This window comes from Caballeronia sp. HLA56, assembly GCF_054655155.1.
On record NZ_BAAHOB010000003.1, the window covers coordinates 1 to 55735 of the forward strand.

A 55735-nucleotide genomic window follows, 5' to 3' on the forward strand; every position below is an offset into this window, starting at 1 on the left:
GTTGCGGTCGTCGTCATGGTGCTGTTCGGGCGCAGCGCCGACAAGCGCGGCGAACGGCGCTTGCATGTCGCGGCCTTGCTGTTGATGGGCGCGGCAGGATTGTCGCTCTCGGTGCTCTGGCATGACAACCTGTGGCTCGGCATGCTTGCGCTGTGCATGGCCAATGCGGGATTGCTGTCGTTGCCGCCGCTTTTCTGGAGCATGCCGACGGCGGTGCTGGGCACGAGCGCGGCTATCGGCATTGCATGGATCAGCGCCTTCGGCAATCTCGGCGGCTTCTTCGGTCCTTATGTGGTGGGGTATCTGAAACAGCTTTCCGGCGGCCTCACGCTGCCGATTTTCTCGATGGTCGGTTGCCTTCTGCTCGGCTTCGTACTGGCGGTGATGTTGCCCAAGAGGCTCGTCAACCGTTGATGCGGATGCAACCGGCTTTCCAAACGACAACTCGAAGAGATAGAGCATGAAGCAACGCATCGGCATGATCGGTATCGGTCTCATGGGACACGGTATTGCGCGCAACGTGATGAAGCACGGCTACCCGTTGAGCGTGGTCGAGCATCCCGGCAACCAGCCGCTCGACGAACTGCTGGCGGGGGGAGTCAAGACCTTCACCACGGGCGAGGCGCTCGCGCGCGAGTCCGAGATCGTCATTCTGTGCGTGACCGGATCGCCCGAAGTGGAAGCGGTTCTGAGTGCGCCCGATGGCGTGCTCGCGGGTTTGCAGCCAGGCACCATCGTGATCGATTGCTCGACGGCCGTGCCCGCATCCACGACGCGCGTGGCCGAGCGCGTGACGCAGGCGGGCGGCCTCTTCATCGATGCGCCCATGACGCGCACCGCCAAGGAAGCGCACGAAGGACGTTTGAACTTGCTGGTGGGCGCGGACCCGGAATTGTTCGCGCGAGTGGAGCCGCTGCTGCACACGTTCGCGGAGAACATCACGCTGGTCGGCGGCACTGGCGCGGGACACAGCATGAAGTTGCTGCACAACTTCGTGTCGCTCGGCACGATTGCGTTGATCTCCGAGGCGGCTGCCTGCGCGAAGCGTGCGGGCGTGGACCCGCAAACTTTCGTCGATGTGCTCGCGAAGGGCGGCGGAGGCGGCGCGGCGCTGGAGCGGCTGCGGCCATCGCTTATCGACGGCGATTCTTCGAGCATGCCTTTTCATATGTCGAACGCGCTGAAAGACCTCGGCTACTACGTGACGATGGCCGGCGACACCCATGCCGTCGATGCCATTGCCACCGCCGTGCAGTCGACTTACGCGGCGGCGGTCGAGCTTGGGGGAGCGCACAGGACGTTGCTGGAGTTGCCGGGGTTGTTGGGTGATGCGGCTGCGGATTCCGAGCGACGTTGACGGCGTTGCTGGCCGCACATTGCGGCATGTAGCAGGCGGCGCGTGAAGCTCGTTTGATCGAACATTTCGCGCCGCCTCGAAAGAATTAATCAGCGACGCCTACCCGCAAAAGGCCGCCAGCAGCCCTTCTCGGCGCCCCTAGATCAAACATCGAAGTTTACAAATTCCCAAACACCCGTCAGAATTGCGCCCGTTCTAATGCGAATAGTTCGCATTTACGGCCAATAACTCGACGACGGGAATAGGGATGAAATCAGCACCACGGGGCAGTACAACCATCGGCAAATGGGCGATGCGCCCGTCCACACTGGCGACGCTCCTGCTCTTCGCCACCAGTCAATCGGCCCTTGCGCAGCAAAGCGACACCGGCTCATCGACATCCGGCAACGCCACCGAAGCCACACTCCCCGCAGTCTCCGTCAACGCTTCATCCGACACCGACCCAGGCCAGCATCTGCGCCGCGACGTCAGCACCGGCGCGCTCGGCACCCGCACGCAACTCGACACGCCCTACTCGACCACTATCGTCACCGGCGAAGAACTCGCGGATCGTCAGGCGAAAAAGCTCGGCGATGTCTTCGCGCAGGACGCATCCGTGTCGGACAACAGCAATCCGTACAACGCGTGGGCGAGCTATATCACCGTGCGCGGCATGCAACTCGACTGGCAGAACGGTTACAGGATCGACGGCCAGCCGTTCAACGCCTACGGCATCACCATGCCCTACGAGCAACTCGAAAGCGTCGAACTGCTCAAGGGCTTGTCGGGCTTCATGTACGGCTTCGGCGCGCCCGGCGGCGTGGTCAACTATGTGACGAAGAAGCCACCCGTCACGGATAAGCAGATCGCCAGCGTCGATGTCGGCTATGCGTCGACGGCCGTATGGTCCGAGCATGTCGACCTGGGTGGGCGTATCGGACCGAACAGCATGTTCGGCTACCGCTTCAACGCGACGCACGAGGAAGGCAAGACCTATAACGACGGCAACGTGCGCCGCGATTCGTTTTCCCTTTCCGCCGATGCACGCCTCACGAAAGACCTCACCGCCACCTTCGGCGCGCTGTATCAGGAACGCCATGCGTCGGGCATCACGACGGCCATCTCGACCGCGCAATACACGGGCGCCTCGTTGCCCGCGACGCTCAGTGGCGGCAGTAGCACGCTCGTCACGCCGGACCAGCATCTGAACACGAACTTGCAACTCTATACTGCCGGCTTGCGCTACAACCTGAATCAGGACTGGACGCTTTCGGCCTCATACAGCTTTAGCAAGAGCACGCGGTATCGGAACGAGAGCACGTACAATCTGCTCGATCCAGCGGGCAACTACGACGACTTTCGCTTCGAAGGCAAGGAAGGGCATCAGCTGAATGCGTGGCAGGTCATGGCCGAAGGTCTCGTAAAGACCGGGCCGCTGCAACATCAGCTCGTGTTCGGCGCCGCGTATCAGAAGCAAACCAACGACAACACCGCGAACAGTTTCTACGACCAGATCGGCACGGGCAACATCTATCAGCCGAACGTCAATCGCTACGACAGTTCGGGCTTCTACACCTATCGCAACGCGGACATCACGCAGAAAGCGCTGTTTGCAAGCGATACCATCGCGCTCACCGAACGCTGGTCGGTGCTCGGCGGCGTGCGCTATACGAATTACGAGCAGCACGGCTACGGTAACGACGGCACGACGACTTCGACTTACTCGCAAAACGGCGTGGTCACGCCGAGCGTCGCGCTGATGTTCAAGCTCACGCCGGGCACGACGCTCTATGCGAGCTACGTCGAATCGCTGGAAGCGGGCAATGTCGTCGGCGACTTCTACGCCAATGCCGGAGCGATCCTCAATCCGCTGCGCAGCAAGCAATACGAAGTCGGCGTGAAGAGTCAGAACGAGCGCTGGAGCGCGACGGCTGCGCTGTTCCGCATCGAGCGCGGCGCGCAATACGCCAATGGCGATAACGTCTTCGTGGAAGATGGCGAGTCCATCTTCGAAGGCATGGAAGCGGGCGCGGATGTTCGCATCGGCCGGGACTGGACGGTCGGCGGCGATCTGATGTGGATTGCGACGCACTACAAGAAAGGCTCGACATTCGACGGCAATCGCGTCGCGGGTGCGCCCGGCTTCGTCGCGGCGGCGCACGTGAATTATGCGGTGCCCGTGGTTCCGGGCCTGACGCTCGGCGCCAATGCGAAGTTCACGGGCAACACGAACCTGCGTCCGTCCGGCGATCTGAACGTGCCGGGCTTCATGATCTACAGCCTTGGCGCGACTTACACGACACGCATCGCGGGACATAACGTCGGCGTGCGCGCGGCTATCGACAATCTGACGAATCGGCGTTATTGGGAATTCCAATATGCCGACTACATTCAGCCTGGCGAGCCGCGCACGGTTTCAGTCAATGCGCGTCTGGAGTTTTAAGGAGGATCGGGGGCGTTGCAACCTGGGCGCCCCTTCTCGCCTTCACGCTCAAGCGACCGGAATGGGATTGTCCGTCACGAACTGATTGAACTGCTCGACGAACGCATGTTCATTCGGTCCGGCGTTATCGCGCAGCGGCTTCGCGGCATCGACCACGACTTCCGTCGTCGCTTCCGGCAGCTTCTGCATGATTTCGGCGATGAACGCTTCCAGCTGCATCGCGCGCGGATCGCCGCTCTTGTGGACCAAGTCCGTGTCCACCCACGGCGGCGCGATCTCCAGCACGCGCACGCTCGAATCGCGCAGCACGAAGCGTTGCGACATCGAATACGAATGGATTGCCGCCTTGGTTGCCGAATACAGCGCGGTCGCGGCGAGCGGCACGAACGCGAGCACCGAACTGTTGTTGACGATATACGCCTGTTGCTGCGTCTTCAGATGTTCGACGAACGCCGCGCTCACGCGCACCGTGCCGAGCAGATTCGTGTCGATGAGGCGCACCGCGGCTTCATCGTCGAGCGCGCCGCCTGCATCGTCGAACGGCATGATGCCCGCGTTGTTGATGACGACATTCAACGCCGGATACTTTGCGATCAATTGCGCGGCGACGCTGCGAATCTGCGCGGCGTCGGCGATATCGAGTTCAACCGTGTCGATGCCCGGATTCGCGCTTGCGACTTCATCGAGCAGCGCACGGCGCCGTCCCGCGACGATCACCTGATTGCCGCGCTGATGAAACGCTTCCGCCAACGCGCGGCCAATGCCCGAAGTGCCGCCCGTGATGAAGATGGTATTGCCCGTGGTTTTCATGGTCAGTCCAAATGTGGAAAAGAGAACGATGGTTCAGGCCGCGTAGCGCGCGGCGGGTGCGTTGGTCGACAGTTCAGGCGCCATCGCCTGACGCGCGGCTTCGTACGCCTGGTACTTGGCGCCGTCGTGCAGCGAGGGAATCGTCACCAGTTCGCCGCGCTCGAAGCCGATTAGCGAGGCATCGACCATGTCGGCCGCCGACATCACGATTGCCGGGTCCAGATTGGCGATAGGGAGCCCGCCGCTTTCCCAGAAGTCCGTCGCCGTCGCGCCTGGCAACACGGCCTGCACGCGCACGCCTTTCGCCGCGAGTTCGTGATGCAGCGACTGGCTGAAGGCCAGCACGAACGCCTTGGTGCCGCCATAGACGCCGTTGAGCAACTCCGGCGCAATACTCACGATAGACGCGATATTGATCACCGCGCCCTTGCCGCGCGCGACGAAGCCCGGCACCGCCGCATAAGTCAGGCGGGTGAGCGCGGTCACGTTGAGGTCGATCATGCGGGTCATTGCATCGACGTCGCTGTCGAGCAAAGGCGTATGCGTACCGACGCCCGCGTTATTCACCAGCAGCGTGATGCTCGCGTCGTCCTTCAGCTTCGCTTCGACACGCGCGAGCGCCGTGCGGTCGTTGAGATCGGCATCGATGATCTCGACGCCCTTCTGCGTTTCATTACTGATACGTTCGGCTAGCGCGGCAAGCTTCTCGCGGTTGCGCGCCACGAGGATAAGGTCGTAGCCCGAACGCGCAAGACGCTCGGCATAGACCGCGCCGATGCCCGACGATGCGCCCGTGACGAGGGCCGTGCCGCGATGGTTCTGGGACATGATGTCACTCCGGTTCAAATGGTGGTGGTGAATCCGTGAGTAGATTCTGCGCGGAATTGACCGCGACCGAAATGACGTATATGGTCGTGTTTTCGGACACACGACTTTTTTCGGACATCAAGGACGAGGAAACATGCACAGCATCGGCTATTTGTTGAGCGACGGCTTTCAGGTGATGGCAATCGCGTCGCAGTCGGTGTTCGAATACGCCAACCACGTAGCGGGCGAGCCCTTTTATCGGATGGCCAACTATTCGGCGCACGGCGGCGAGGTGTGTTCGTCGTTAGGCATGAGCGTCGGCACGCGCCGGGTCAGTGCGCGTGCCTCCGTGGACACATGGATCGCGGCGGGCGTGAACACGCCGCTCGACACGCCGCCGCCTCAAGAAAAACTGGCGTTCCTGCGTCGCACGGGTACGCGGGCACGGCGCATCGCGGGCATTTGCACGGGCAGCTTCGTGCTCGCGGAAGCCGGGCTGCTGTCGAACCGGCGCGCGACCACGCACTGGTTCTACGCACGCGAGATGCAAAGCCGCTTTCCCGATGTGCGCATCGAGGACGATCGCATTTATATCGTCGATGGTCCTATCTGGACGTCTGCGGGCATGACTGCCGGTCTGGATCTCGCACTCGCGATGGTCGAAAAGGATCTCGGCCCGGACGTTGCGCGCTCGGTCGCGCACAAGCTCGTGATGCCGCAAAGGCGTTCGGGCGGCCAGTCGCAGCATTCGGAGATGCTCGATCTCGCGCCGAAATCAGACCGCATTCAAAATGCGCTCAACTATGCACGCAAGAATCTGGGCCGGCCGCTGACGGTCGAGGAACTCGCGGGCGAGGCGAATCTCAGTCCGCGTCAATTCAGCCGCGTGTTCACGGAGGAGACGGGGCAATCGCCTGCGAAGGCCATCGAAGCGTTGCGGCTGGAAGCAGCGCGCCTGATGATCGAAAAAAGCCGGCATCCGCTGGAAACCATCGCGAAGGAAACGGGGTTTCGGGATCGCCGGCATATGCGCGAGGCGTTCATGCGCGGGTTTGGCTTGCCGCCGCAAGAGGTCAGGCGGCGGATTTAGCGTTGCATAGGCAGGCTAATCAGCGCGGCGCGGATACGACTTCGAGCGCCGCGAGGTTCGAAACATAGCGCCCGGCCTTGCCGTCGTTGGGGATCACGAGGCGCGCAAAACCGGTGGATGTCAGCGGGGCGCCATTCATCGCATAAGCGACGATGTCGGGCTGATTGCCAAAGTCCGGCGACAGTTCGGCAAGAGAAATCACGACGCGATAGCCATCGCTGCCGGTTGCGATCACGTAGAAGCCGAGCAAGTCGTTTTTAGTCGCAGTGTTGGTCTGGATGCCCGCTGCGTTGATCAAGTCCCACAGGCTCACGCCCGTGTAGCTATTTCCGCCAGCCGTGCGCGTGACGGCAGGCAGCGCCTGCAATGCTGCCGTGTCGAAAGTCGCCGGGTGATTCAGCGCACCGAGAAGCTGGAACTGCGTCGTGAGACCGCCGCCGCTCGCTGTGACCGTGGACATCGCGGAATGGACTTCGAGCTTGACGAGGTTCGAGACGTATCGGCCGCCTTTGACGTCGCCGGGAGCAGTGATGCGCAGTGGACCGTCCGTGCTGTTGAGAGCCGCGCTCGCGCCGTTGAGCGTCTCGGCGTAGGCCACCAGATTGCCGCGATTGCCGAAGTCCGGACTCAGTTCGCCCATTGCGAACAGCGCGCGATAGTTGTCGCTGCCGGTCGCCACGACATACTTGCCCAGCACGTCGTTGTGAACCGCCGAATTGACGACGATGCCAGCCTGGTTCAACACGGACCACACCGTCGCGCCGGTGTAGACGTGGCTTTGCTGGCCCGTGCCGCTGCCGAAGGAAACGGTTTGCGTGGTGGCCGGAAGTGCCTGGATCTGCGCGAGTGTGAGATTGCCCGGCGTGGCGACTTCACCGGACACGGACAAGGTCGCTTTCGGTGCGGGTGGCGAGTCGTCGTTGCCGCCGCAGGCCGTGACCGCGAACGGGAGCAACGCGAGCAAAAGCAGCAGCGAGGCAAGACGCTTGAAGTCGTGTGCAAAGCTCATCGGTGAGGTCCTTTATTCCGGGATCGTTATCGTCGATATATCGGCTCGCTATATCTACGCCGATACAACGCATAACGCTTACAGAATCGAAGGGAAATGGCAATGGGTAGTAGCAACTAGGAACAACGATGGGCGTATTGGTCATACAGAGCGGCGCCGACCGAATTCCAAAAAAGCCGGCCGCGCGAGCGTTCGCAACGGCGCGTTGAATCACGGCCGGGTTCGGGAACGCAGTAATACTGGTAGCATCCACCCTCAGCCCGCACCCCGCCTTCCGGCAAGACAATGACAGACTCAACCGACCGCACCGTCTCGCTCGGCCCGCTTCCCTATGTCGTGGCCGCGACGTTCTTCATGGAGTATCTCGACACCACGATCATCGCGACCGCGCTGCCGCAGATGGCGCATTCGTTCAGTACGAGCCCCAATGCGCTGAGTCTCGGCATGAGCGCCTACATGATCGCGCTCGCCATCTTCATTCCCGCAAGCGGCTGGGTGGCGGACCGCTTCGGCTCGCGCAGCGTGTTTTTCAGCGCGATCGTGACCTTCACGCTGGCGTCCTTGCTCTGCGGCATCTCGCAGAACGTGGAGCAGTTCACGGCGGCCCGGGTTCTGCAAGGCATCGGCGGCGCGTTGATGGTGCCGGTCGGCCGCTTGACCGTGGTGCGCAGCGTCGACAAGAAGCAGTTGATGCAGGCCATCTCCACCATCACGTGGCCGGGCATCGTCGCGCCGGTGGTCGGGCCGCCCATCGGCGGCTTCATCACCACGTATGCATCATGGCGCTGGATCTTCCTGCTGAATCTTCCGGTGTGCCTCGTCGTATTGCTGGCCGTGCTGAAGTGGGTGCCGAATCTGCGCAGCGGCGAACGCCGGCCGTTCGACGTAGCCGGGCTCATCCTGAGCGGCCTGTCGCTCACCGCCATCCTTTATGGCGCCGATATGGCAAGTCAGCCGGATACCAATCCGTGGGTCGGACTGGCCGTGATCGCGGTTGGTCTCGTCATCGGCGTGATCGCTTATCGGCATGCGCTCGTCGCGCGGCATCCGCTCATCGACGTGACGACGCTGCGTATCCCCACGTTCTCGGTGACCGTGGTGACAGGCACGTTTACGCGTATCGGCATCGGCGCCGTGCCTTATCTCATGCCGCTTCTGTTTCAGATCGGCTTCGGGCTGTCCGCGTTCAAGTCGGGCTTGTTACTGCTTGCAAGCGCTCTGGGCAATCTCGGCATGAAGGCGCTCACGACCGGCATCCTCAAGCGCCACGGCTTCAGGAACGTGGCGATCATCAACTGTGCGGTATGCGGGGCGTTCACCATTGCATGCGGCCTGCTCACGCCGGCGTCGCCGCTCGTACTCACGCTGCTCGTGATCTTCGTTTATGGCGTGACGCGCTCGATGCAGTTCACGTCGCTCGCCACGCTCGCTTACGCCGATGTACCGACGCAGCAAATGAGCGCCGCCAACACGATGTGGAACGCGGCGATGCAAATGAGCATCGGGCTCGGCATTGCATTCGGCGCGTTGGCGTTGCGCACGGCATCGGCTTATCACGGCAAGGACGGCGCGCGCGCGCACACCTTCACACTCGACGACTTCCGCCTTGCGTTTCTCGCTGCGGGCGTGGTGACGCTCGTGTCGATCTACGGCTACGTGAAGCTCTCGCGGGATGCCGGGCACAAACTCAGCGGCGCATCACGATGAAGCCCGCCGCATGAGCAGCGATAAAAAAAACGCCCGCGACGGACCTGTCGCGGGCGTGTTCCATGGCGGGTCATTGACGACTCTCTGCCTACCGGAGAAACACCGCGCGTCAGGAACGGGGTGTCTCTGACACGACCCTCGGTGATGTCCCACAGTATGGGTCTAATAAACGCAATGACATAGGTGAATGCCCGCGCTGACGGTCGATACGGCACCGTTCACCACGAATTAGATGTCGTCCTCCATTCGCCCCGATGATTGCAATGCCGTAAGAGCCTGAATGATCGCGAGATGCGTCAACCCTTGGGGCAAGTTCCCGAGGTACTCGCCGGTTTGCGGGTCCGCCATCTCAGGGTAGATTCCGACGCCATGCGCGAGCGCTTCGATGACCGCATCGAAGGCCTTGGTCGCGCGGTCTTTCTGTCCCAGCAACGCGCGAGCTTCGATCTGCCAGAACGTGCATGCGAGAAAACATCCTTCTTCTTCCGACGCACGGCTGTATCGATAGTGATATGCGCCTTCGCCCAGTTCGCGTTGAATGGCGTCGAGCGTACGTTCGGCGCGTTCCTTGCCGTCATAGCGAAAGCGTGTGGCGAGCGCCATGGACGCGTCGAGCTTGTCGCTGCCCGGATACATCACATATGCGCCCTTCTCTTCGGACCAGCCATGTTCGTCGATCCATTGCTCGATGCGATCGCGCTCACGCGCCCATCTATCGCGGCATGTGGTCGGCAACTGCCCGCTATCGGCCAGTTCGACCGCACGCGCGAGCGCTTCCCACGCGCTGAGTTTGGACATCGTGTAATGCTGCGCTTCTTCGAGTTCCCAAATGCCCGCGTCCTTGAGACGCCAGCGGTCGGCGCATTGATCCGCGAGACGCGAGAGCGTCTGAGCGCTCTGTGAATCGAGGATATTCCCCGCGCGCACGAAAACCGCGGCCGTTCCAAAAATATCGCCGTAAATGCCGTGCTGATGCTGATTGGTCGCGGCATTGCCTGTGATGACCGGCGCAGAATTCATGTAACCAGGAAGGCCGGTCTCGTGCACATCCGCGACGACGTCGCCCGACAATGAAAACAACACGCGCGCGCCTTGCGTCTCGATCCGCTTCAGCAGCCACGTAAAGGCCGCCTTCGCTTCTTCCTGCGCATTCATGCGCAAAAACGCCTTGATGGTGTAGCCCGCGTCGCGTATCCAGGCGTAGCGATAGTCGAAGTTCTTCTTGCCGCCAATCCGCTCGGGCAACGATGTAGTCGCGGCCGCTGCAATCGCGCCGCTCGGCGAAAAAAGCAAGAGCTTGAGCGCAAGCGCGCTGCGAATCAGAAGCGGCCGATACGGCCCGTCATAGCGCAGCTTCGTGGTCCACTCGCGCCATTCGTTGTCGGACTTGTCGATGCGCCTGTCGATATCCTCGATTGGCGGCACGACGAGCGGCTCGTCTTCGCCCGCGACGATCGCCACGGTCTCGCGCTGTCCCTCACGCACGACCACATGCGCGACGACACCGGCATCCGCGCGTTCGTCGACGACCACACCTTCGCTATGCAGAAAGAGCCCCAACACGCGGCCCGCATGAAACACCGCGCGTTTGCCGATCATCGAACAATACGGATTGATCGTATCGTCCTGACGCCCGAAGACGATGCGCAAGTCGAATCGCATCTCGCCCTCGATGCCTTCAATGCGCCGTGCTAACTCGGCCCAGGGGAGTCTGCCCGCGCCGCCGCTGTTGTGCGACTCGACCAGCTTCGCACGGCCCGACGCGGTGGTGAAGACGGTCTCGAGCACGTTGCTGTCGTCGCGATAACGCCGCTCGACTTCGAAGGCTTCGGCGGGCGTAATGGCGAAAAAACCGCCTGTTTGCGGGTTCAGCAACCGGTCGAAAAGCGGCGGCGAGTCGATGCTCGGTACGCACCACCAGTCGATCGATCCATCCGCTCCGCTCAACGCAACGGAGCGGCCATCGCCTAACGCGCCGTAGGCATCGAGCGGCAGAAAGCCATCGGCGTCACGTCGAGTCTTCTCTTTGCGCGAATTCAATTTTTAGGCACCTTGTCGATGCCTTCGGCCGGATTGCTCGTGTTCACGAGTTCCGGCGACTTCACGGCGCGCAGCGTCTGCAATTGCGCGGACGTGTCGATACGCCGTGTGCGCACGAACGGATCGAGCTTGACCGGTCCACCGGTTTCGAGCGCCTTGACGATGCCTTCGATCACGCGCACATCGGCGAAACCTTCTTCCGCGTCGGGCTCCGGATGCGTGTCGTTCAAGATGCACTCCGAGAAGTACTTCATCTCGCCGCCGAAGTGGTCCGTGTTCTTGAACGAATGATTTTCTTCGTCCTGGCCAATGGTCACGGCCTGTTCGAGCGGCTTGCCGTACGTATAGCACGGCTGCATTGCGATGCTTCCCTTTGTGCCGACAGCAAAGAACGACTCCAGTGCGTTGGCCGCATACGACACGACGAACTGCGCGAGCCGGTCGCCGGGAAATTTCAGCGTGACCGCGACGGTGTCGTCGAAATCGCCGAGACCGGCTTCCGGATGCCGCACGCCGACAGCCGAAACAACCTCGGTCGGCTCGTCCTCGAACACGTAGCGCGCGGCGTTGAGCGGATACGGTCCCATATCGAAGATCGGGCCCGCCGTGATGCCGCTCGTCGCGCGATGGTTTGCCGGGTCCACCTTCTGCACGAACGTGGACGTGAAAAGAATGATGTCGCCGAGCTCTCCCGAACGAATGCGTTCGATGGTCGACAACGTGCCGGGTTCGAAATGCAAACGGTAAGCGACCATCAGTTTCGCCGTCGATGCCTTCGCGGCTTCGATGATCGCCTGACATTGCTGCGTGGACACTTCCAGCGGCTTTTCGACGAGCACATGCACGCCCGCTTTCAGCGCCGGAATGACGAACTCCGCATGGCGCCAGTTCGGCGTGGCAAGGTAGATGGCGTCGACGTTGCCGGAGGCGAGCATCTCATCGAATTGCTCATAGCCATAGGTATGCGCTACATCGTATTGCTCGCTCAATTTGTGCGCCTTCTCGGGATCGCTCGTAACGAGCGCGGTGATCTCCGAGTTATCCGTGTGACTCACGCCGGGCATCATCGCTTCCTGCGAGATGTCGCCCAAACCTACGATCGCATAGCGGACTTTCTTGCTCGAACCCAAACCTACTGCGGACAAAATACTCATCGTTGCGCCTCTTTTGGAGAGTGACGGTGACGGACAGGCATGCGCCCGAACGCCGGCCGTGAGACTCAGGGAAGGCGCAACTTTTGTTCCAAGGGGTTAATTTCGTGCGACGGTTACGAACGGCCAATCAATCCGCGGCCGGCTTCATGAGCAACGTCAACACCGACTCGACCGCGAGCATCCGCTGCTTCTTGCGTGTCGACTTTTTGGCGAAGTCGACATCGAACAGTGTGCCGAACGTATGCCGGTTCGACACGCGATAGATGCACAGCGCGCTGATCAGATAGTGCAAATCCACCGCGCCGATGTCGCGTCGGAACGTACCCGCCGCAATGCCGCGATGGAGAATGCTCGTCAGCGTTTCGAGCACCGGACGATTCGTCGCCTTGATGGTCGGCGACTTCTTCAGGAACGCGGCGTTGTGTATGTTCTCGATGCTGATGATGCGGCTGAACACCTGATTGTTCTCGTGAAACTCGAACGTGTTCTCGATATAGCGCGAGAGCAACTGCTCGGCCGGACTTTCTTGATCGAGGCGCGTGGCTTCCTCGGCATCGCGGATCAACGAATAAACGTGCTCCAGCACCGCGAGATAGAGCCCATCCTTGTTCGTGAAGTAGTAGTAGATCATCGCTTTCGATACGCGCATGCGCTCGGCAATCGCGTCCACACGCGCGCCCGTGTAGCCGTGCAGCGCGAACTCTTCCGTGGCGATTTGCAGAATCTCGGCGCGCGTGCGCACAGCGGCCAGATCGCGCTGATTCGCCCGCTTCGGCTCGGGCGCGGGAACGGGTTCGTAGGTATCGGATGGCATCGGATCGTTCAAGTGGATGGCTGGCGACTGGGGTTATCCCCAAGTGTCCATGTTTCTCCATCGATTAATCTACCACCACCGATTTAACGAACCTACTAGTTAGTCAGTGAAATCGAGGAACGGACGAAACATCGGAGGCGGCAATGAAAGTCTGCGTGACGGGCGGCAATGGCTTTATCGGTGCGTGGCTGGTCAGACGCCTGCTCGCCGAAGGACAAACGGTGCGTGTGTTCGACCTGAATCCGCCGGGCAAGCTGATTCGTGTGCTGCTAGGTGCATCGCTTGAACGCGTGGAATGGTTGCAAGGCGATATCGGCGATACCCGCGCGGTCGATCAGGCGCTCGCGGCTTGCGATGCCGTCGCGCATTTCGCCGGCGTGCTCACGCCCTTCTGCCAGAACGATCCGGTGCGCGGCGCGACCATCAACGTGATCGGCACGCTGAACGTCTTCGAGGCCGCGAAGAAGCACGGCATCGCGCGCGTGGTCTACACGAGTTCGGCGGGCGTCTACGGACCGAAGCACGCGGCGTATCCCGAACCGACCACGCACTACGGCGCATTCAAGCTCGCCACGGAAGGCTGCGCGCGTAGCTATTGGTACAACGCCGGTCCGGACGGACGCGCGGTGGCCAGCGTGGGCTTTCGTCCATTCGTGGTCTACGGTCCGGGGCGCGAAGACGGCGCAAGCGCGGGCGTAAGTCTCGCGTGCCAGGCGGCGGCGCGCGGCGAGCTCTACACGATTCCCTTCACCGGCCGCACCGGCATGATCCATGTCGACGATGTCGTCGAAGCCTTCTGGGCCGCGCTCACGCGCGTGGTCGAAGGCGCGCATGTCTTCAATCTATGCGGCGACGTGCAGAGCACCGATGCGCTCATCGAAGAGATCGGCAGGCAAGTGCCCGGCGCGCGTCTTTCCGCCAGCGGCGCGCCGTTGCCGATTGTCGCGGACCTTCCGCCCGACGACTTGAACCGCGTGCTTCCCGGCTTGCCCGTGACCTTGCTCGCGGATGGCGTCGCGCGCTCGCTCGCGTTTTTCGCCAAGCATGACACGCTCGAAGACGGCGCTGAAAGCGCCCAGGACATTCAACCCATCAGCCTGAACGCCTGACGCCATGACGCATTTGCTCTCCCTTGCGCACCTGACCCTGATCGAACTCACGCCGCCGGAAATGATCGAGGCCGCCAGCGCGGCGGGCTTTCGTTCGGTGAATCTGCGGCTTGCGCCCGTGGCGCCCGGCGAGCATCAGCATCCGATGATCGGCGCCACGCTCACGCCGATGATGCGCGAGACCCTCGCCCGCATGCGCGATCTGAACGTAGCCGTGCACGATGTCGAAATCGTGCGCCTGCTGCCCGATACCGACATCGACGCGCACGAGCCCTTGCTTGCGGCGGCCGCCGAACTCGGCGCGCGTCACATGCTGGTTGCGGGCGACAGTCCGGACGAAGCGGCCATCGCGGATCGCTATGCGCGACTCTTCGAACTCGGCGCACTACACGGCATTGGAATGGGGCTCGAATTCATGCCGTGGACAGGCATCAAGAACATGGCGTCCGCGCGTCGCGTGCTGGCGCTTGCGGGCACCGGCTCGATCATCGTCGATTCCATGCATGTCGATCGTTCGGGTGGCAGCGCGGAGGAAATCGCCGCATTGCCCGCGAACCAGCTCGCGTATTTTCAGTTATGCGATGCGCCGCGCGAACGCCCGACGACCGACGCCGAACTCATCTTCCAGGCGCGGCAGGCGCGCTTGCCACCGGGCGATGGCGGTATCGATCTGCGCTCGATGGTCCGCGCGCTGCCGCCCGACACCGTGATATCCGTCGAGATTCCGATGCACGGCTTGCCGAATCTCGCGCCGCCCGTGGAGCGTGCGCGTGCGTTGCGCCGTGCAAGCGAAGCGCTCATCGCCGAAGCCGCCGCTGCGGGTCCGCTTGCCGGCAGGCGCGCAAATGTGACGAGTTACTGAGGCCACATGTCGACGCAATGGGATCGAGAAGCGGACTTCGTGATCGTCGGTGGCGGCAGCGCGGGTTGCGTTTTGGCGAACCGGTTATCGGCGAGCGGCGCGCATCGCGTGCTTCTCATCGAAGCCGGCCCGCGCGACCGTCATCCGATGATCCATATTCCTGCTGGCTTTCTTTCGCTGATCGAGCATCCGGTTCTGAGCTGGCGTTATCGGTCGGCGCCGCAGCCGCACATGGATTCGCGCGTGATCGCTTATCCGCAGGGGCGCATGCTCGGCGGCACCGGGTCGATGAACGGCATGCTCTATGTGCGTTCGGCCAGAGCGGAACATGCGCGTTGGGTCGATGAAGGTTGTGCGGGCTGGTCCTTCGACGACATCCTGCCCATCTACGAACAGATGGAGAATGCGGGCGGTGCGAGCCCGGCGAACGTCTTGCCGGTGAATGATTTCATGGAGACGCATCCGCTCAGTCAGGCGTTTCTCGATGCGTGCGGCCAAACCGGAATGACGGTCCGCGCAAGTCATAACGGCGTCGAGCGCGAAGGCGCGGCGCCGTTTCAGCAGAATCGCGCGGGACGGTTTCGCGCGGGGCCGGCGCAGACGTATCTTCGGGGTATCGGCAAACGGGCGAATTTCGGGTCGATGACCGACACGCTTGCCGAACGCATTCTCTTCGATGGCACGCGTGCGGTTGGCGTGCAGGTGTCGCAAGCGGGACGCACGATCAAGGTTCGCGCGCGTGTCGAGGTGATCGTGGCGTGCGGAGCGATCCGCTCGCCGCATCTATTGCAGTTGTCGGGCATCGGGCCGGGCTCGCTGATGCAGAAGCTCGGCGTGAACGTCGTGCACGAGAACGACAACGTCGGCGAGAATCTGCGCGATCACTATTCCGTGCGTGTCACTCAACGCGTGCGCGGCCAGTCGACCTTCAACGAACGCACGCATGGCGTCGCGCTCTTCAAGGAACTGTCGCGCTATGTGGCGGGAAAGGGCCTGCTTACTTGCGGCGCAAGCACGTGCGCCGCGTTTGCCCGCAGCAGCGCTGAAGCCAACGCGCCCGATCTGCAACTGAGCTTCGCGCCCGCGAGCTTCGAGCCGGGCACGTATGCGCTCGAACGAGAGCCGGGCATGACACTCGCCATCTATCAGTCGTACCCGCATAGCAAGGGGAGCGTGCACGCCGCTTCGACCGATGCTCACGCGGCGCCCGTCATCTCTCCACGCTACCTCACGGATGCGCGCGATCAAGCGGCCGTCGTCGCGGGCCTCAAACTTGGCCGCAAGATTTTTTCGATGACCGCGCTTGCGCGATACATCGAGCACGAGACGCTGCCGGGCGATAACGTCATCGCCGACGATGCGCTCCTCGACTATGCGTTGGCTCGTGGTGTGTCGGGGTATCACTTGGTCGGCACGTGTCGAATGGGCGGCGGCGAAGATTCCGTGGTCGATCCCCGGCTTCGCGTGCGCGGCGTGCAAGGCTTGCGCGTGATCGATGCATCCGTTCTGCCCGGTTGCACGTCCGGCAATTCGAATGCGCCGACGATCATGGTGGCGGAAAAAGGCGCGCGGATGTTGATGGAGGATGTGGGCGAATCGAGATGACGACGTTGACTATCGTCGATGTATGACGTCATCGACGAAATGGGCCACGGGATGCCTGAAGCTGGCTAACGATCGAACATCGATGCATGAGATAGGCGTCGCATGGGGGCTGGCTTTGCGGCTTCTCATGCCGAAAAAGCCCCTCACTTGATGCCGGCCTGCTCTATGCGAATTGAAAGCCTGCGGCACGCTGTTTGCTGCCTAACAGGCAAGCAGGCGGCATTCGTCTGTTTCCATATTCCAATCCCTTAAAGGAGACGGATCATGAGCAAAGCAATCAGCACTTTAGTCGCGGCCGTCGCCGCACTCACCCTGTCGGCCGGCGCTTTCGCGCAGTCAGCAGGCGGCTCGAACGGTGGCGCAGGGTCCTCCGGGAGCACGGCCAGCCCGGCAAATCAGGTGAACCGCGCAACGGGCGGCTACGGCACGCCGGGCGTGACGAACTCGGACAGCGGCATGGGCGCCCGCGCGCCGAATTCGGGGCTTCCTAGCGGCACGAACGGCACTTCGACGTCGGCCACGAGCGCACCGAAGACCAATAACACGCTGGCTACCCCGAGCGTGGTTTCGCCGGCAGCGGGTCAATAACCTGGCGTGAAGATAGCGGCGAGACAGCATCGTGCGCCGCGTGAAAAGGCCGCTTTCCTCAGGGAGTGCGGCCTTTTTCGTTTGATCACGCGAAAAGCGATTTCCAGTAATCGGAAAAACATTTCAGCAACCGTGTAAAAATTTTAGTGCCGGTCATTGGGCTGGCGACAGGCTTCCAAAGCACTTAGGAAATTCATGTTCCTTGCCGATATACAGGCATGAAACCCAACGACCCATTTCCCACCGGATCATACGAACTGCGCTTGACGGACGCCGACCTGGCTCACCTGCGCATCGTCATTCCGGACGAAGTGCGCGATCGAAACCGCGTGCTGCCGCTTGCATACTGGCGGCGGCGTGTCATGCAGATTCTGGAAACGAGGCATCTGGTGCCCGCGCAATTGGCCGTCGCGTCAGCCTTGCTCGCGCAGATCGATTCAGCTGTCGAGACTGAAACGCCGCTTGCGAAGGCGAGTTGAACGCTCACACGCCTCACACGCTTCACACCGAAACGCTGCCACACAGTGTTGTCGATGGATGACACTATGCTCCGCTCTACTCTCCCCTTTTCCGCTTGAAAGCCAAGCCCGGACTACATCGGCATATCTTATGCATTCGCTTCGGTAATCCTGAACAGACCGCACTGCCTCATAACAACGACCATGGCATCGGAAACCGAACTGGAAGACTGGCGCCGCGCCGCACAAAAGCTGGAACTGGCCGTGGCGAGCGCCGTGGTGGGACAGCGTGAAACCATCCATCTAATCAAGATTGCGCTCTTCGCTCGCGGGCACGTGTTGCTCGAAGGCGGCGTCGGCGTTGGCAAGACGACCTTGCTGCGCGCCTTCGCTCGCGCGACCGGCGGCGACTTCGAACGGATCGAAGGCACCATCGACCTGATGCCGGGCGATCTCATCTATCACACCTTCGTCGATGCCGACGGCAAACCGCGCATCGATCCCGGTCCGCTCTTGCGGCACGGCGAAGGTCTGACCACGTTCTTTTTCAATGAGATCAACCGGTCGCGCCCGCAGGTTCAATCGCTCCTGCTTCGGGCGATGGCCGAGCGTTCCGTCTCCGCCTTCGGCCGCGAATATCGCTTTCCGCATATGACGGTGTTCGCGGACCGCAACAAGGTGGAGAAGGACGAGACCTTCGAACTGGCTTCCGCCGCGCGCGACCGCTTCCTGTTCGAACTGAACATGCCGACGCCTTCGGACACCGATGTGCGTCGCGCGCTCGTCTTCGATCCCGCGTTCCATGACGCCGATGCGCTCATCGAAAGCGTCCCGTCCGCCGTGATCGATTCGACGCGTCTCAACGATATCGGCGCGGCGATCCAGCGTAGCGTGACGCTCAGTCCGAGCATGGAAAGCTACATCCTGAAGACCTGGGAGGCCACGGAAACGCCTCAGCGCTTCGACATTCAACTGGACGGCGTCGACATGGAGCGGCTGATCCTTGCCGGCGCAAGTCCGCGTGGCATGAGCGCGCTGGTGCGCGCCGTGCGCGTGAACGCCTGGCTCGACGGCCGTCTGCACGCCATTCCCGAAGACGTTCATACGGTGCTGCTGCCCGCGCTCGGTCATCGCGTGTTCTTTACGCCCGTCTATGAGATGCGTCGGCAGGAACTCGCCGAGGCATTGACCGCGACGATCATGCGGAAAATCGCGGTGCCGTGATGCCATGAAGAACCCAGTCGAATTCCACTATCGGCTGCCGGGGCGCGCCAGCGGATTCCGGCCTGGCTCGCATCCCGGCACGAGTTTCGGCGCGGGGCAGGAATTCGCGATGCACGCGCGTCTCTTCGATCATCCCGACCCGCGACGCCTCGACTTGCGCGCAAGCCAGCGCTCCGTGCCGCCGCAGTGGCTCGTGCGTCTGCATCTGCAGCGGGTCGCGGTGCCGGTGCAAGTCGTGGTGGACGTATCGGCATCGATGCTCTTCGGCGCAAAGCGTTCGAAGCTCGAACTAGCCGCCGATTTCGTCGAAGCACTCGGCTATAGCGCGTTTCGCGCGGGCGATCAGGTCGGCATGCTCGCGTTCGACGAGCAGGAACGCGAAGACCTCTTCATGCCTGCGCGACACGGACGCGGCATCGGCGACGACATGGCGGCGCTGCTGCGCGGTTTCGAAGGGGCATCGCACGCCACGCCAGAAAACGCCGGGCTGGAGCGCGCACTCGAACGTCTTGCCGGGCGTCGCGGTCTCGTCTTTCTGGTCTCGGATTTTCATTGGCCGCTCGACCGTATCGACACGGCGCTGGATCGTCTCGTCAGCGCGCAAGTCGTGCCGATGGTCATCTGGGATACGGCCGAAATCGAGCCGCCTGCGCAAGGCCGATTTCTCTCGGTCCGCGATCTGGAGACCGGCAGAAACCGCACGCTTTGGCTGCGTGCTCGCGTGGTTCGGCAATGGCGCGATAACGTCGCCAAGCGGCGCCACGATTTGAAGACGGCCTTCGGCAGACGCGGCGCGTATCCCTTCTTTGTCGAAGGCGCCTTCAATGCCGAAGCCCTCTCGCGCCACTTCCTGGAAACGTCCGCATGATGCGCGGCAACCGGGCGATGATCCTCGCGTTCATGCTGATCGTCTTCGGTCTGATCGGCATAAAACCGGCGCGAGCCGAACAGACGGTCAACGCGACGGTCGAGCAGCCGCGCGCCTTCGGCCACGTTCTCGGCGATGTCTTGACGCAGCGCGTCCTCTTGAGCACCGACGGCCACGATGTCGCCTTGCCATCGGCCGGGCGCGTGGGCGTGTGGTTCGAGCGCCGTGCGTCGCGAATCGTCAAGGACACGCAGGGCCGCTCGTGGCTGGTGCTCGAATATCAGATAACCAACGCGGCTCAGGCTCTCACGAACATCGAACTGCCCGCGCTCGAATTGAGGCCGGTTGCGGGCGCGGTGCTGCGCGTGCCTGCATGGCCGATCAGCGTCGGGCCGCTGACGCCGCGCGCCTCGTTTCGCGCGGGCGATCTGCAAGCGCTCAGGCCCGATCGGCTCGTCATTCCCGTGGATGATCCGGCGGTTCATCGGCGCATGATCGTCATGCTTGCGTTGCTGCTCGTCACGCTCGCAAGCTGGGCCGCGTGGTGGTGGTGGTCGAGCCGCCGCGATGCAAGGCAACGTCCGTTCGCTCGCGCATGGCGGCATATACGCACCGATGCCGATGCGAACGACGATGCCTGGGTTCACGTGCATCGCGCGCTCGACGAAACGGCCGGGCAAGTCGTGCTTGCGGCATCGCTACCGACGTTGTTCATGCGCGCGCCGTATCTGCAATCGATGAAGCCGCGACTCGAAGAGTTCTACACGCGCTCGCAGGAACGCTTCTTTGTCCGCGATGCCGCTCCCGCGCCGTTCGACTTGCGTGACTTCGCGCGTGCGCTGTATCGGGCCGAGCGAGGGCAATGACCTCATGCCCATCGACTTTCTCCGGCCCTGGCTGCTGCTCATGCTGCCACTCGCGCTCTTGCCGCTGTTGCCGAGACCGAGCGAGGCGTTCGCTTTCTCGTCGGTGAACTGGCTGCCAGCGGATACTGTCGGCGCGACCGTCGAACACCTGCGGCGTGCGTGCGCGGTGCTCGCGATGCTGGCCATCATCATCGGTCTCGCGGGACCGGGACGTTCACATCTGCACGTCTTGCGCACGAGCACGGCGGCCGACATTCTCATTTTGATGGACCGTAGCGCGAGCATGGACTCGGTGATGTCGAAGACGCCTGTCTCCGAACCGAGCGGCCAGTCCAAGAACGCGGTGGCTCGCCACTCGCTCGAACGCTTCGTCGCCGAGCGACCCGACGACCGTTTTGCCTTTCTAATGTTCGGCATCAGCCCGGTTCTTGCCGTACCGTTCACGTCGAATCACGAGATCATCACGCAGGCGATCTCAGGCACGGGAATAGGCCGCGGCATGCCGGATACGAAGCTCGATCGCGGGCTCATCGCGGCGATCAAACAGTTCGATGGCAGGCAATACGCGGGCCGTCGCGCCATCGTGCTGGTGTCCGATGGCGGCGCGCATCTCGATGCCGCTGCACGCGCGGCGATCAGCGAAGGCCTTGCGCGCAATCAGATCGCGCTTTACTTCGTGTATCTGCGCAGCGGCGTCTACAGCCCCGATCTGACGAAGATGGCGCCCGCCGACGACGCCTCGGCCGAAGCTGAACTGCATCGCTATTTTCAGACGCTGGGCTCGCCGTATCGGCTGTATCAGGCGGAGGACGCGGGCGCAATGGCCGCCGCCATGTCGGAGATCAACAAGCAGCACAACGCGGTCGTATCTTTCGACGAGCGCTTGCCGCGGCAAGACGAAAGCGCGTTGTGCTATGCCGCCGCATTGCTCGGTTGCGCGGCGTTGCTTGCGCTGCGCGCGGTTCAGGTACGGAGCTGGTCATGAAGCGATTGGCCGTTCATCTTGCCTTCGGCGGCGCAACGCTCGTGTTTGCAGCAGTCGCGCTCTTCGACTTCGCGACATTGCAGCATGCGCATGCTGTCGCGCGCGCGGTGTCGGCGGTAAGCGCCAAAGGCGCGCAGCCGCAGTCACTGGACGATGCCGCCCAAGTTCGGCTGGCGCGTGCGGTCGTATCGTCGAAGGCGGGCGACTACGCGGGCGCGCAGAAGCTTTACGACTCCGTGCTCGTGCAGGACAACGATGCCGCGTTGCAGACGGCCGCGCTATTCGATCTTGCCAACATGTCGTTGCGTCAGGCGGCCGGTCCCGATGCGGGCGGTCCTGTTCGCTCGCTGCCGTTGCTCGAACAAGCCAAGGAACGCTATCGCTCCGCGCTGCGGCTCACGCCCGACGACTGGGACGCGCGTTATAACCTCGAACGCGCGTTGTGGCTCGCGCCCGAGGGCCAGACGAGCGACGAAGAGCGCGACTACAAGCATCAGGCCACGGTGAAGGCGCGTGGCGCGCAAAGCGAGGATCTGCCATGAAGGCAGTCGCGGCGACACTTGCGTTCCTTCGGCGGCGACACTGGGCCACGGTAGCCGCCGTGCCGTTGCTGCTTGCCGCCGTCTGGATGCCCGGCGTGATGTTCCAACGCGACGTGTTCAGCTATATCGTCACTTTCGATATCACGCAGAGCATGAGCGTCGAGGACGTGGGCGTCGTCGGCGGCGCGCCGATCAGCAGACTGGACTTCGCGCGGGCCGCGATGCGCGAAAGCATCGAGCATTTGCCGTGCGGCTCGAAGATAGGCTGGAGCATCTTCACAGGCCAGAGCACCTTGCTTCTGGTGCCGCCCGTCGAGGTGTGCGCCAACTTCGATGCGTTGCTTGCCTCGCTTGCCGGTATCGATGGCACGATGCGCTGGACCAACTGGAGTCGAGTAGCCGAAGGCGGTATCTTCGCGGCTGTGCGTACGGCGCGCAGTATCGGGCAAGACGCCAGTGTTCTCATGATCACGGACGGCCAGGAAGCACCGCCCATTCTTCCCGGCGATCAGCGCGTGCGCGACATTCCACGCTCGCAACTCAAGGGTTGGCTTATCGGCATCGGCGGCGATCAGCCCGCGCCCATCCCGCGAACGGATAAAGACGGCAATCGTATCGGCTACTGGCGCGCCGATGAAGTCATTCAAGTGCCGACACAACCTGGCGCGAGCGTTCAAGTCGAGAGTCACGAAGAGTTGTCGGAATTGCGCGGACAATATCTGGCGTCGATTGCGAAAGAAATCGGCTTCGATTATCGACGTTTGCGATTGCCGCAGGACTTGCTGATGGCCATGACGGATGCGCGCTTTGCGCATTCGGAACGCGTGCCGACCAAGCTGAATTGGATTCCGGCAGCGCTTGCCTTGCTGTTGCTCGTGTGGCGGTTTTGGCCGGAGCGTTGGGTGAAAGGCATGCGGCGCGCGCGACGCTGACTGTAGACGCACGCCGCCTGATTGCAACGCCGTCTTCAAACCGCGGAACCCTTCCGCTCCTCTTGCCAGCACCGCAAACCGAATAACGGCAGGACGCCATACGCGTGATCGAGCATATCCGAGAGCATCGCCTCGTACGGCTCCCAGCGTATCTCGTCGAGATAGAGACAGATTTCCAGCGCGACCACCGGCGCCGCTGTCTGGACATGACGAATCACGAGCGGCATGTCGCGCCGCACCGCCGGATGATCGCGAAGATAAGCGCTCAGATAGCGACGATACAACCCAAGGTTCGTGCGACGCTCGCCTTCGAAAGCGCCCACCGGCAAGCGGATGGCGTCGTGCATTTGCGCGAGCATTGCGTCGTCGGGGAAGCGCACGGTATCGACATCGAAATGAATCGCGTGTTTCAAGCGCCTCCCGCCCGACTCGCTCATGCCGCGCCAGTTCTTCACGCTGTTCGTGAGCAAGAGCTGACTTGGCAGCATCACGATGGTGTTGTCGAAGTTGCGTATCTTGATGGTATTCAACGCGATATCGATGACCGTGCCATCCGCGACGAATCCCGGCACTTCGATCCAGTCGCCCACGCGCAGCATGTCGTAGGCTGCCAGCTGGATGCTGGCCACGAAGCCGAGCAACGAGTCACGAAAGATGATGATGAGCAACGCCGTCACCGCGCTGAGGCCGGTGAGCAGATAGACCGGCGAACGCTCGATCAAGAGCGAGACCACGGAGATGAGCGCGACGAGATACACCACGATGGTGGCGATCTGCAGAAAGCTCTTGATTGGCCGCTCGCTCGCAGTTGGAAAGTGACTATAGCGTTCGTCGATGCTGTCGCGCAGTGCCAGCGCGGCGCGCAGCAGCGTGTAGACCATGTAGCAAGCGGCGAGAATGCCCAATGGCCGTCCGAGCACCGCGATAAACGGTATTGTGAGACCCGAGAGCGTCGGCGCCGATGCATAGACGATCGCAGCGGGCACGAGCGGCGCAAGCCGGTGAAACACGCGATGACGCTCGGCGGCGATCAACCACTTGCGCCCTTCGTTGCGCGTGAGCCGGCTGACGATCATGAGCATGATCCAGCGCGTGAGGTAGTAGCAGATCGCGCTTGCCAGCAAAATGGCGAGCAGCAAGGCGGCCACGAGCATGACCGCGACCAGCCAGCTATCCGTGTAGACGTGGAACTGCCAGTCTGGTCCGCTTTCGACACGCAGCATATTCTCGAACATGTACTCTCCGGAACAGGCGAACCGATGTTGGGCAAGAGGCCTTTCGCACGGTGGCTATTTTAGTGGCGGCAACAGCACGGACTTAGCGCGCCAGGCCGCATGAGAAGCGCATGCCCCTATCGTCGAAAGAATGTAGAGGCTAAGAAGCCGCCGACGCCTGTCGCACGATAACCCGATCTGCGCAAGACCTGCTTTTCTTCGATGCCTTGGAAATCTGCGGAGCAGACATGCTCGACAATAGTCCCGCAATAGCGCACAAGCGCTCAGAGACGCTCGATGCGGGAACATCGCGCCAGGGTTGCTGGTTGAGAAATTCGCGTCAATTGCCCGACGAGCGCACGGTGACGGCGAATGCGGCGGGTGTCTCGCCGTTCGTATCGTCAGGCATCGGGTCGAGGCGTTGAACGGCGCGCAATGCCGTTTCGTCCCATTGCGCGTTGCCGCTCGAATGTACGATGGACGCGGACAGCAACGCGCCATTGGGCGCACAGCGCGCGCCGATCACCGTTTCGAGTCCGGCCACGCCATTGGTCCACGCGATATTCGTCCGCACGCGCCGTCCGACGCGCTCGGCGTAGCCAACCGTTGCGACGGGTTCATCCGCCTTTGCCGCAAAGCGGGCAACCTGCTCGCCAGAAGAAGCCGCAGCGACGCTCGGCTTGTGCGTCGCCGGTTCACTGACCAACCACTGTATCGACACGACGACGCCAACGGCCAGAAGCCACGCCCAGCCGCGCAGCTTCCCGCGCTTGATAGTCGCATTCGATTCACCGATCGACGAACGCGAACCGACCTCGCCCCAAGCAGCCGATTCCGGGAGCTGTTGCGCAATCGTCACGTCGTAACCGCGCCGCGATTCGGCATCGCTCAGGACGGCGTAGGCGTCGTTGAGCATCTTCATGATTCTTGTCGCGTCCGGACTCGTGTTCCTGTCGGGGTGATAGCGCTGACTCAACGCCTTGTACGCCGCGCGAATGACTTCGGGCGGCGCGTTGTGCGTCACTTTGAGATTGTCATAATGCGTGTGCGTCGAAGCCATCGCTGACATGCCGTTTTCCTGAGCCTGTCTGGATAACGGCAAGCGCCTGGGGAAACCTTAGCGATGACGGTGTGCGAAAGCGGCGCGCGCGCCAGGACGACTTAGCGCGACGGCACGACGCTTATGCGCGCCCACGTCGATCTCGATATCGACGCGGGCGGAACGATGTCCGCCCGCGTCCGTTCTGCCTTACAGCCCGGCCGTCCAACGCAGGACCGGCTCCTCCGTGCCATCCGGAAGCGACCACGTTCCCTTGGAGCTGAAGTCCCACGTAGGACCGAAGCTCGCCGGCGTGGCCATTTGCGCGCTCGTCAGACCGCTCGAAGCGGACATGGCCTTGCCGCTGCCGACACCCGCTGTCGCGACAGACGTTTCCTTGTCCCAGAAGACGTCTTTGGCAATCGCGCCGCTATTCGTGCCCGCAATGGCGCCCGGCTTATGCGACCCCGTGCCCGGCGAAAGCGATGCCGTGCTGTACGACTGGCGAATGGTGCCGGTGTTGTTGCCCACCAAGCCGCCGATATATGCGCCGCCATTCACGATGCTGTGCGAATACGACTGCTCGATGGTGCCGCTGTTCACGCCCGCGAGCCCTCCGATCGTCGCTGTTGCGGCAGCCGTCATGAAGTTGATGGTGTACGACTGGCCGATGTAACCATCGTTTTCGCCGACTAGACCGCCGATTTCGCCATCGCCATTGACTTGCGCGCCGCTCCACGAACGCTCGATACGTCCGCGGTTAATGCCGACCAGTCCCCCCGCTGCCGTGGCAGCACCCGTGGGTTTGTTGACGATGCCCGTGCTCGCGACATTCACCAGGTAGCCGTAGTTCGTGCCCGCAAGCACACCGACCGGACCGCCCGACGACGACGCGGTGGCGCTATCCACCAGTACGTTGCGCACGATGCCGGTCGGGCCGACCACGCCGAACAAGCCCGTATTCGCTCCGCTCGGAATGTTCAGATCGCTCAGCAGATGCCCCATGCCGTCGAACTGACCGGTGAACGGTTGCGCCGCGCTGCCGATGCCCGAGAGGCCCGTTGCGCCATCCAGCTCCAGCGACGAGCCGAGTGCGTAAGTGCCGCCGAGATTGTTCTTCACGGCGTGCAGATCGGCAATCGAATTGACGAGCTGATAAGCCGTGACCTGCGTGAGCAGACCGCTGAACGGCGCCGCGCTCCAACTCGCGTTGCCATGCACGGTTCCGGGCGTGTAGCTGCCGGTCATGTCGTACAGCGCGGAGACGATACCCGTGCTGTGCGACCAGTCGAGCGTGCCGCGATTGGTCACGCTGCCGCCGTTGTCGACCGCGCTGGCGTCCGCACGCAAGGTGAGACTGCCCGCGCCCGTGTTGGCGATGGTCGCGCCCGGCGCGATGGTCACCGTATGCCCGGCGTCGAGCGTCAGCGACGAGGACCCGTTCCACCGAATATTCGATGTCACGTTGATGTCACCCGCGCCCTTGGTGGCATCCGCGCCATTCGCATGGACCGTGATCGATGTTCCGCTGCTCAGGTTCGCGGCCAGCGTGCGGGCGGGCGCTGCGTCGGCGGTAAAGGTCGGGGCCGTGATGTTCCACTGTCCCGCGCCAACTTTCGCCTCGCTCAGCTTAATGGCGTTGCCGGTCATGTCGACGGTGCCGCCGCTGCCATCCGCGTTGCGCGCGGAAATCGTGGCGCCGCGTGCGTCCACCGTACCGCCTTGCGCCACGAGCCACACGTGGCCATCGCGCGTTTCGGTGCCGGTGGCGCGCAGTGCGCCCGACTTGCCCGCAAGCGCGAAGATGTTGCCGTCGGCCGCTTGCAGGCTGATCAGCGCCGCCTGGATCGTGCCCGAGTTGGTCACGTCGCCGCCCGTGCCCGTCGTCTGCACTCCAACTTGCTGGCCATATGCGCTGTCCGCAAGCACGACTTCGCGCGCCGTGACGAGTTCGGCCGTGCCCTTCGGCGCGTTGATCGATCCGGCATTCATGACGCTCTTCGCCGAAATGAGGAAGACGTCGCCGCCCGACGAACTGATTTTCCCGAGATTGATCACGCTGGCATTCGAACTGCCGCCGAGCGTGAAGTAATCCGGGCTGTTCATGAACGAGTCGTTATCGGTATCGAGTGTCGATGCAACGAAGCGTCCGCCGGTCGTCACCACGCCCGTCGGCCCGATGAGCACGCCATGCGGATTGATGAGGTAGACGCTGCCGGTGCTCTTGAGCGTGCCGTAGATTGCCGACATGTCGTTGCCGGTGACGCGGTTGAGAGTTGCGCCGGTTCCGTTGTTGATGGAAACCGTATTGCCCGCGCCGATGGAAAAACTCGTCCAATTGATAATGCCGTTCGTGCCCGACTGCTTGATATTCAGGGTTCCGCCGCTTTGTGCGATGGTTCCCGAGCCCGCGACATATTTACCGCCTTGAGGAAGAGGCGGTGCAGCTTCGGCTCCCGGCGCGTGAAGGAAACTGCCAGCAGATGCAAGTGCGATGAGAAGTGGAAGAGCCCGAACTGTAAAGCCCGGTGCGCGAAACGTAGAGACGCAGGCCGCATCGCCGAGCGTCGAGACGCCCGCGAGACGGTAAACAAAAAGACGCATACCGCCCCCAACAGAGTGTTTCCCCGATTTAATCGCTAAGTAGACAGCTTTTTTTAGTTGGTAGTGCAGTGTAACAGAGCGTAATGTCCATATCGAAAGACGAAAGATGATCGTTTTCAGGGCTTGCTCAACGGGCTGTAATTATGCTTACGAGTTCTTTAGCGATAAGCGTGAAATGCAAACAACGGGGAGTGGGGATAATCGGTAATTTCAACGCGTAATGACGTCCTTCAGTGCGGACGCCGGCACCATGATCGCGCGCTGGATGTATTCGTGCCCCGACATCGTGCGGTAATGAAGCACGATGTCAGGCCCGGCTTCGATCGCGAACGATCACGTCTTGGTGAAATCGTTTGATTTTCCCAACGCGTAGACCGCCCGCGTCGAACGAGTCAACACTACCCTCCCCGCGCATTTCGAGCCTGTCGATTCGTTGGGATTATTTTTCGCTTCATCTTTGGCGCGCTTCGGCGGCCCATGCCTCGGCATCGACGCCAGCGGGAATACGCATCGGCGCCGAGGGGTCGGTGGCCGCGCGCCATACCGCTTCGGCAACGTCCTCCGCGCGCGTGGTCGGCGACGCGGTGTCCTGGAACTGCTCGAAGACGCGCTTGACGAGATCGGCATAGGCCGCGTGCTCCAGGCCATGCATATGCGCGCGCGCGTTGTCGCCAAATCGCGTGTCCGGCGCGCGGCCCGGCAAAACGAGGCGCGCGCGCACGCCGAACGGTTCGAGTTCAAGCGCCATCGACTCGGTGAAGGCGTTCACCGCCGCCTTGCTCGCGTGATATGCGCCGATCAGCGGCAAGGGCTTGATGGTCACGCTCGACGTCACGTTGACGATAACGCCCGCCCCGCGCTCGCGAAACTGCGGCAGCACGGCTTGCGTCATTGCAATGGTGCCGATGGTGTTGGTCTCGAAGATGTCGCGCACCGTGGCAATGGGCACGAGTTCGGCGGGCGCCGCCGCGCCGACGCCCGCGTTGTTGACGAGGACATCGATCGGTCCCGCGGCTTCGATTGCCGCGCGAATGCTTTCGGCGTTCGTGACATCGAGCGGCAAGATGCGCAGGTGTTCGGACGGCGGCAGAACATCGGTGCGCGGCGTGCGCATCGTCGCGATGACTTGCCAGCCGCGACTCAGAAAGTGACGGGCGATTTCGAGCCCAAATCCGGACGAACAACCGGTGATCAACACGGTTTGCATGACGACTCCTTTGAAGTGGTTTGCGTGTGCCACCACAATAGATCGCCGCTCTCGTACTCGCTACAATCGATGATCCAGATTTCATTTGCAGGAGTCCGGCAATGATCGATCCGTTGGCCGAAGTCGTGACGCTGCTCCAACCGGCTGCCAATTTCTCCAAGCTCGTTCATGGTGCAAGTCCGTGGCACATCAGCCGCTCAGACGCAGGCCAGCCGTTTTATTGCGTGATTCTCGAAGGCGGATGCCGTATCTCAATCGACGGCTACGAGCCGATCGAACTGTTGTCCGGCGACTTCATGCTGATTCCCGCCGCTTACGGCGTTGCGGTGTCCAGTCTCGAAGCGCCGCCGCCCGGTTCCGAAACGCAATCGCCCGTTGCGCTCGGCAATGGCGAGTTCAGGATCGGCCCGCCGGATAGCCCGATCGACGCGCGCATGATGGCGGGTCACTGCAGCTTCGGTTCACCCGACGCGGCTCTGCTCGTTTCGCTGTTGCCGCGCTTCGTGCATGTTCGCGGGGAACGGCGGCTTGCCACGCTCGTGCAACTGGTTCGCGAGGAATCGCGCGAACAGCGGCCCGGGCGCGAAGTCGTGCTTTCTCGATTGCTCGAAGTGCTGCTGATCGAGGCGCTGCGCTCGACGGCCGGAACGGACGCGTCACCGGGTCTCGTGCGTGGGCTGTCGGACCTTCGTTTAGCGGCTGCCTTACGCGGAATGCACGAACGCTCCGCGCACGCGTGGACGGTGGCCGAGTTGGCGAAAGAGGCCGCGCTTTCGCGTTCGACCTTTTTCGAGCGCTTCAGTCGCGCGGTGGGCGTGGCGCCGATGGAATATCTGCTCCGGTGGCGCATGGCGCTCGCCAAGGATCTGTTGCGGCGAAGTCAAGGGCGTATCGCGGAGATCGCGCAGCGTGTCGGCTATAGCTCCGCCAGCACATTTAGCGTCGCATTCACCCGGCATGTCGGACGCTCGCCGTCGCAATATGCGCGCGACGGACAAGCGGCAGAAGACTAATTACTTCGATATGCAGATCGATTGCTCATTGCCTGGCTCAATAACGCTCGTTCGACGCTCACGATCACGCGCGACCTCGTTAATCACCTGACGTTATTTATTTAAGAATTTCCACACATCCCACTTCTTTCAAATGCATGAATCGTTTTGCTTCATTGAGAAGAAGAATCTGAAACTGGCGAGACCACGTGCTAACCTTTCCTCAGAACGTTGTATGCGCCGCATTTCGGAGGCCTAATGCTCACGTGCCACTGTCAGTCTTGCGGGAAATTGTTTTCGTCGCAATTGTCGGAAGAGGCACTTCGTTGTGAAGAATGCGAGTCACCTGATGTGGAAGTGCTCGCGGGCTCCGACACGTTGGACAACGACAACAGGAATGATCTATGCAATTCCGAACTCATCTGATATCTATGAATACCAATGAGGAAGCGCAGTGCGGCTTTGGCTCTATGCCCCGCACGCAGAGCGCCTAACATAGCACGCTGGATTTCGTTCCGAGTGCTGCAAGCACTTACAACAGCAATGCGCGACATGCACGTCATTACCGGTTCGCGATTTAGATCAGTCAGAATGGCGCCACTGTGTGACGAGGTCTGTTGCAACGCGGCGCCCGCATCGGCAAAGACCCGCAATCAATGATTAGTCGATCAACGCAGGTCAGAGGAGCACATTGTGACAGGGCGCTTACCGTTGGACGACGAGCAGGAGTTCGCGCTGTGGCGGCCCGACAGCAAGGTTGTCGTGACCAGCAAAAGGCGAATCGTAATCGGGCATAAGGACAGACCAATAGGCAAGTCGCTTGCGCTTCTTCTGTCCACGAGAGGATTCGAAGCAATACACGCAAGCGAAATGGGCGACGCCCAGCGTTTCCTGCAGCACTGGAAAGCTCATGCGCTGCTGCTCGACACGAGAATGGACACGCCACCCGACTTTGAAACTGTCCGGCAGTTGCGTCGAACGGAACACACGGCGGGTTTATTGATCATTGCAATGAGCAACATTCAACCGCTCGATTCGCTGCCATCGATGAAAGAAGCCGGCTTCGACGGTCACGTCCGTCGCCCATGCTCGCTCTGGCGACTCACCGATCTCATCGAAAGTCATTTCGGTATCGTGCCGATGCGCAATCGCCGCTAACGCGAACGATAGTCACGTTCCTTAGGGACTGCACGGCGTGATGTTCGAGGACGCAAAAATCAATCGATTGCAACGCAGAAGTGAACCGCTAGACCTTTCGCGCGACGAAATGCAGCCAGTTCTCGCCGCTAACGTCGGCCAGTTCCGATACTTGAGCGCCGCTATTACTTCCGAAAACGGCCTCGGTAAGCAGGCCGGCCTCGGCACATTGTTGGCGCTGCGTCTGGATATCCGTGTAAAGGATCAGAATGCCGAACCTGTGAGCGGCGCAGACGCGTAGTGCATAGCCGTCGTATTCGCGGTTGAGAGGCGAATAACGCAGATAATTGAACGCCGCCATTGGAAGGTTATATAAAGCTCGCGCGCAGTTGATGCCGAATTCGACGACATTCTCCGCCTGCGAAACATGCGAAGCTTGCGCAAACGTTTCCCTGTAGCCCGGCCCGGCGAGATTGTGGGTGGAAAACAATGCGAGACCGCCTGGCTTGAGCACGCGTGCAAACTCGCTTAGCACTTTGCGTCTGCCTTCACTGTCGATGGAATCGATGCCATTGAAGCTGAACATCACGAGCGCGAAGCTGTTGTCCTCGAATTCGGCCAGGTTGCGCGCATCCATGACACGCACCTGGACGCTCGGATAATTTCTCTGACATATCGCGACCAGCTCGGGCGTGTAATCGACACCCGTGTAATCCGGGCTCACGCGCGACAGCAGCGGCACCGTGCGTCCGCCGCCTACACCGACATCGAGCAAAGGTTGATCGCGTACTTCCGCGCGCACATAAGCGATAGCCGCGGCCTCGCCAGGATCGGTCCAATCGCTCAGCTTGTCGTACCATCGGAGCGCGCTACGGGTGCGCCATGCAGACCGGTTGACGCGGTCTTGCACGGTAAAGCGTTGCTGGGAAAATCCCATACGGCACCCACGCTGAGCGATAACCAGAGAAACCGGAGCGGGGCATTGAGAGTCGGCCGCCACCGCACTTGAATGACAAATGAAGTGTAGCAGTCGTTTAATTTTGCCGCCGGGTTATTCAAAATAGCGCTCGGCATGATAAACGTGCGCGTCAGCCCTGACCAAAAACGGAACTCAGCGGGCATATAAGCGTCTGACCGTTCCTGAGGCGATGCACGTCATCACGCAAAGCCTTGGCACCGGGAAGAAATTTCAGTAGGTTGCCGAATGGCCAGCCAGTTGTCGACGCTTTGCCGGGCGTCGCAACATGACTTTTGGTTTGTTCATACGAAGCGCATGCCGACCAACCTATCACGATATGCTCAAAGACTTAAAACCCTTTGCGGATAACGCTCACGCGGACCAATGCATATCCGTTGATGGTCTTGACCGAGCACGCCGACATCGACCGAACCCATGTTCCCGCAATTCATGGCGATGAATTCGCCGGGTAGGCGCTTTTTTTGCTGCCCTATTTAATCGATCGCCAGTACCGGCAAAGGAACTCTCATGGCCACTCCCGTTTTCGAGTCAGTTCGTCTGGATGACGTTCTGCTCAAGCCCGACCCGATCGACCCGGCGTGGATACTCGAGGGCAATCCCGTCGCGCGCAGCGGTCAGTGGTCGCAGAGTCCCGACACGACCACGACTTCCTGGGTCTGGGATTGCACCGCCGGGCGCTTCAACTGGTACTTCAATGCCGATGAGACCATCTACGTCATCGAAGGCGAAGTCATCATCACGGCCGAAGGTCAGGAACCGCGCACGCTGCGCGAAGGCCATGCCGCGCTGTTCTATGCCGGGACCCATTCTGAATGGTACGTTCCGAAATACGTGCGCAAGCATGCCATCTTGCGTCCGCATATCACCAAGCCTGCGCTGCTCGCGCTCAAGGTGAGCCGCAAGTTCAGCCGCAAACTCAACGGCTCCTTTCCCCGCTCGTCGTTCCGATCGTCAGGAGACGAGAGCGCTTAAGCGCTTATAAAGCCGCGCCCGAGTGATTGCCTCGATCTGCGCGAGCGCCTCGTCCATCTCCTGTGGCGTGTCACGCCCGATACGGCGTTCGAACGCCGCGAAAATCCCCTCCCGCGTGTAATGCCGCACGCAGATAATGAATGGAAAGCCATGCCGCGCGAGATAGTCCGCGTTCATCCGGTCGAGCGCGGCCTCTTGCGCGGGCGTCAGCGCGTCCAGTCCGGCGCCCTTTTGTTCGGCATTCGAATCGCGCGTCATCGTGCCTGCACGAATGTTCGAACCCGACAATAGCGGATGCAAGTTCAGAAAGTCGCATTGGCCTCGCTCGTTCAGCGCGCGGATGACGTCCATCATCGCTCGATGCAGTTCCGGCGCGGAGCCGAACGGCCGCCGTTCCCACGCGCCGCTCGCTGCCTGTGGAAAGTGCTCGAAGACGCTCCCGAAGGCGCGCAGGAAGGTTGCATGATCGAGCGCATTGATCGGCGCGAGATCGATCGACTGAGACATGGAGTGCTCCCGTAAAGCCGGCTTGATCGAGGCCAGGCGTGGATGACGATTACGGGCCGAGTATAGGAAGCGCACGCGCGGCGGGCGAGAACCGCGGCCTTATAGACCGCATAGCAGAACCCGATAACGAGCGCCGGCTACCCTAACGCTTCATGTCGCGCAGTTCGCGCAGCGCTTGCGACGCCGCCGTCAACGTGCCGCGCAGCCACACATGCGATGCCGAGCGATGCCGCGACGGATGCCACAGCTGATAGAACCGCATGAGCGGGAACTCGATCGGCGGTTCGAGCACGGCAACCGGCAGCGATTGCGCGTGATAGTTGGCGAAGTGGCGGCCCGTGGTCAGGATCAGGTCCGTGCCTGGAATGAGGCTAGGCGCGAGATTGAAGTACGGACAGCTCACGCGATTGTCCCGATGCACGCGCATCGTGCTGAGTCCGGTATCCACGACGCCACGTTGATCGCGCGAATATGGCGTTGGCACGATATGCGCCGCGTCCAGATAAGTCTGCGCGGTGAACTCGCCGGGTCGCGCATGCACGCTGTCCTCGGCCACGACGCACACCACCTCGTCCTCAAGCAGCACGGACAAATGCAGATGCTCCGGTGGATTCGGCCAATTGCCGATGACGATATCCGGCGAGCCTTCCGACAACGCCTGCTCGTAGTTGAAGGTCGCGGACAGCGGCATCGCGACGAGACGCGCCCTCGGCGCCGTGCGGCGGAACTCGCGCACCACATGCGCGAAGAACGGCGGCGCCAGACAGTCGGGCATGCCGACCGTGAAGGTCTGCTCGGTGGTGGCGGGATCGAACCGGTCGTCCGCTACCAGCAGGTTATCCAGCGCGCCGAGCGCGGCTTGCGCGTTCTCGGCGAGTTGCAGCGCCCGCTCGGTCGGGACCATCACGTTCTTCTCGCGCGTTAGAAGCGGGTCGTTGAAGATCGTACGCAGCCGTTTGAGCGCGCTGCTGATGGCCGGCTGCGACTGATTCATGCGAATGGCCGTGCGAGACACGCTGCGCTCGGCGATCAACGTGCAAAGCACGCGCAACAGGTAGGTATCGAATGGATCGTCTGCGCGATTCATGTTTTGAGGTCCGTGGCCCGTGAACGGCGCAGCTCCAGGGCAGCGCTTGCCTGTTTGACGTTGTAACGTGTAGAAGCATCGAGGGCAACGTGCCGAATTAATTCGATGCGTTCGGCCGATTCCTGCACGAAGGCGGTGCAACAACGCCTGAACGCGCGCTCCAAGGGTAATCCATAACGGCGAACGCACCTCTGTCGAACCCCGCAAACCCTTGCGCCGCAAGGCTTTGCGGCGCATATCGAAGTTGCTATCGGGCTTATTCAAACGCCCGCCGTTCCCAAGCTTTTTTTGATTTTCAATACTGGCTCCATCGAACGCACCGCCGCGGCGGCTTACTTCATCGCGCTTGGAGGACTCATCATGTCGATCATCAAAGAAGTCATGCCGGCGTACGCCGATGGGCCGAACGGCGCAACGGTCAGCGCAACGGCTGACGTCATCGCGAATGCGGAGGCCAGCGCTTATCGCAAAGTCTCGTGGCGCCTGCTGCCGTTTCTGGGCGTGCTGTGGGTGCTGGCATGGCTCGACCGCGTGAATATCGGCTTCGCCAAACTGCAAATGCTGGACTCGCTGCATTTCTCCGAGGCGGTGTACGGGCTCGGCGCCGGTATCTTTTTTCTCGGCTACTTCTTCTTCGAAGTGCCCTCGAACATGCTTTTGCAGAAGATCGGCGCGAAGAAGACCATCATGCGCATCACAATCTGCTGGGGCGTCATCTGCATGCTGCAGACGACCGTCTCCACGCCGACACAGTTCTATCTCCTGCGCTTTCTGCTCGGCGCCTTCGAGGCGGGCTTCTATCCGGGCGTGATCCTCTATCTCACCTACTGGTATCCCACGCAGCGCCGTGCGCGCGCCTTCGGCACGTTCATGTCGGCATCCGCGATTGCGGGCGTGCTCGGCGGTCCCATCGCCGGCTGGATCATGACTTCGATGGGCGGCTTTCACGGCATGCACGGCTGGCAGTGGCTCTTCATCATCGAAGGCATTCCTTCCGTGCTGGCCGGCTTCTTCGCGTACTTCTACATGACCGACAAGCCCGATGAAGCGCGCTGGCTCACGGCAGATGAAAAGCGCGTCGTGCTCGATGCCCTGCAGCGCGACAACGCTTCGATGGGCGAGCGCGGACACGACTGGCGCTCGCTCGTGACCAACCGCAAGGTGTGGCTGCTCATCGCGATCTTCTTCTGCCTGCTGTGCGCCAACTCCACGCTGACGTTCTGGATTCCGACCATCATCAAGGACGTGGGCTTTATCTCGCCGATTGCCGTGGGCTGGATTGCGGCGGTGGCCTATCTGTGCGGCGCGGCGGGCATGATCTTCAACGGCGCGCGCTCCGACCGGCGCAACGAGGTGCGCTGGCACTTCAGCGGCCCGGCGATAGCAGGCGGCGTGTCGATGGCCGCGCTCGCGCTGTTCATGGGCGTGCCGGGACTGCCCGCCATCGTCTCGCTCATTGCGATGACTCTGGCGCTTGCCGGCACCATGAGCGCCATTCCCGTGTTCTGGCAGTTGCCGAACCGCTATCTGGCGGGCAGCGCGGCCGCTGTCGGCGTGGCGCTGATCAACTCGGTCTCGAATCTCGCGGGCTTCGGCGCGCCGTATGTAATGGGGCTCATCAAAAACGCCACCGGCAAGGTCACGACCGGGCTGTATCTCGTGGCCTTCATCGAAATTCTCGCTGCGGTGCTGGTCATCGCGGGTATCCGCAAGCTTGGCGGCACACAACAAGAGGCATGACATGAGCGACGACACCACCCTTCCCGCCTTCGATGCCCGCCGCCGGCGCTTCGCGCTGCAGTCCATGGCGCTCGGCAGCAGCGTGCTCTTCGCCGGAACCGCGCACGCCGCTGGCATGGAGGCCGCGCCCGCGCCGAATCAGAACACCGGCCCCGTGCAGCAGGACGGCCTGAGTCCGCGCCTGACCATGCATGGACTGGATACCTGGCACGGCACGCCGGCCGCGGGCATGCGCGTGGACCTGTTCAGCATTGAAAATGGCCAGCCGAAACTCATGCAGACGATCACGCTCGCCGCAAGCGGCCGCAGCGAACCGCCGCTTTTGATCGACGAAACCTACCGCGTCGGCACTTACGAACTGCTGCTGCACGTCGACGACTACTTCGCCGAGCGCAAGACCGAGCTGACGACGCCGCTGTTCCTCTCGAAGGTTCCGCTGCGCTTTCGCATCACCGATGCCTCGCAGCGCATCCATCTGCCCGTGCTCTTCGGGCCGTGGAGCTACAACTATTATCGCGGCAGCTAATTCCGTAATTTCGAACAGGAGCATCACGATGGCCGCAGGCATCACCACACACGTCCTCGATGTATCCACCGGCAAGCCCGCTGCCGGCATGCAGATCGAGCTATTCGATACGACCACGCAGCCGCCGACGCTCATCGCGCGGACGCGGACGAATCGCGATGGCCGCACCGACGCGCCGATTTTGCCCGCCGCTCAGGCGCGCGCCGGGAGCTTCGAGTTGCGCTTCTGGGTCGCCGACTACTTTCGCACGCCGGATGTCTTCGCCGATGTCGTTCCCGTGCGCTTCACCGTCTCGGACGCGACACAGCATTACCATGTGCCGCTGCTCTGTTCGCCATGGAGCTTCGGGACTTATCGCGGGAGCTGAACATGGATCGGGGCAAGCACATCCACCTATAATGTCGTTCAGTTCGACCCACCGACGACGCCCCACCTTGAACCAAACTCTGCGAGCATCGTCCCGCGTTGCGCTTCAGCCGATGCCGCTTGAAGCGCTCGTAATTCCAGCGGAAATAGATGGCCGCGACGGCACGAACCGCGAGCTTCGCAAGCACGCGCAAATCGAGGCGGACAGCGACCTCGACGCCATCCGCGCTTGGCTGTCGCGCTTCCACGCAACGAAGACCACCTTCGAGAACTATCGCAAGGAAGCCGAACGCCTTCTGCTCTGGTCTATCGTGACGCTCGGCAAGCCGCTGTCGTCGCTCTCGCACGAGGATTGTCTGCGCTATCAGCACTTTCTCGCCGACCCGCAACCGGCGGCGACATGGGTCGCGGGCGGCGGGCGCAAGCATGCGCGCAGCGACGCGCGCTGGCGGCCGTTTTACGGACCGCTATCGCCCGCGAGTCAGCGTCAGGCGGTCGTCATTTTGAACGCGCTGTTTTCGTGGCTGGTACAAGCCGGCTATCTCGCGGGCAATCCGCTCGCGCTGTCTCGTCAACGCGCAAAGCATGCCGCGCCGCGCATCACGCGTTATCTGGAACCGGCACTTTGGCAGGAAGTGAAGGACACCATCGCGGCCATGCCGCGCGAAACTGACCGCGCTCGCGCCCATGCGTCGCGCGCGCGTTGGCTCTTCACGCTGCTCTACCTTGGGGGCTTGCGTATAGCGGAAGTTGGCGGCAATCACATGGGGCAGTTCTTCGTGCGACGCGATGCGGACGGCACGATGCGCTGGTGGCTCACCGTCCTCGGCAAAGGCGGCAAGGAGCGCCTCGTGCCCGCCACTCGCGAGATGATGACGGAGCTCTCGCGCTATCGTCAGCATCTGGGCTTGAGCGCAATGCCCTCGCCCAGCGAAGACACGCCGCTCGTGCTGCCCGTCGGCGCAACGGCCGCGAACGACGGCACGAAGACTTGCGCGCCGCTCACGCGCGCCGCGCTGCATTCCATCGTGAAGGATATTTTTGCGAGCGCAGCGGCCCGGCTCCGCGAACGCGACGGCGCATCCGCGAACGCGGACTTGCTGGAGAAGGCGTCGGCGCACTGGCTGCGTCACAGCGCCGGTTCGCATATGGCGGATCAGAAAGTCGATCTGCGGCTCGTGCGCGACAACCTCGGGCACGCATCGCTTGCCACGACGAGTCTTTATCTGCATATGGACGACGACCGGCGGCACCGCGAGACGGACGAGAAGCATCGCATCGACTGGTAGCGAACGCGTCCGTCTCGCGCGTCATAAGTCGAAGTTCGTCGGCATCAGGATAACGTCGCGAATGGTCACGCCGCGCGGTCGTGTCAGCATGAAGAGAATGGCGTTTGCGACTTCGCTCGCGTCGAGCAAACTGCCCGACTCCTTCGCTTCCTTGAGCTTCTCCACCGGCCAATCGGCCAGCAATGCGCTGATCACCGGCCCTGGCGAAACGGAGCCGACGCGAATGCCATGCTTGAACACCTGACGCCGCACGGTCTGCACGAAGCAGTTGATGGCCCATTTCGACGACGCATAAACCGGCTCCCACGGTGTCGGAAAATGAGCCGCGAGCGAACTCGTCACGACAATGTCGCCGGTGTTCCTGCCGATCATATGCGGCAGCACGTCGTGCACGTTCTTCATCACGACGTTGACATTGAGATTGAGCATGCGGTCGATGGCGCTCGTGTCGGCATCGACGAGATCGCCGCCCACGTAAGTGCCCGCGTTCGCATGCAGGATGTCGATTTGCCCCGCCATCTCGATGACACGCGGCGCGAGCGTCGCGCAGGCCTTGGGGTCGAGAAGGTCGATGACGAGCGCGAGCGCCGCATCGCCGCGTTCGGCGCAGAGCTTCGTCAGTGCCGCTTCGTCGCGGTCCACCAGCACGACGCGCGCCCCTGCCGCCAGCATTGCATCGGTGCTGGCAAGCCCAATGCCCGAGGCCGCGCCCGTCACCACGGCTACTTTGCCTTCCAGTTCTCTTGCCATATTCGTCGTCCTTGCGTTGACCGTCGTCGCGCGCCGATGAAACGCCGCGCATCAACGAACGATGATTGTGTAGGCCGGGAACACTGTCAAGACTAAAGTCGTTAGCGCCGCACTCAAGCCGCTTCGGCGGGCCACTCGAATGGCTGCAACAAGAGCGTCTTCAAGGCATCGGGCGTGAGCGGACGGCTGTATCGATACCCTTGAATCTCCGAACACGCGTTTTCCTGCAGGAACTTCAGCTGTTGCTCGCTCTCCACGCCTTCGGCGATCACGTTCAGATCGAGCTGGCGTCCGAGCGAAATCACGGCCATGACGATGGCGCGATCGTCGTCGCCGCCCGGCAACTCGCGCACGAACGACTGATCGATCTTCAGACGCGCTATCGGAAAATGCTTCAGCGCCGAGAGACTCGAATACCCGGTGCCAAAGTCGTCGATGGAAAGCTTCACGCCCATTTCCTGCAACCGGCACATGGTTGCGATGGCGCCATCGAGATCCTGCATGATGACGCTCTCGGTAATCTCGAGTTCGAGATACTGCGGATCGAGCCCGCTTTCATCGAGCGCATGCCGCACGCGTTCCACGAGTTCCTTTTGCAGAAACTGCCGCGCCGATACGTTCACCGCCACCGTCACCGGCGGCAGACCTTCGTCCTGCCACGCCTGATTTTGTCGGCAGGCCGCGTGTAGCACCCAGTCGCCAATCGGCAGAATCAAACCCGTTTCTTCCGCAATCGGGATGAAGGTCGCGGGCGAGATCAGGCCTTCGGTCGGATGCTCCCAGCGCAGCAGCGTCTCCACACCGAATACGCGATGCGTCTCCAGATCCACCTGCGGCTGATACACGAGCCGGAACTCGTCGTTGGCAAGCGCGTGGCGCAACTGCTCCTGATAGCGCAGGCGTTCATGCACCTTCTGATTCATGTCCGCCGTGTAGGCCTGATAATTGTTGCGGCCCATTTCCTTCGCGTGATACATCGCGGCGTCGGCGTTCATGAGGAGCGTGTCGGCGTCGCGGCCATCGTTCGGATAGCTCGCAAGCCCCATGCTGCAGCTCACCTGATAATGCTGTCCCTGCAATTCCGCAGGCTGCAAAATGGTCTGACGCAAGCGCTCGACCATGGCCGTGACGCCCGCGCCGCTCTGATCGTCTTCGAGCAACACGATCACGAATTCGTCGCCGCCCAGACGAACGACCGTGTCCGTGCTGCGCACCGATTGCACCATGCGCGAAGCGACCGTGCGCAGGAGATCGTCACCCGCGCGGTGGCCAAGGCTATCGTTGATGAGCTTGAAGTTATCGAGGTCGATGAAAATCACCGTCACGCCGCGCCCATAACGCTCCGCCTGCAACAGCACCTGCTTGAGACGGTCGCTTAGAAGCGTGCGGTTGGGCAAACCGGTGAGCGCGTCGTGGTTCGCCATATGGCGAATGCGCTCCTCGGCCTCGCTGCGCTGAATCGCGATACCCGCAATGCGCGTCGACAGCGCAACCGCCTGCGATTCCGGCTCGCTCGGATAGTGCTTCTCCTGCATATACAGCGTGATGACGCCGAGCGCGGAACCGTCGTGCGAGAGCACGGGAAAGGCCCAGCACGACATGACGTCGGCGAGGCCGCAGCGCGCGAGTTCGCGGCTCAGGGCCTCGTCGCGCGCCACGTCGATCACGCATACCGTCTGACGCGTATGAATGGCCTTGCCGCTCAACAACGCATCTTCGTCGATACGCGACTGGCCGACCACTTCGCGGTATCGCTCCGACATGCTCGGCGCCGCGCCGACGCGCAGCCAGTTGCTCGTGCCGTCGCGCAGCAGCACCGCGCAGCGCGACCCGGGAATCTGCGTTTCGAGCACGCTCACCACGCGCACGAGCACTTCTTCGAGCGGCACGCTCTTCGCGATCATTTCGAGGATTCGGCTCTGCTCCTGCCTGCGCGCTTCCGACCGCTTGCGCGCGCTCAGATCGCGCACGATGGCAACGACGCCGTCTTCCACCGGCACCACTTGCCGATGCAGCCACAGCGTCTCGCCATCCGCACGCCGATACTGCCATTCGTGCTCGCGCACCTGCAGCGTCTCGGCCACCTCGACGAACTCGTCGAAGACGCCGCCGTCGCGCGCGTCGACGAACGCTTCGTCGAGCGTGCTGCCGATCAACCGTTCGCGCGCCACGCCGAGAATCTCGACGCCGCGCCGGTTGGTGCCGGTCAGAATGAACTTCTCGATCTCGCCTGCCGGACCGCGCTCGTCGCGAAACACGAGGAACGCGTCGATGCTCGATTCGGATGCCGCGTAGTAAGTCTGTTGCGCGCGCCGTTCGCGTCGGCGGCTGACAGCGAGTTGCCAGCTCGAACGACTGAGAATGAACGCGATCACGATGACGCCGAGACTCAGCACGCTCGTCCAGATGAAGTCGGCGCGCCGGCGGCTGCGAAAATCGGCGAGTTGTTCGTCCTGGTCGAGACCGACGAGCGCAATCAGCGCGTAGCCGTTCAGTTCGCGCACGCTGGTATAGCGGTGTGCGTCGTTGTCCCACTCATGTACGACCGCGTTGCTGACCGGCGTATCGCGCACCGCGCGCAATGCCGCGTCGGGATAGCGTTGGCCCCACGAGACCGTATCGCCGATCTGCTGCGCACGCACGACGCCGTCCGCGCCCAACACCGCGAGCAGACCATGCTTGCCCATGCGCGCCGTGTCGTAGTTGCTCGTCAGATAACCGGGGTCGAGCGAGAGCATGACCGCGCCGCCGAAGTGTCCCGATGCATCGCGAAGACGGCGACTGAAGATGATCTCCGGCATGTCCGCGTGTTCAAAAGGCGCGACGAGACTCATGTACGGCGCGCGCGCGTCGTCCTGGCGCTGACGTTGCGCGATGAACCACGGCTCGTCGGCCACGCTGAGCGGCATGCCCGAGCGGTTCGACGCGGCGAGCTGACCGTTTGCATCGGCGATAGCGACGCGAAACACGATCGCGGACGGCAGAAGCCCCTGATCGTTGAGGCGCTTGAAGCTTGCGGCGCCGTTCGTCTCGTACGCGAACTGCACGGTCTTGAGCGTCTGGTCGATGGTCGCGAGATTGCGCACCAGTTGCGCTTCGTAGGTATCGGCGAGTTCACGGCCGAGCTCGCTCGCGGCGATTTCGGCGGCCATGCGTTGCGTGTGGACGAGTTGCAGCACGATCACCCAGATGATCGCCAGCAGAAAGACCGCGAATACCGGAATCATCACGTGCGCTTCGAGCGCGCGGCGCATGGCCCGGCGCAGCGAAGGCGGCAAGCGCGCTTCCTGGCTGTCGCCTTGCACGTGCGAAGGCCCGCGCGCCGCGTCCGGTTCGATCAGCCGCTTGATCGCGCGCATCTTGTCGATGTTGAAGATCATGAACGGGCGCGCTTCACGGACGCAGGCTGAGGACGACCTTCACGCTCGCGTCCACATCCTTGCGGTCGATGTAGGCGATGGCGGATGGACGCGCTTGCAGATAACGCTTGACCGCGGCTGCGTCGGCCATCTCGCGCGGCGGTTGCGCGCGGCCAGTGAAGATGAGCTTCGACCAATACGCGCGCAATTGCGACGCCGACTTGCCCGTGCAATCGCGATAGAAATCGGCGCGCAAGGGCGAGTCGTCAGGCAAGTCGAGCGGCACGGCTTCGTCGCCCGAGGGGAATGCGCCCACGCGACCGAGGAAGATATCCGCGATCTGACTTTCGTTGAGCGACGTGAGCGGACTTTTTGCCGATACGACGACCACGACATCCGCCATCGCCGATGACGTGCACATACAAAGGGCCGCGAAGAGCGACGCTGTTCCGATGAGTTTGAGGAGTGGCATGTCGGGCTCCTCAGAAGACGAAGTCGAGCGCGGCGCTGAAGACATTGCTTCCGCTTCCCAACTGATAGCCCGGCTGCTGATTGAGGAACGTGCCCGTCGAATTGGACGGCACCCAGACATGATCGAACTGCACCTTGAGGTCGATATTCTTGACGACATCCCAGCGCGCACCGATGGAAACATCGCGCTGGCCGTTGTTGTAGTTGGGAATGGCGGTGGGCCGGTTGAGCCCGTGCGACTGCGCGTAGGTCGCGAAGAACGTGGCCTTCGCGTAGCGCACGCCGCCCGTCACGTAGCCGCTGATATAGCCAGGCGTCACCTGCTCGACCGTCACGCGTGCAAGTTCGGCCTGCACGAACCACGCGCCTGGATCGTAGGCGGCGGCGATGCTGTAGACGTTCACGGGTTGGTCAGCGAGGAATGGGAGCTTGACCGACGCGTGCTGATAACCGACGTGACCCGTGAAGTTGCCGATCTCCACGGTATCGTCGAAGGCGAGAATGTTTTTGCCCTCGGTGCGGAATGCGCCGGGATTCACGTGAAAGACCGAGTAGCCGTAGACGAAGCGCACCGTGTTGGAGATGCCGCGCGCCGCGATGCGATAAGCAACGTCGGCGCCGTCGCTATTGGTGAGCGGTTGCGTGTTGTACATCTCGACCGGCAAACGCACCCACGGAAACGCGTAACCGACGTTGCGATATTCCGAGTTCAGAAAGGTGGGCAACTCGATACGGCCCACGCGCACGCTGAAGTCGGGCGTGAACGCGTACTTGACGTTCGCCCATTCGAGGCGCGGCTTGAAGGTGTTGTCGTATTCGTGCTGCGAGATCACCTGCACGACGGCCGAGAGCTTGTCCGTGAGGCGTGCGCTCAGTTGCAGGCCGATCTTCGAATCGTTCTCGAAGTCGTACTTGCGTGATGCACCCGCGCCGTTCGGTTCGAGCGGACTGCTCACATAGTCGGCGGTATCGAGAGACGAATGCGTCATGCCGAGCGTGCCGAAGCCGCTGAGCGTGAACATTTTGGGAGCATCGTCGGCGCGCGCGGTCATCGAGGCGAAAACGCCTCCGAGAAGAACCGCGACGCGTGCGATGCGAGCCAGCCGGTGTTCGAAAAAGATCATGTGACGAGCGACGAAGGCTTCTGATGGATGGACTCAGTTAAGCCTCCTTTAACGGCACGGATGGGTGCGGCTTTATCGTTTTCGAGCGTCGATTTCGCTTGAGAATGGGGGATTTTCAGGGATTCGGCGGATGTCGAATTTTCGTTCAGCATCTCCCGCAGGCCAGTCGGTAAGGCTTGCTGGAGAAGCGGTTCAACGGTTTGCTTACACCACTGCGTTCGCTTGGCATGAGTGCATCCGCACGATGCTAACCTTGCCCCATGCAACTCATCCGCGAAGGGAATGACGATGAACCGCACCGACTACGAACAAGCCCTCGCCCAACTGATTGGCGCCGCCGAACTCGTCGTCTCTGGAATGCCTGAAGACCAGAAGATGAGCGCGTTCCAGTCGCTCGCGTTCTTTCGTTTGCGGCAGCATCGACTGATAGAAACGACTACACCGCTGATCTCGAACGACGAGCTTTTCAAAGACTCCGCGATGGCCGCGCTGACGATGGCAGGCCGCAAGGAATTTCTCGCGGCCACCGCGCTTCTGGAGCAGGCGCGCTCGTTGATGTCGAATTAGGGCAACGCAGACGCATCGGGCCTGCCGAGCGCGCAACTTCGTACCCGGCCTGACGGCGCTAAAAAAACAAAAAGCGCCGTGCGCGAGGAGAAGCGCACGGCGCGGAAATCGCTCGTCCCGGGGGTGGAAGAGCGTGGCAACAGAATGAATTCTAGCTACGTCCAGGAAATTCGAAGTCCCGATAAACGGACGAATTTCCCCGTAATTCCCGGAATCGGCACGGCAGTGGCATTTTTTGCCTGGTCAGGGACACGGGCCTTCACTCTCCTTTCCCGGCATCGGGCGGTTGGCTGCGGGCTGATCGCGGAAATGATCCGGGAACGCCTTGCCGATCAGCGCGTCGTAGTCGGCGGGGTCCGAGGAAACAATGGCATGGAGCATCTTGATGAACGCGTTGCCATCGGCGAGATTTTCGACGATGACACGTGCCGTACGTAGTGAAATGGCTTCCTCAAGTGGCTTTTCGTTGCCGTCTTCCAGCAGAAAGCGGAAGCGGTGGATCTCGGCGGCGGAGCCATGCGGCTCCTCGTGCGAAACAATCGTGGCTTTCATAATCGATGACAGGTAGATCCAGGCATCGAGCATTCAGCAAAAACCGCTCCTTACAAGGCTGGGCGGGCGCGACGAGGCGACCGTCGCCTGTTTGTCGACTCTTCAATGGCAATACAAATCGTTCTGTGCGTTGAACATTTCGAACGCGAGGCGAGTGGCCTGATCCTGCCGCACGGTGGTGAACCAGCGCTCGCGCCGCCACCCGTTCACCGTCCGTTCGATGAACGCCGCGCTCGCGATATCGCCGCCACGCGATGCGATGAACGCCGGCGCGGGCGCAACCGCGCCCGGCAGCGTCCGGTAGTACGACCAGTCGGCTTGCTTGAGGAGCGCGCGCACGACGAGTTCATCGTCCACGAGCGCGGCGCACTCTCCCGCCTGAAACGCGAGCAATGCGTCAAGCGGCCTGTCGAAGCCCTGCAATGCCGCCCGATACCGATGCGCGGCGCGCGCCGCAAACGGACTCTCGCGCGACGCGCAGATCGACCGGCCCTCGAGATCGCGCCAGTCCTGAATGTTGCCGTGCCGAAGAACGAGCGCAACGCCTCGCCCGGAAGCGTAGTTGCCGGGCGCAAAGGCGACGGACGCATCCGGCGAAAACGCCAGCCCGGCGATGGCGACATCCGCGCGACCGTCTTGCACGGCGTGGCGCGCATCGGCTTGTTCGGCTAACACGAGTTCGACGGGCAGTCCGGCGCGGCGCCCGAGTGCCTCGGCGAGCGCGGCGGAGTATGCCTCGGGTGCGCGCACGGAACGGTCGACGTGGCCGACGGTCAGGATAGGCGCGGGTTGGGACGGCACGGCGACGATCAGCTTGCCGCGTGCATAGGCGGCGGCGAACGGCCGGTCATCGGCGAGTGAATTGCGCCAGCTTGCGCTCAAGAGCGACAACAGGAACGCGGCGAATAACGCGACTGCCGCAAGCGGCATCCACAGCCGCCAGCCGCCTTCATGCGACGCCGCTTGTCCGGCTCTAGCCATTCTGTGCGAGGCCCACACGCCAGCGCAGCAAACGCCGTTCGAGCAGTGAGAGGCTCTTGTTGATCAGAAGGCCGAACAGCGCGAGCAGCACGATGCCCGCATACATGTCGGGAATCTGGAACGTCTCCTGAGAGTTGAGCGTGTAGAAACCGAGACCCGAGCGCGCGCCGATCATCTCTGCCGCGACGAGCGCCGTGATGCTGTAGGCGCCCGCGAGCCGGATACCGGTCAGTATCTCGGGCAACGCGGCGGGCAATACGACCTTGGTGAAGATGAAGCCTTGCCCCGCACCCATGGAACGCGCGCAATCGATGAACACGCGTTCGACTTGCTTCACACCAGAGATGGTGTTGAGCAGCACGGGCCAGAACGCCGCCCATACGATGATCGCGATCTTCGACGATTCACCGATCCCGAGAAAGAGCATGAACACCGGAAAGAGCGCGAACGCGGACACTTGCCGCAGCAGTTGATAAAGCGGATCGACAATGCGCTCTGCGCGCCGGAACCACCCGAGCGCGAATCCACACACCACGCCGCCGACAACGGCCAGCAAGAGCCCGCTAAGCGAGCGCAGCGCGCTTGCGCTGAGGTGCTTCCACACTTCGCCGCTATCGACGAGATGCGCGATGGCAACCGCCACTTGCGAAGGCGGACTCAGATACGCCGTGCTCACGACACCGAGCCGCGGCAACAACTCCCACAGCAGCACGAAGACGATAAGCGCGATGGATCGTTCGAAGGCCATGGAAAGCCGAATGCTCCGCCGCGGCGCGGCCGTGCGAACCCTTGGCGGTTGTGCCGTTTGCGGCGTCTGCGGTGCGATCAGACCCGGCAGCTCGCGGATGGTGTTTTGCTCAGGCACGGAATGCCCCCGTGGTCAGTTCATCGTGCTGCTCGCGCGACGGAACAAGCGCTTCGCCGAGTTCCAGACTCAGGCTTGCCCATGCACGCTGCCGCAACGCCATGAAAGCGGCGGAATGGCGCAAAGAGGCATCGCGCGGACGCGGCAAGTCGATATCGATAATTTCCTTCACGCGGCCCGGCCCGCGTCCCATGATGGCCACGCGATCCGCGAGAAAAATCGCCTCGTCGATGCTGTGCGTGACGAAGACGACCGTCTTTGCACTTTGCTCCCAGATGGCGAGCAACTCCTGCTGCAACGACTCGCGGGTTTGCGCATCGAGCGCGCCGAAGGGTTCGTCCATCAACAGTATCTCGGGACCATAAGCCAACACGCGCGCAATGGCCACACGCTGGCGCATGCCGCCCGATAGCTGATGCGGATAGTGATCGGCGAAGTCGAGCAGCCCGACGAGACGCAAGAAACGTTCGGCTTCGCTGCGTCGTTGCACGGCTTTCACGCCGCGAATCTCGAGCCCTGTCTCAACGTTCTTGCGCACCGTGCGCCACGGAAAGAGCGCGTAGCCCTGAAACACGACGCCAAGCTTTTGCCGCGCGGCGCTGACAGGTTCGCCATCCACGGTAATCTCGCCCGCTGTCTGCGGCACGAGGCCGGCAAGAATGCTCAGGAACGTCGACTTGCCGCAACCGCTCGGTCCGAGCACGGCGAGAAACTCTCCCTCGCGCACGCTCAGATCGAAGTTATCGAGCACCGTGAGGCTCGAACCTGTCGCCTCGTTTTCATATGTGAGGCCGAGGCCACGCGCGACGATCTTCTCGCTCATGAGGGATTGCCCTGCGCATGCGTGCTGGCGCTCGCTTGCGACGACTTGCCAGCGTACGGGTTGTAGTCGTTCGTGTAGACATCCTTGACTGCAACCTTGCCCTTCGGGATCTTGCCGGCCTGTTCGAGAATGTCGATGTAGTACTGGATCGGCGGCTCGGTTACGACGAGGTCCTTCACATAGGCATAACGCTCGACCAGCTTCACGTCGATACCCAACCGCTCCGCCGTAAGCTGGCGCGCTTCGTCAGGGTGCGCGTTGACCCAGTTCCCCGCCTTCGCGATAGCCGTGACGAAGTCCTTCACCGCTTGCGGATGCGCCCGCGCAAACGCGCCATTCACGCTATACGGCGCCATTCCGCCGAGGCCACCGTCTTCGTCCCAATCGCTCCATAACTTGTGCAATTGCGGATCGGCTTCCGCCGCGCCGGAAAACGGCGGGTGAATGATGGCGATATCCACGTTCTTCGTTACGAGCGCCTGCTGCGACTGATTGTCGGGCACGACGAGCCAATTCACCTTCGAGACATCCACGCCATGCTGCGACAAGTACTTCTTCGTCACGAACTCCGCGCATGCGCCGAAGCTGTTGAACGCCACCGTCTTGCCTTCGAAGTCCTTTGGTCCGCGAATACCCGAATCGGCGCGCGAAAAATACTTCATGTGCGGTGCATCGGGCAGCGTCTCGCCGCCAGCCGAGACCACCTTGATGTCCGCGCCGCTCGCAATGGCCGAGATGACGAGCGGCACCATGCGCGTGCCGAAGTCGATCTCGCCCGTGCCGACGAGCGGAATGATCTGCGGTGCGGAGATTTTGCCGACGTACTTGGGCCGTGTGCTCGTGTTCTCGAAGTAGCCGAGCTTGTCGGCGAGATAGACGAGGTCGAACGCGGGGTTGTCGGGATACTTGAAGTAGGTGATTTCCTGCGTCGCCGACTTGTCTACCAATGCCGACGAGTTCTGTACTTTTTCGGTGTCCGGCTTGCAGCCGCTTTGCAGAACGAGTACGGCAGCCGCGCAAGCCGCGACGAGAATCTTTCCGGCGCGACGGGGCCGGCGGTGCAAAAGGGACGCCATCATGATTTCCGCTGGGAGAGCACGGTTAGAGGCGGCGCTGGATTCAGATCAGCACCGTACTCCGCGATTCTCACTCAGCAGTCACGACGCGCAAACCAACAAAACATGCTTTGTTTAGATGGCAGCGTTCGAATACTTCAAGACTTTTGGCCGCGCCCCGTCTTCGCTTGCAATTCTTCGATCTTGAGCGAGGCGTCCGCTTTCGTCAGCGACGGGTCGAACTCTTCTTTTGCTTCCTCGGAAAGCGTCTTCAGATAGGAAGCCTGCGCGCCCGTCATCTTTTCGTCCCCCGTGACCCAATCGCTCGGGTCTTTTTCGGCATTCGATGTCGGGTGCGATTTCGGGTCGTCAGACGGGCCGGCTTGTGCATTGGTATCGTCGATGGTTTTATCGTTCATGGCGCAATCCTCTTGGCGTGGTGACATATAGAGGTCTGGCGCAAGGAGCGTGCCGCATCAGGTCACGTTCAGTTCGATCAGGCGCCCCAGCCGCGCCGATTCCTCCACGGCGAGCGTTGCCGCAAGCGTGCGTGCGGCGTCGTGTCCGTCTATGACGGGACGCACCGAACCTCTCACGACATCGACGAAATGTTCGAGCTGGTTTGCATACGTGTTCTCCTCGGGCACGGCAAGGCGCGCATCGTGAATAGGCTGGTCGCGTCCCTTCGCGCCTTGATACGACCACATCGTCAGGTCCGGCATGGTGACCGCGCCGTTCGTGCCCGCGAAAAAATGCGTGGGCACGGGACGATAAGCGAAGAGTTCACGGTCCTCGCCCGCCGCCGTGTCCCAGCCCCAAGGCGTCGCGGTCGTGTCGGAGAGACTGATGTTGGCAAGCGCGCCATTCGCGAGTCCCAGCGTGCAGGCCGCCGAGTCTTCCACGTCGAAACCGCGCACCTTGTTCGACGATACCGCCTGCACCGACACGATCTCGCCGCAGATGAACCGCAGCAAGTCGATCTCGTGAATCAGGTTGATGAGAATAGGACCGCCGCCTGGCTGTCTGCGCCACGGCACGTTGAAGTAGTCATCGGGCTTGTACAACAGGCACATGATGTTCGCCATGACGAGCGTGCCGATCTTTCCGCTTGCCACGGCTTCCTTCGCTGCACGCACTACCGGATTGTGCCGCCGATGATGCCCGACGAGCATGGCAACGCCCGCTTCCTTGGATGCATCCGCAAGCGCGTTTGCAGATTCGAGATCGTCTGCAATGGGCTTTTCCATCAGCACGGGAATTTTTCGTTCGATAAACGCGATTCCCACTTCGAGATGGGTGTGATTGGGCGTGCACACGATAGCCGCGTCGATACGTTCGTGCTTCAGCAACTCGCGGTAATCGGCATAAAGCGGCACGGACAACGACGCCGCATAACTCGCCGACCCGGGCGATGGATCGGCGATAGCCACGAGCCTGCACGACTCGTTACGCGCGATCTCCTGAACGTGACGCCGGCCAATCACGCCCGCGCCGATAACGGCTATTCCAATCTTCTCCATGTATCCAACCTTTTGATCTATCACGATGAGGTGTGTTGCCGAAGGAACGGCACGAGGTCATGCAAGACTTCCTCGTGCGATTCTTCCGGTTGCAAATGGCCGCCGCCGATGCCGCGTCCGCTGACTTCATCGGCCCATGCGCGCCAGATTTCGATTGGCGTATGAGCCTGCCCTTTGCGTTCTTCCAGGCTCCAGAGAACCATGACGGGACACACGAGCTTGCGGCCCGCCGCACGATCCGCGCTGTCGTGCGCCGAGTCTTCATCGGCTGCCGCGCGATAGTCCTCGCACATTGCATGGCGCACGTCCGGGTTGCGAAAGGCGCGGCGATAGGCATCGAGTGCGTCGCTATCCATGCGTTCGAGGCCGCCTGCCATCTTGCCGAGCGCGCGTTCAATGAAGGCGTCGGGATCGGCGGCAAGCATGCGTTCAGGCAAGTCAGCCGGCTGCGCGAGAAAGAACCAGTGCCAAGCGTTGACGGCGAAGGCTTTATTCACGGATGCGAACGCGTCGATGGTCGGCACCACCGTCAACGAGGCATACGCCGCCACACGCTCGGGATGATCCAGCGCCAGCCGATAACCCGCGCGCGCGCCGCGATCGTGTCCGACGACAGCGAAGCGGTCATGGCCGAGTGCGCTCATGAGTTCGACGAGAGCGTGCGCCACGCGCCGCTTGGTCCAGCGTTGTACGTGCGCGAGCGTGACACTTGCGCCATAGCCGGGCAGGTCGGGCGCAATCACCGTGTAGAAGCGCGCAAGCACAGGCGCGATATAACGCCAGACGAAATGCGTCTGCGGATAGCCGTGCAACAACAACACAGGTGGGCCAGAGCCGCCAATCATACCGTTGAAGTGCGCATCGCCCGCCGTGACATCCAGCTTCGAAAATCCTTCGAACCAATCATTCGCAGCTTGATTCATGGCTCATCCTTGCAGTGACTTGCCGTTCCAGTCGAACGATGCAGGCAAGCCAAAGAAGGACGCGGAAATGGGCATCGCGTAGTTCATCATGTTGCGTCCGTGATGAACCTTCAGACCGTGTGCCTGAGCCGCCTTTAACAGAGCCGTCATGCGCGGTTCCATGATTACATCGGCGACGACTGCGTGCGGTGCAAGTTCATCCAGCGCGAAGGGCAATGGGTCATGCGCATGCAAGCCAACGGGCGTTGCATTAATGGCGAGATCGATACCGCGCATATCCGGCGTGCCGGCTTCGATGCGCGCATCGCTGACCGAGGCGATGGCATCGGCCAATTCGCGCGCGCGCTCGGTGTCGATATCGAAGATAGTCAGGCTCGCGATTTTCTCCAGCCCGACCGACCAGCCGATACTGCGCCCCACTCCACCGCAGCCATGCATATAGACGTGCGCGCCTTCCAGACGCACGCCATCCGCCTGCAGGCCCGCGACGAAGCCCGCGCCATCCACGTTGTCGCCTTCCCATCCGCCATCCGCGCAGCGCCGCAGCAGATTGATCGAGCCGATGCGCTCGGCGCGCTCCGTGAGCGTATCGGCATGACGCATGGCGGCCACTTTATGCGGCATGGTGAAGATGACGCCGTCCACGTTCGCAATGGCCTTGGTGCCGGCGAGCGCGGCATCGAAGTGCGCGCTATCGACATCGGCGGGCAGCATCAGCGCGTTGATGCCGTAGCGCTTCATCAACGTGCTCCACACGACAGGGGCGCGCACATGCGCAATCGGCGAGCCGAAGATATGGAAGAGGCGCGTGAGCGCGTCGGCGGGTGCATCGAGCCTCAGTCTTTCCTCGGTCAAACCGGATGATGTCGTCGTCATTGCCTTCTCTTGTGTGTCGAACGCCGTCATGCGCCGCGCTCCTGTCCGCTTAGCGGCTTCGCCGTATTGGCGCGCTCTTGCGTCGCTTCTTCGCGCAGGCGTTCGTATTCGTGTTTGGGGACCGGCACCGCATCGCGCCGGCCAAGATCGTTCATATGGATGCGATACGTCTCGCGCGCCGAGTATGTCGCCAACGCGGACAACACCGTGATGCCGAACGTGATACCGCCAACGATCAGCCAGATGTTTTGCGAGCCGGGCGGCGCGACCGTCGTGAACAGCGCCGGCAGCAGCGCCGAAATGGCGACGCCTACGTTCTGCGAAATGGCCATCGACGTCACGCGCATGCGCGTTGGAAAGAGCTCGGGATAGAAGCTCGGATACACCGCGTTTTGCCCCTGATACACGAGGCCCCACATCAGTATCGACAAAACGATGGCGAGCGTCACGCTATGAATGCTGATGGCATAGAGATACGCAAACGAAAGCAGCCCGGAACCGACCGACCCGACGATGATCGGCAGCCTTCTGCCCACTCTGTCCGACAGACGTCCCCAGTAAGGAATGACGATCATGGCAGCGACATTGCCGAGCACCGGAATCCACAGATAAAGGCTCTTGCTGAAGCCGATGCCATAGGCCTGCTGCACCGCATACGCGCCGCCGAAGATGGTCGTGACCACGGGAATGACGTTCATGATCGACATGCACATCACGCGCAGCATGTCGTCCCAGCAATGCCTGAACGCGAGCTTGACGGGCGCATGCGGCACCGCGCCACGCTCGCCTTCCTGCGCGAACGCGGGCGTCTCGCGCACCTTGCGTCGAATGAAGTAACCGGCGACCAACACGAGCGCGCTCATCAGGAACGGCACGCGCCAGCCCCATGAATTGAAGGCGTCCTCGCGCATGAAGTGACTCAGCGGCAGGAACACGGCGGCCGCGAGCAATTGCCCGGCGGTGACGCCTTGCATGCCGAAGCTGCCGTAATAACCGCGCCGCCCGAACGGTGCGTGTTCGAGAATCATGGAACTCGCGCCCGAGATTTCGCCCGCCACCGCAAAGCCTTGAACGAGCCGCAGCATGACGAGCAACGCGGGCGCCCACAAGCCGACCTGATCGTAAGTGGGCAGGACCGCGACGGCCATCGTCGAGAAGCCCATCAGAAACATGCAGACGAGCAGGACCGACTTACGACCGTGCGTATCGCCCCAATGCCCGAGCACGACCGCGCCGATAGGACGCGCAACGTAGCCGATGCCGTAAGTCGCGAGCGACGCGGCAATCGCCACCTTGGGATCGCCCTTCGGAAAGAAGATCTGCGGAAAGATCAGCGCCGCGGCCTGCGCGTAAATGAAGAAGTCGTAGTACTCGAGCGCCGAACCGATCCAGCCGCTCGCGGCCGCCAGTTTCGACTGATGCCGTCCGTGCGGCTCATGGTCTGCTGCGTTGGACATCGATGTCTCCATTGGTGATGTAGGTGCGTTCTCATCCGTATTTTCGTTCCATCTTAGAAACTCACATCGAAAACTGTCAACGCGTTTTCACGCACAATTCCCGTATGAGAACAAACTAGGGATAGTCCCTACAAAGCCCAGATAACGCTTGACGGCACGGCCTGCGCTCACTCACCATGGAAACCACTTTCCATATGAGAACACGAGGTCACACAATGAACGAGACACTGCTGGAACGGCTGGCAATACGCGAGGCAATCGAAAATTGGGCCGTGTGGCGCGACGCGGGCGACTGGGAACGCTTCGCCACGCTCTGGCATCCCGAGGGCGTGATGATGGCCACGTGGTTTCAAGGCACGGGGCCGGAATTCATCCGCGTGACACAAGAAGGCTGGGCGCGCGGCGTCAGTATTCTTCACTTCCTCGGCGGCACGGCTATCGATCTCGAAGGCACACGTGCCATTGCGCAGACGAAGATGACCATCTCGCAGCGCGGCGAGGTCGAAGGTCATCGTTGCGATGTCGTCTGCACCGGGCGCTTCTATGACTTCTACGAGAAAGTGGACGGCAAGTGGCTCTTGCGCCTGCGTCAGCCTATCTACGAGAAAGACCGTCTGGACCCCGTCGAAACGGGTGTGCGGCTCGAACTCGATCCCGAGATACTCGGGCTCTTTCCCGAGGGTTACCGGCATCTCGCGTACATTCAGACGAAGATCGGCTACAAGGTCAAGCGCGACATGCCGGGACTAACCGGTCCCGTGGTCGAAGCGCTTTATGCGCGTGGCCGTGCGTGGCTCGATACAGGCACGCTGTGATGAACGCCGTGGCAACAGAGTTCGTTTATAACGCGTTGCCCGCCCGCGTGATCTTCGGTGCGGGCCGGCGCTCGGAGACGGCCGCCGAAGCCGCACGGCTCGACTGTACGCGTCCACTCATCGTGACGACGCGCGAACAGGCCGCATTGGGCGATGCCATCGCGCAGCAGTTCGATCCGGCATCGACACACCGTTTCGCCGATGCCACCATGCACACGCCCTGGGACGTCACGGCGCGCGCCTTGCAAGCCGTAGACCGCGCACACGCCGACTGTGTGATCGCGATAGGCGGCGGCTCGGCGGTCGGTCTGTCCAAGGCCATTGCATTGCAGACGGACCTGCCGCAGATCGTGCTGCCTACCACGTATGCGGGCTCCGAAGTCACGCCGATCATCGGCGAGACGCGTGACGGCGAGAAACGCACACAGCGCACGCTCAAGGTGCTGCCCGAAATCGTCATCTACGATGTCGAGCTGACCTTGAGTCTTCCCGTTGCTATGAGCGCGGCAAGCGGGCTCAATGCCGTCGCGCATGCGGTCGAGGCGCTCTATGCCATGGACGGCAATCCGATCACATCGCTGATGGCGGAGGAAGGTATCGCGTCGCTGGCGGCGGCGTTACCCGACGTGGCGCGCGCGCCCGAATCGATCGACGCAAGACGCGCCGCGCAATATGGCGCGTGGTTGTGC

At 62.0% G+C, this 55735-nt stretch carries 54 protein-coding genes (1 of these 54 cut by a window edge); 26 read left to right on the forward strand and 28 right to left on the reverse strand.

Features of this window, described 5'->3' with window-relative positions; genetic code table 11:
* From ACYQ47_RS11955 to ACYQ47_RS11965, 3 genes are all read left to right on the forward strand, one after another.
* On the forward strand, positions 1-414 hold a 414-nt coding region (locus ACYQ47_RS11955), incomplete at its 5' end, for an MFS transporter (RefSeq protein ID WP_459905495.1).
* Between the two features lie 46 nt (positions 415-460).
* Entirely contained in the window at positions 461-1357 is an 897-nt protein-coding gene (locus ACYQ47_RS11960; protein ID WP_459905496.1) for an NAD(P)-dependent oxidoreductase, read from the forward strand.
* Positions 1358-1649: 292 nt separating this feature from the next.
* A complete protein-coding gene (locus ACYQ47_RS11965; RefSeq protein ID WP_459905920.1) occupies positions 1650-3779 on the forward strand; it encodes a TonB-dependent siderophore receptor in 2130 nt (709 codons plus the stop codon).
* 48 nt (positions 3780-3827) lie between these two features.
* On the opposite strand, the gene ACYQ47_RS11970 is transcribed toward ACYQ47_RS11965, so the two are convergent.
* Together ACYQ47_RS11970 and ACYQ47_RS11975 are read right to left on the reverse strand one after the other, a co-directional pair.
* Positions 3828-4589, reverse strand: coding sequence for an SDR family oxidoreductase (locus ACYQ47_RS11970; RefSeq protein ID WP_244831502.1), 762 nt, complete (start codon positions 4587-4589; stop codon positions 3828-3830).
* Positions 4590-4622: 33 nt separating this feature from the next.
* Positions 4623-5417 (reverse strand): SDR family NAD(P)-dependent oxidoreductase, encoded by a 795-nt coding sequence (locus tag ACYQ47_RS11975; protein ID WP_250528220.1) that lies wholly within the window; start codon positions 5415-5417, stop codon positions 4623-4625.
* Between the two features lie 133 nt (positions 5418-5550).
* Here ACYQ47_RS11975 and ACYQ47_RS11980 point away from each other — a divergent pair, with 133 nt between their 5' ends.
* Positions 5551-6486, forward strand: coding sequence for a GlxA family transcriptional regulator (locus tag ACYQ47_RS11980; RefSeq protein WP_459905497.1), 936 nt, complete (start codon positions 5551-5553; stop codon positions 6484-6486).
* Between the two features lie 19 nt (positions 6487-6505).
* Here the strand turns inward: ACYQ47_RS11980 and ACYQ47_RS11985 are convergent, their stop codons facing one another.
* Positions 6506-7495 carry a molybdopterin-dependent oxidoreductase gene (locus tag ACYQ47_RS11985; protein ID WP_459905498.1) on the reverse strand — a complete coding sequence of 330 codons (990 nt, stop codon included), beginning with the start codon at positions 7493-7495 and terminating at the stop codon, positions 6506-6508.
* 285 nt (positions 7496-7780) lie between these two features.
* Between ACYQ47_RS11985 and ACYQ47_RS11990 the strand changes: the two genes are divergently transcribed.
* Positions 7781-9202, forward strand: a complete 1422-nt coding sequence (locus ACYQ47_RS11990; protein WP_459905499.1) for a DHA2 family efflux MFS transporter permease subunit — start codon at positions 7781-7783, stop codon at positions 9200-9202.
* A 228-nt stretch (positions 9203-9430) separates the two neighbouring features.
* Here the strand turns inward: ACYQ47_RS11990 and ACYQ47_RS11995 are convergent, their stop codons facing one another.
* From ACYQ47_RS11995 to ACYQ47_RS12005, 3 genes are all read right to left on the reverse strand, one after another.
* Positions 9431-11242, reverse strand: coding sequence for a glycoside hydrolase family 15 protein (locus ACYQ47_RS11995; RefSeq protein WP_459905500.1), 1812 nt, complete (start codon positions 11240-11242; stop codon positions 9431-9433).
* On the reverse strand, positions 11239-12396 hold the full coding sequence (locus ACYQ47_RS12000; protein WP_459905501.1) for a Gfo/Idh/MocA family protein: 1158 nt from the start codon (positions 12394-12396) through the stop codon (positions 11239-11241). Before ACYQ47_RS12000 ends, ACYQ47_RS11995 begins: the two co-directional genes overlap by 4 nt.
* A gap of 127 nt (positions 12397-12523) precedes the next feature.
* On the reverse strand, positions 12524-13210 hold the full coding sequence (locus ACYQ47_RS12005; RefSeq protein WP_459905502.1) for a TetR family transcriptional regulator: 687 nt from the start codon (positions 13208-13210) through the stop codon (positions 12524-12526).
* Between the two features lie 143 nt (positions 13211-13353).
* On the opposite strand from ACYQ47_RS12005, the gene ACYQ47_RS12010 reads away from it, so the two are divergent.
* The 11 genes from ACYQ47_RS12010 (at position 13354) to ACYQ47_RS12060 (ending at position 23249) form a co-directional block, all read left to right on the forward strand.
* A complete protein-coding gene (locus ACYQ47_RS12010; protein WP_244831522.1) occupies positions 13354-14319 on the forward strand; it encodes an NAD-dependent epimerase/dehydratase family protein in 966 nt (321 codons plus the stop codon).
* 4 nt (positions 14320-14323) lie between these two features.
* Positions 14324-15181: a sugar phosphate isomerase/epimerase family protein gene (locus ACYQ47_RS12015; protein WP_459905503.1), complete on the forward strand. Its 858-nt coding sequence runs from the start codon at positions 14324-14326 to the stop codon at positions 15179-15181.
* A 6-nt stretch (positions 15182-15187) separates the two neighbouring features.
* The gene (locus tag ACYQ47_RS12020) at positions 15188-16786 is read left to right on the forward strand and encodes a GMC family oxidoreductase (RefSeq protein ID WP_250494819.1); all 1599 of its coding nucleotides are present in this window, start codon (positions 15188-15190) and stop codon (positions 16784-16786) included.
* 264 nt (positions 16787-17050) lie between these two features.
* The gene (locus ACYQ47_RS12025; RefSeq protein WP_244831533.1) at positions 17051-17374 is read left to right on the forward strand and encodes a hypothetical protein; all 324 of its coding nucleotides are present in this window, start codon (positions 17051-17053) and stop codon (positions 17372-17374) included.
* 218 nt (positions 17375-17592) lie between these two features.
* The gene (locus tag ACYQ47_RS12030) at positions 17593-17853 is read left to right on the forward strand and encodes a hypothetical protein (protein ID WP_244831535.1); all 261 of its coding nucleotides are present in this window, start codon (positions 17593-17595) and stop codon (positions 17851-17853) included.
* Positions 17854-18036: 183 nt separating this feature from the next.
* Positions 18037-19056: an AAA family ATPase gene (locus ACYQ47_RS12035; protein ID WP_459905504.1), complete on the forward strand. Its 1020-nt coding sequence runs from the start codon at positions 18037-18039 to the stop codon at positions 19054-19056.
* Between the two features lie 4 nt (positions 19057-19060).
* Positions 19061-19924 (forward strand): DUF58 domain-containing protein, encoded by an 864-nt coding sequence (locus ACYQ47_RS12040; protein ID WP_459905505.1) that lies wholly within the window; start codon positions 19061-19063, stop codon positions 19922-19924.
* Positions 19921-20790: a hypothetical protein gene (locus ACYQ47_RS12045; RefSeq protein ID WP_459905506.1), complete on the forward strand. Its 870-nt coding sequence runs from the start codon at positions 19921-19923 to the stop codon at positions 20788-20790. The genes ACYQ47_RS12040 and ACYQ47_RS12045 overlap by 4 nt, the downstream gene beginning before the upstream one ends.
* A 4-nt stretch (positions 20791-20794) precedes the next feature.
* Positions 20795-21775: a vWA domain-containing protein gene (locus ACYQ47_RS12050; RefSeq protein ID WP_250469580.1), complete on the forward strand. Its 981-nt coding sequence runs from the start codon at positions 20795-20797 to the stop codon at positions 21773-21775.
* Entirely contained in the window at positions 21772-22317 is a 546-nt protein-coding gene (locus ACYQ47_RS12055; RefSeq protein WP_459905507.1) for an MxaL protein, read from the forward strand. Before ACYQ47_RS12050 ends, ACYQ47_RS12055 begins: the two co-directional genes overlap by 4 nt.
* The gene (locus ACYQ47_RS12060) at positions 22314-23249 is read left to right on the forward strand and encodes a vWA domain-containing protein (protein ID WP_459905508.1); all 936 of its coding nucleotides are present in this window, start codon (positions 22314-22316) and stop codon (positions 23247-23249) included. Before ACYQ47_RS12055 ends, ACYQ47_RS12060 begins: the two co-directional genes overlap by 4 nt.
* A gap of 35 nt (positions 23250-23284) precedes the next feature.
* Here the strand turns inward: ACYQ47_RS12060 and ACYQ47_RS12065 are convergent, their stop codons facing one another.
* The 4 genes from ACYQ47_RS12065 to ACYQ47_RS12080 form a co-directional block, all read right to left on the reverse strand.
* Complete coding sequence (locus ACYQ47_RS12065) at positions 23285-24484, reverse strand: mechanosensitive ion channel family protein (protein ID WP_310390802.1); 1200 nt, start codon at positions 24482-24484, stop codon at positions 23285-23287.
* A 319-nt stretch (positions 24485-24803) separates the two neighbouring features.
* Positions 24804-25532, reverse strand: coding sequence for a TonB family protein (locus ACYQ47_RS12070; RefSeq protein ID WP_310390803.1), 729 nt, complete (start codon positions 25530-25532; stop codon positions 24804-24806).
* A gap of 180 nt (positions 25533-25712) precedes the next feature.
* Entirely contained in the window at positions 25713-28106 is a 2394-nt protein-coding gene (locus ACYQ47_RS12075) for a two-partner secretion domain-containing protein (RefSeq protein ID WP_459905509.1), read from the reverse strand.
* 451 nt (positions 28107-28557) lie between these two features.
* On the reverse strand, positions 28558-29313 hold the full coding sequence (locus ACYQ47_RS12080) for an SDR family oxidoreductase (protein ID WP_459905510.1): 756 nt from the start codon (positions 29311-29313) through the stop codon (positions 28558-28560).
* A gap of 101 nt (positions 29314-29414) precedes the next feature.
* On the opposite strand from ACYQ47_RS12080, the gene ACYQ47_RS12085 reads away from it, so the two are divergent.
* Positions 29415-30326: an AraC family transcriptional regulator gene (locus ACYQ47_RS12085; protein WP_459905511.1), complete on the forward strand. Its 912-nt coding sequence runs from the start codon at positions 29415-29417 to the stop codon at positions 30324-30326.
* A 684-nt stretch (positions 30327-31010) separates the two neighbouring features.
* Here ACYQ47_RS12085 and ACYQ47_RS12090 read toward each other — a convergent pair.
* A complete protein-coding gene (locus ACYQ47_RS12090; protein WP_459905512.1) occupies positions 31011-31217 on the reverse strand; it encodes a hypothetical protein in 207 nt (68 codons plus the stop codon).
* A gap of 99 nt (positions 31218-31316) precedes the next feature.
* Between ACYQ47_RS12090 and ACYQ47_RS12095 the strand changes: the two genes are divergently transcribed.
* Positions 31317-31463 (forward strand): hypothetical protein, encoded by a 147-nt coding sequence (locus tag ACYQ47_RS12095; protein WP_250511305.1) that lies wholly within the window; start codon positions 31317-31319, stop codon positions 31461-31463.
* Positions 31464-31551: 88 nt separating this feature from the next.
* Here the strand turns inward: ACYQ47_RS12095 and ACYQ47_RS12100 are convergent, their stop codons facing one another.
* Positions 31552-32379, reverse strand: coding sequence for a class I SAM-dependent methyltransferase (locus tag ACYQ47_RS12100; protein WP_244831559.1), 828 nt, complete (start codon positions 32377-32379; stop codon positions 31552-31554).
* A gap of 549 nt (positions 32380-32928) precedes the next feature.
* On the opposite strand from ACYQ47_RS12100, the gene ACYQ47_RS12105 reads away from it, so the two are divergent.
* Positions 32929-33393 carry a cupin domain-containing protein gene (locus tag ACYQ47_RS12105; protein ID WP_244831561.1) on the forward strand — a complete coding sequence of 155 codons (465 nt, stop codon included), beginning with the start codon at positions 32929-32931 and terminating at the stop codon, positions 33391-33393.
* Here the strand turns inward: ACYQ47_RS12105 and uraD are convergent.
* Together uraD and ACYQ47_RS12115 are read right to left on the reverse strand one after the other, a co-directional pair.
* Positions 33373-33900, reverse strand: coding sequence for a 2-oxo-4-hydroxy-4-carboxy-5-ureidoimidazoline decarboxylase (uraD, locus tag ACYQ47_RS12110; RefSeq protein WP_250469589.1), 528 nt, complete (start codon positions 33898-33900; stop codon positions 33373-33375). The two genes, ACYQ47_RS12105 and uraD, sit on opposite strands and share 21 nt — an antisense overlap.
* 142 nt (positions 33901-34042) lie before the next feature.
* A complete protein-coding gene (locus tag ACYQ47_RS12115) occupies positions 34043-34987 on the reverse strand; it encodes a LysR family transcriptional regulator (RefSeq protein WP_459905513.1) in 945 nt (314 codons plus the stop codon).
* Between the two features lie 360 nt (positions 34988-35347).
* Here ACYQ47_RS12115 and ACYQ47_RS12120 point away from each other — a divergent pair, with 360 nt between their 5' ends.
* From ACYQ47_RS12120 to ACYQ47_RS12135, 4 genes are all read left to right on the forward strand, one after another.
* Entirely contained in the window at positions 35348-36727 is a 1380-nt protein-coding gene (locus tag ACYQ47_RS12120; protein ID WP_250528198.1) for an MFS transporter, read from the forward strand.
* Between the two features lies 1 nt (position 36728).
* Positions 36729-37253: a hydroxyisourate hydrolase gene (locus tag ACYQ47_RS12125; protein ID WP_250528197.1), complete on the forward strand. Its 525-nt coding sequence runs from the start codon at positions 36729-36731 to the stop codon at positions 37251-37253.
* Positions 37254-37281: 28 nt separating this feature from the next.
* Entirely contained in the window at positions 37282-37620 is a 339-nt protein-coding gene (gene uraH / locus ACYQ47_RS12130; protein WP_244831569.1) for a hydroxyisourate hydrolase, read from the forward strand.
* 112 nt (positions 37621-37732) lie between these two features.
* Positions 37733-38908: a tyrosine-type recombinase/integrase gene (locus ACYQ47_RS12135; protein WP_309965428.1), complete on the forward strand. Its 1176-nt coding sequence runs from the start codon at positions 37733-37735 to the stop codon at positions 38906-38908.
* Between the two features lie 21 nt (positions 38909-38929).
* On the opposite strand, the gene ACYQ47_RS12140 is transcribed toward ACYQ47_RS12135, so the two are convergent.
* The 4 genes from ACYQ47_RS12140 to ACYQ47_RS12155 all read right to left on the reverse strand — a co-directional run bounded on the left by ACYQ47_RS12140 (position 38930) and on the right by ACYQ47_RS12155 (position 44510).
* Positions 38930-39658: an SDR family oxidoreductase gene (locus ACYQ47_RS12140; protein ID WP_459905514.1), complete on the reverse strand. Its 729-nt coding sequence runs from the start codon at positions 39656-39658 to the stop codon at positions 38930-38932.
* A gap of 113 nt (positions 39659-39771) precedes the next feature.
* Positions 39772-43038 carry a bifunctional diguanylate cyclase/phosphodiesterase gene (locus ACYQ47_RS12145; protein WP_250469592.1) on the reverse strand — a complete coding sequence of 1089 codons (3267 nt, stop codon included), beginning with the start codon at positions 43036-43038 and terminating at the stop codon, positions 39772-39774.
* Positions 43039-43051: 13 nt separating this feature from the next.
* Entirely contained in the window at positions 43052-43489 is a 438-nt protein-coding gene (locus ACYQ47_RS12150; RefSeq protein ID WP_244831575.1) for a type 2 periplasmic-binding domain-containing protein, read from the reverse strand.
* A 10-nt stretch (positions 43490-43499) separates the two neighbouring features.
* Positions 43500-44510, reverse strand: coding sequence for a hypothetical protein (locus ACYQ47_RS12155; protein ID WP_244831576.1), 1011 nt, complete (start codon positions 44508-44510; stop codon positions 43500-43502).
* A 390-nt stretch (positions 44511-44900) separates the two neighbouring features.
* Between ACYQ47_RS12155 and ACYQ47_RS12160 the strand changes: the two genes are divergently transcribed.
* Positions 44901-45179: a hypothetical protein gene (locus ACYQ47_RS12160; RefSeq protein ID WP_459905515.1), complete on the forward strand. Its 279-nt coding sequence runs from the start codon at positions 44901-44903 to the stop codon at positions 45177-45179.
* A gap of 243 nt (positions 45180-45422) precedes the next feature.
* Here the strand turns inward: ACYQ47_RS12160 and ACYQ47_RS12165 are convergent, their stop codons facing one another.
* The 10 genes from ACYQ47_RS12165 to ACYQ47_RS12210 form a co-directional block, all read right to left on the reverse strand.
* Entirely contained in the window at positions 45423-45764 is a 342-nt protein-coding gene (locus ACYQ47_RS12165; RefSeq protein WP_244831589.1) for a hypothetical protein, read from the reverse strand.
* A 69-nt stretch (positions 45765-45833) separates the two neighbouring features.
* Complete coding sequence (locus ACYQ47_RS12170; protein ID WP_459905516.1) at positions 45834-46712, reverse strand: type 2 periplasmic-binding domain-containing protein; 879 nt, start codon at positions 46710-46712, stop codon at positions 45834-45836.
* Positions 46705-47460, reverse strand: a complete 756-nt coding sequence (locus tag ACYQ47_RS12175) for an ABC transporter permease (RefSeq protein WP_459905517.1) — start codon at positions 47458-47460, stop codon at positions 46705-46707. Before ACYQ47_RS12175 ends, ACYQ47_RS12170 begins: the two co-directional genes overlap by 8 nt.
* 109 nt (positions 47461-47569) lie before the next feature.
* Positions 47570-48400 carry an ABC transporter ATP-binding protein gene (locus ACYQ47_RS12180; protein ID WP_310390812.1) on the reverse strand — a complete coding sequence of 277 codons (831 nt, stop codon included), beginning with the start codon at positions 48398-48400 and terminating at the stop codon, positions 47570-47572.
* Positions 48397-49479 carry an ABC transporter substrate-binding protein gene (locus ACYQ47_RS12185; RefSeq protein ID WP_459905518.1) on the reverse strand — a complete coding sequence of 361 codons (1083 nt, stop codon included), beginning with the start codon at positions 49477-49479 and terminating at the stop codon, positions 48397-48399. Before ACYQ47_RS12185 ends, ACYQ47_RS12180 begins: the two co-directional genes overlap by 4 nt.
* A gap of 134 nt (positions 49480-49613) precedes the next feature.
* A complete protein-coding gene (locus ACYQ47_RS12190) occupies positions 49614-49874 on the reverse strand; it encodes a DUF3072 domain-containing protein (RefSeq protein ID WP_244831600.1) in 261 nt (86 codons plus the stop codon).
* Positions 49875-49931: 57 nt separating this feature from the next.
* The gene (locus ACYQ47_RS12195) at positions 49932-50975 is read right to left on the reverse strand and encodes a Gfo/Idh/MocA family protein (protein ID WP_459905519.1); all 1044 of its coding nucleotides are present in this window, start codon (positions 50973-50975) and stop codon (positions 49932-49934) included.
* Between the two features lie 20 nt (positions 50976-50995).
* Entirely contained in the window at positions 50996-51898 is a 903-nt protein-coding gene (locus ACYQ47_RS12200) for an alpha/beta fold hydrolase (RefSeq protein WP_459905520.1), read from the reverse strand.
* Between the two features lie 3 nt (positions 51899-51901).
* Positions 51902-52804: a shikimate dehydrogenase family protein gene (locus ACYQ47_RS12205; protein ID WP_250469600.1), complete on the reverse strand. Its 903-nt coding sequence runs from the start codon at positions 52802-52804 to the stop codon at positions 51902-51904.
* On the reverse strand, positions 52801-54231 hold the full coding sequence (locus tag ACYQ47_RS12210; protein WP_459905521.1) for an MFS transporter: 1431 nt from the start codon (positions 54229-54231) through the stop codon (positions 52801-52803). The genes ACYQ47_RS12205 and ACYQ47_RS12210 overlap by 4 nt, the downstream gene beginning before the upstream one ends.
* 215 nt (positions 54232-54446) lie before the next feature.
* On the opposite strand from ACYQ47_RS12210, the gene ACYQ47_RS12215 reads away from it, so the two are divergent.
* Both ACYQ47_RS12215 and ACYQ47_RS12220 read left to right on the forward strand, forming a co-directional pair.
* Entirely contained in the window at positions 54447-55046 is a 600-nt protein-coding gene (locus ACYQ47_RS12215; RefSeq protein ID WP_250494843.1) for a nuclear transport factor 2 family protein, read from the forward strand.
* Positions 55046-55735, forward strand: partial view of a maleylacetate reductase gene (locus ACYQ47_RS12220; RefSeq protein ID WP_310390815.1) — the 5' portion only. 390 nt of this gene lie beyond the right edge of the window; 690 of the gene's 1080 nt are visible here — the first part of the coding sequence; its start codon is at positions 55046-55048; the stop codon falls past the right edge of the window. Before ACYQ47_RS12215 ends, ACYQ47_RS12220 begins: the two co-directional genes overlap by 1 nt.

What these genes read in the sequence shown, in the direction of transcription:
- ACYQ47_RS11960 (WP_459905496.1), top strand. Translation starts at nt 461, where the DNA reads ATGAAGCAACGCATCGGCATGATCGGTATCGGTCTCATGGGACACGGT.
- ACYQ47_RS11965 (WP_459905920.1), top strand. Translation starts at nt 1,650, where the DNA reads ATGCGCCCGTCCACACTGGCGACGCTCCTGCTCTTCGCCACCAGTCAA.
- ACYQ47_RS11970 (WP_244831502.1), bottom strand. Translation starts at nt 4,589, where the DNA reads ATGAAAACCACGGGCAATACCATCTTCATCACGGGCGGCACTTCGGGC.
- ACYQ47_RS11975 (WP_250528220.1), bottom strand. Translation starts at nt 5,417, where the DNA reads ATGTCCCAGAACCATCGCGGCACGGCCCTCGTCACGGGCGCATCGTCG.
- ACYQ47_RS11980 (WP_459905497.1), top strand. Translation starts at nt 5,551, where the DNA reads ATGCACAGCATCGGCTATTTGTTGAGCGACGGCTTTCAGGTGATGGCA.
- ACYQ47_RS11985 (WP_459905498.1), bottom strand. Translation starts at nt 7,495, where the DNA reads ATGAGCTTTGCACACGACTTCAAGCGTCTTGCCTCGCTGCTGCTTTTG.
- ACYQ47_RS11990 (WP_459905499.1), top strand. Translation starts at nt 7,781, where the DNA reads ATGACAGACTCAACCGACCGCACCGTCTCGCTCGGCCCGCTTCCCTAT.
- ACYQ47_RS12000 (WP_459905501.1), bottom strand. Translation starts at nt 12,396, where the DNA reads ATGAGTATTTTGTCCGCAGTAGGTTTGGGTTCGAGCAAGAAAGTCCGC.
- ACYQ47_RS12005 (WP_459905502.1), bottom strand. Translation starts at nt 13,210, where the DNA reads ATGCCATCCGATACCTACGAACCCGTTCCCGCGCCCGAGCCGAAGCGG.
- ACYQ47_RS12010 (WP_244831522.1), top strand. Translation starts at nt 13,354, where the DNA reads ATGAAAGTCTGCGTGACGGGCGGCAATGGCTTTATCGGTGCGTGGCTG.
- ACYQ47_RS12015 (WP_459905503.1), top strand. Translation starts at nt 14,324, where the DNA reads ATGACGCATTTGCTCTCCCTTGCGCACCTGACCCTGATCGAACTCACG.
- ACYQ47_RS12020 (WP_250494819.1), top strand. Translation starts at nt 15,188, where the DNA reads ATGTCGACGCAATGGGATCGAGAAGCGGACTTCGTGATCGTCGGTGGC.
- ACYQ47_RS12025 (WP_244831533.1), top strand. Translation starts at nt 17,051, where the DNA reads ATGAGCAAAGCAATCAGCACTTTAGTCGCGGCCGTCGCCGCACTCACC.
- ACYQ47_RS12030 (WP_244831535.1), top strand. Translation starts at nt 17,593, where the DNA reads ATGAAACCCAACGACCCATTTCCCACCGGATCATACGAACTGCGCTTG.
- ACYQ47_RS12035 (WP_459905504.1), top strand. Translation starts at nt 18,037, where the DNA reads ATGGCATCGGAAACCGAACTGGAAGACTGGCGCCGCGCCGCACAAAAG.
- ACYQ47_RS12040 (WP_459905505.1), top strand. Translation starts at nt 19,061, where the DNA reads ATGAAGAACCCAGTCGAATTCCACTATCGGCTGCCGGGGCGCGCCAGC.
- ACYQ47_RS12045 (WP_459905506.1), top strand. Translation starts at nt 19,921, where the DNA reads ATGATGCGCGGCAACCGGGCGATGATCCTCGCGTTCATGCTGATCGTC.
- ACYQ47_RS12050 (WP_250469580.1), top strand. Translation starts at nt 20,795, where the DNA reads ATGCCCATCGACTTTCTCCGGCCCTGGCTGCTGCTCATGCTGCCACTC.
- ACYQ47_RS12055 (WP_459905507.1), top strand. Translation starts at nt 21,772, where the DNA reads ATGAAGCGATTGGCCGTTCATCTTGCCTTCGGCGGCGCAACGCTCGTG.
- ACYQ47_RS12060 (WP_459905508.1), top strand. Translation starts at nt 22,314, where the DNA reads ATGAAGGCAGTCGCGGCGACACTTGCGTTCCTTCGGCGGCGACACTGG.
- ACYQ47_RS12065 (WP_310390802.1), bottom strand. Translation starts at nt 24,484, where the DNA reads ATGTTCGAGAATATGCTGCGTGTCGAAAGCGGACCAGACTGGCAGTTC.
- ACYQ47_RS12070 (WP_310390803.1), bottom strand. Translation starts at nt 25,532, where the DNA reads ATGTCAGCGATGGCTTCGACGCACACGCATTATGACAATCTCAAAGTG.
- ACYQ47_RS12075 (WP_459905509.1), bottom strand. Translation starts at nt 28,106, where the DNA reads ATGCGTCTTTTTGTTTACCGTCTCGCGGGCGTCTCGACGCTCGGCGAT.
- ACYQ47_RS12080 (WP_459905510.1), bottom strand. Translation starts at nt 29,313, where the DNA reads ATGCAAACCGTGTTGATCACCGGTTGTTCGTCCGGATTTGGGCTCGAA.
- ACYQ47_RS12085 (WP_459905511.1), top strand. Translation starts at nt 29,415, where the DNA reads ATGATCGATCCGTTGGCCGAAGTCGTGACGCTGCTCCAACCGGCTGCC.
- ACYQ47_RS12090 (WP_459905512.1), bottom strand. Translation starts at nt 31,217, where the DNA reads ATGAGCTTTCCAGTGCTGCAGGAAACGCTGGGCGTCGCCCATTTCGCT.
- ACYQ47_RS12095 (WP_250511305.1), top strand. Translation starts at nt 31,317, where the DNA reads ATGAGCAACATTCAACCGCTCGATTCGCTGCCATCGATGAAAGAAGCC.
- ACYQ47_RS12100 (WP_244831559.1), bottom strand. Translation starts at nt 32,379, where the DNA reads ATGGGATTTTCCCAGCAACGCTTTACCGTGCAAGACCGCGTCAACCGG.
- ACYQ47_RS12105 (WP_244831561.1), top strand. Translation starts at nt 32,929, where the DNA reads ATGGCCACTCCCGTTTTCGAGTCAGTTCGTCTGGATGACGTTCTGCTC.
- uraD (WP_250469589.1), bottom strand. Translation starts at nt 33,900, where the DNA reads ATGTCTCAGTCGATCGATCTCGCGCCGATCAATGCGCTCGATCATGCA.
- ACYQ47_RS12115 (WP_459905513.1), bottom strand. Translation starts at nt 34,987, where the DNA reads ATGAATCGCGCAGACGATCCATTCGATACCTACCTGTTGCGCGTGCTT.
- ACYQ47_RS12120 (WP_250528198.1), top strand. Translation starts at nt 35,348, where the DNA reads ATGTCGATCATCAAAGAAGTCATGCCGGCGTACGCCGATGGGCCGAAC.
- ACYQ47_RS12125 (WP_250528197.1), top strand. Translation starts at nt 36,729, where the DNA reads ATGAGCGACGACACCACCCTTCCCGCCTTCGATGCCCGCCGCCGGCGC.
- uraH (WP_244831569.1), top strand. Translation starts at nt 37,282, where the DNA reads ATGGCCGCAGGCATCACCACACACGTCCTCGATGTATCCACCGGCAAG.
- ACYQ47_RS12135 (WP_309965428.1), top strand. Translation starts at nt 37,733, where the DNA reads ATGCCGCTTGAAGCGCTCGTAATTCCAGCGGAAATAGATGGCCGCGAC.
- ACYQ47_RS12140 (WP_459905514.1), bottom strand. Translation starts at nt 39,658, where the DNA reads ATGGCAAGAGAACTGGAAGGCAAAGTAGCCGTGGTGACGGGCGCGGCC.
- ACYQ47_RS12145 (WP_250469592.1), bottom strand. Translation starts at nt 43,038, where the DNA reads ATGATCTTCAACATCGACAAGATGCGCGCGATCAAGCGGCTGATCGAA.
- ACYQ47_RS12150 (WP_244831575.1), bottom strand. Translation starts at nt 43,489, where the DNA reads ATGCCACTCCTCAAACTCATCGGAACAGCGTCGCTCTTCGCGGCCCTT.
- ACYQ47_RS12155 (WP_244831576.1), bottom strand. Translation starts at nt 44,510, where the DNA reads ATGTTCACGCTCAGCGGCTTCGGCACGCTCGGCATGACGCATTCGTCT.
- ACYQ47_RS12160 (WP_459905515.1), top strand. Translation starts at nt 44,901, where the DNA reads ATGAACCGCACCGACTACGAACAAGCCCTCGCCCAACTGATTGGCGCC.
- ACYQ47_RS12165 (WP_244831589.1), bottom strand. Translation starts at nt 45,764, where the DNA reads ATGCTCGATGCCTGGATCTACCTGTCATCGATTATGAAAGCCACGATT.
- ACYQ47_RS12170 (WP_459905516.1), bottom strand. Translation starts at nt 46,712, where the DNA reads ATGGCTAGAGCCGGACAAGCGGCGTCGCATGAAGGCGGCTGGCGGCTG.
- ACYQ47_RS12175 (WP_459905517.1), bottom strand. Translation starts at nt 47,460, where the DNA reads ATGGCCTTCGAACGATCCATCGCGCTTATCGTCTTCGTGCTGCTGTGG.
- ACYQ47_RS12180 (WP_310390812.1), bottom strand. Translation starts at nt 48,400, where the DNA reads ATGAGCGAGAAGATCGTCGCGCGTGGCCTCGGCCTCACATATGAAAAC.
- ACYQ47_RS12185 (WP_459905518.1), bottom strand. Translation starts at nt 49,479, where the DNA reads ATGATGGCGTCCCTTTTGCACCGCCGGCCCCGTCGCGCCGGAAAGATT.
- ACYQ47_RS12190 (WP_244831600.1), bottom strand. Translation starts at nt 49,874, where the DNA reads ATGAACGATAAAACCATCGACGATACCAATGCACAAGCCGGCCCGTCT.
- ACYQ47_RS12195 (WP_459905519.1), bottom strand. Translation starts at nt 50,975, where the DNA reads ATGGAGAAGATTGGAATAGCCGTTATCGGCGCGGGCGTGATTGGCCGG.
- ACYQ47_RS12200 (WP_459905520.1), bottom strand. Translation starts at nt 51,898, where the DNA reads ATGAATCAAGCTGCGAATGATTGGTTCGAAGGATTTTCGAAGCTGGAT.
- ACYQ47_RS12205 (WP_250469600.1), bottom strand. Translation starts at nt 52,804, where the DNA reads ATGACGGCGTTCGACACACAAGAGAAGGCAATGACGACGACATCATCC.
- ACYQ47_RS12210 (WP_459905521.1), bottom strand. Translation starts at nt 54,231, where the DNA reads ATGTCCAACGCAGCAGACCATGAGCCGCACGGACGGCATCAGTCGAAA.
- ACYQ47_RS12215 (WP_250494843.1), top strand. Translation starts at nt 54,447, where the DNA reads ATGAACGAGACACTGCTGGAACGGCTGGCAATACGCGAGGCAATCGAA.